Raw genomic sequence first — 57,149 nt, 5'->3', positions numbered from 1 at the left:
GTCAGTGTGTTTCGCGATGTCGGCGAGCAGTTCGGTATTGGGGCCGGTCATGGTTCCATCACGGGTCACATCAGTGACGACGTAGCGGGCGCAGCCGGCATCATCGAGGCGAGCGAGCACATCCCACAGGTCCCCGCCGTCTTTGGTCCAGCCGTGGCCAGAGAGCGTGGTGCCACGCACGTCGAGGCCTACCGCGATCGCCTCACCTACCCGTTCGATGGCTTTGGCGGTCCATTCCGGATTCTCTAGTGCCGCGGTGCCGATGTTGACCCGTGCTGCACCCCATTCGAGTGCGCGATCCAGTGACGCATCGTCTCGAATACCGCCGGAAAGCTCAACCTTGAGATCCAGCTCGGTCGCGATGCGTTTGAGCACTGGACGGTTATCCCCGCGCGAGAAAGCGGCATCCAAGTCAACCACGTGGATCCAGTCCGCGCCGGCCTCTTGCCAGCGCAAAGCCGCATCGAACGGGTCGCCGTGATCTGTTTCGGTGCCGGCTTCCCCTTGGGTCAGGCGCACCGCCTGCCCGTTGACGATGTCCACCGCAGGGAACAAAACAAGTTCCCGGCGCTCGGTTAATGGGTGCTCGGTTGGCGTGTGCGCAGTTGCTTTGTGATCAGTCATGGGGTTTTCTCTGGTCTCTCTCAACAGCTCAAGAAGTGAAAACTAGGAAGAAGCGAAGCGATGATCTCGGAAGAAAGGTTCAAACCGTGGTGGCAGGTGGCGGGAACTCAGCGACCACATGGATCGCTTGCCCCTCCCTCACGGCGTCCTCGTTGCCTTTATCGTCCGTGTCCGGGCCTTTCTGCGCAACGGCCCACGCCGCAATCAAAAACATGAGAGCCAGCGCGCCACACACGATGACCCACACCCGCTTAACACCCTGTTGAGCGAGCGAATACGTGCCGCCAACCAGCAACCCGCCCAGGATCATCAACACAATCGGTGAGGGCATCAGAGCGTCTCCATCCAATTCTTAATCAACTGGGCGCCGGGCTCGCCAGATTTCTCCGGGTGGAACTGAACCGAACTCAACGGTCCGTTCTCAACTGCCGCGATGAACGGGCCACCGTGATCCGACCACGTGACCATCGGCGGTTTCATGAGCGGCTGGACGACGTCGAAATCCCAGCTCTGTACAGCGTAGGAGTGGACAAAGTAGAAACGTTCGTCTTCGATGCCGCGGAACAGCTGCGTGTCTTGCGGCGGAGTCACGCTGTTCCAACCCATGTGCGGAACCACATCGGCTGTGAGCCGCTCAACCACGCCAGGCCATTCGTCCAGGCCCGCTGTCCTGCCGCCGCCCTCCGTGCTTTCAGTGAACAGCACTTGGTGGCCCACACAGATCCCCAGAACGGGTTTCCCACCCGCGATCCGGTAGCCGAGATGACGCAGCATCGAGCCCTTCTTGAGTGCCGCCATGACGCTGGCGAACGCACCGACACCGGGCAGCACCACGCCATCGGCGGTACGTAACTGATCGCTGTCCGCGGTCAACGAGACATCAGCGCCCACGTGTTTGAAGGCGCGCAGAACCGAGTGAACGTTACCCGCGCCGTGATCGACAACCGCGATACGCGACCGGCGGCCCTGGGTCATAGCGCTCCCTTAGTGGACGGGATCGTGTTCCCCATCCGCTCGTCTGGTTCGATGGCTTCACGCAGTGCTCGCGCTAGAGCCTTGAACTGGCATTCCACGATGTGGTGAGGGTCGCGGCCACGCAGAACGTCGATGTGCAGGCAGATGCCTGCGTGGTAGGCGAAGGATTCGAAGACGTGGCGGGTCATCGAACCGGTGAAGTGCCCGCCGATGAGGGGGGACTGCTGGCCTTCGGGTTCGCCTTCGTGGACCACGTAAGGGCGGCCGGAGAGATCCACGATGCAGCGCGCAAGGGCCTCATCCAGTGGGATGGTTGCCTGCCCAAAGCGGGTGATGCCGCGCTTGTCACCAAGCGCTGTTTTGAATACCTCGCCGAGTGTGATCGCGGTGTCTTCGACAGTGTGATGGACATCGATGTCTGTGTCCCCATGCGCTGCGATGGTGATGTCCATGAGCGAGTGGCGCGCCAGCGAGGTCAACATGTGATCGTAGAACGGAACTGTTGTGGAGATGTCCGCTTGACCGGTCCCATCGAGTTTGATGGTGACCTTGACGGTGGATTCGGAGGTGATCCGTTCCATGGTGGCTTCACGGGTACCGATCAGCTGGGCGCTCATGGTGCTCGCTTTCTTCATGTGATGCGCAGATGCGCGTCTACGCATCTGCGTGGGATTGTTCTGCCCTCATTCTATGAGGGTTCTCTAAGGAGGGCCCTCTTTAGATGGTTCTATAGGGAGGGTGCTGTTGCGGCGTCCTGATGAGCCGGCCGCTTGCCGCGTGTTAGGCGCGTTCCATGTATTGGCGCATCAGGCTCAGGAACGTTGTGGTTTCCTCTTCGGTTCCTGCGGTGACACGTAGCTTGCCTGGTAGCCCGTTGTTGCGGATGATGACTCCGCCTTCCAGCAGGTATTCGAAGACTGCGTTGGGGTCTTCGAAGTCGCCGAAGGTGACGAAGTTTGAGTCAGAAACTGTTGGTGTGAGCCCCATACTTCTGAGCTCGGTCACGATCCGGTCGCGTTGCTCTTTGATCGCCTCGACGTTGGCTAGCAACGCGTCGGTGTGTTTGAGGGCTGCGAGCGCGGTGGCTTGGGTTACGGCGGAGAGGTGATACGGAAGGCGCACGAGACGTAGGGCGTCTGATATTTCCGGTGCGGCCGCTAGGTAACCGAGCCGTGCGCCGGCGAGCCCGAACGCTTTGGACATGGTTCGGGAGACGATCAACCGTTGCCTGCCGTCAAGCAGAGTGAGGGCGGTCGAGTCTGGGTCGTGCGCGAATTCGGCGTAGGCCTCGTCAACGACGACGATGGTCTGGAACTCTTCGCCGGCCTCATAGACGGCGCGCACGACGTCGAGTTCGAGCCCGGTCCCGGTCGGGTTATTGGGCGAGCACAGGAACACGATGTTCGGTTTGTGTGTGCGGACTTGTTCTGCCGCGGATTCCGCGCTGAGACTGTAGTCCTCTGCGCGGTGGCCGGGAATGTATGTGGTGTCTGTTCCAGACGCCAACAGCGGGTACATCGAATAGGTGGGCGGGAAGCTCAACAGGGTTCGGCCTGGACCGCCGAAGGCTTGCAGGATCTGTTGCAGTACTTCGTTGGAGCCGTTAGCAGCCCACACGTTTTCTGGGGTGAGCCCGCGGCCGAGGTACTCGGCGAGTGCGGTGCGTAGCGCCGTGAATTCCCGATCTGGGTAGCGGTTGAGGCTGTGTGCGGCCTCGCGTACGGATGCGGCGATCTCATCGATCACCTCTTGCGGCAGCGGGTGAGTGTTTTCGTTGACGTTCAGCTGTACCGGAACGTCGATCTGTGGGGCGCCGTACGGGGAGAGCCCACGAAGGTTATCCCTAAGTGGAAGTTGGTTGAGCCGTTGCATAGCATCCTGAGACATGGTTCAAGTCTAGGGATCGGCTAAGTGGCGTCTCGAATTAGGGTCGCCCTATTGCGCACCCACTCACGCTGTGGACGGGTTAGTAGCTGACCGGGACAACGAGCTTCTGCCCCGGAACGAGCGCTCCATCAAAAGAGTTGTGCTTTTGGATCAGAGCCACCGTGTCGCGGACATCGCGTTCAGGTGCATAGTGCTCAGCTAGCTCCCACAAGGTATCTCCATGCGCAACGGTGACCTCAACCAAGCGATCCCCCTGCGCGGTCACCGGCTCACCCGTGGTTGCCTGAGCAGGCTGAAGCAAGGCCGAGAGCATCAAAAACACGCCAACGACCAAAGCCATAGTCGGCAGGCCGAAGAACACAAACCGCCCCCGTGAAGTCAAACGGATACGTTGACGTGATGCGTGCTCGCCATGAGCAGTGTTGAGAGTGCGCTCATCTGAATTGACGGTGCGTTCAGCAGTATTCGACATGACAACGGTGTCCACCATGACCATTCCTTCCGACATCGAACAGAACATACATTCGAACATCTCTTCGATACATTTCTAGCACACATCTTCGAATCGACTCAACGGTCTTCGTACATATCTTTGAATATGCGGCGAATCCATATAGGCTGTAACTACCGATGTGGACTGTCATTACAGTCAAGAACAACCCCCTGACACTTTGATGGGCATGGGTAGCGAACCAGGGATGGGAAACGAAGGATGGGAAACGAATGAGCACCGATACACCGTCGATGGACACCCAGCCCGCACGCCCTTCGAAACCGCTGACTTCGCGGCAACGCTCTGTGCTGAAGTGCATCGAGTCTTTCTTAGAGAATCAGGGGTATCCGCCCACGATGCGTGAGATCGGTGACGCAGTCGGGTTGAAATCGCTGTCTTCGGTGACACACCAACTGCAGCAGCTCAACAAGCTCGGTTGGATTCGCCGCGACCCCAAACTCCCCCGCGCGCTCGAGGTTCTCTATCCGTCCACCCTGGACGTGACCCAGAAGGACTCCACCACAGCTAGTGCGGCCGCACTCGGAGCAGCGACAGGCGCCGGCCTAGCGGAGGTCACACCAATGCCCGGTGCAGCCAAACTCCCAAACACCACAGACTCCGCCAGCACCGCACAATCCTCCAACATCACAGACTCGGCTAACATCACGCAGTTCAAGGCTCGCGGCGGTGAGGACTCGGCTGAGATCCCACTCGTCGGCCGTATCGCGGCAGGTGGACCGATCCTTGCTGAACAACACGTTGAAGACGTCGTGACCCTGCCACGTCAGCTTGTAGGGCACGGCGAACTGTTCATGCTCAAAGTCTCTGGAGACTCGATGATCGACGCCGCGATCTGCGATGGTGACTGGGTTGTGGTCCGTCGCCAAAACACCGCACAGAACGGCGAGATCGTCGCAGCACTGCTGGATGACGAAGCCACCGTGAAGACCTTCCGGCAACGCGACGGACACACGTGGTTACTGCCTCAGAACTCCCAATACGAACCCATCCTGGGCGACCACGCACAGATCATGGGACGCGTCGTATCCGTGTTGCGCTCCCTCTAAGCGCAGAGCCGCTCAGGCAACCCCTCTAAGCGCAGGGCCCGTATCGCCGCGCCATCTTCGTTACTGCCGCGTTACTTATTGGCTTCGCGCAGGCGTCCCAAAGCGCCGAGAACTGTATTCCGGTCAGTTGTGGTCCACAACGGTGGTAGCGCGCTGCGAAGATATGCACCATAGCGGCGGGTAGCCATCCGAGAATCCAGAATCGCGGCCACTCCCCTGTCCTCTGTGGAACGGATCAGACGGCCCACACCCTGCGCCAAACGGATCGCCGCGTGATGCGCCGAAACAGACATGAACCCATTCCCGCCGTGCTCATTCACGTCACGGGTCCTAGCGGTCATCAAAGGATCGTCAGGGCGCGGGAACGGGATCCGATCAATCACCACCAAACGGCAATGCCGCCCCGGAACATCCACGCCCTGCCACAGCGTCATCGTCCCGAACAGACAAGTCTGCTCATCAGCTGAGAACTCCCGCACCAGCTCCGTCATTGACGCCTCGCCCTGCACCAAAATCGGCACATCCAGACGTTCACGGCACGCAGCGGCGGCGTCCTCAGCGGCTCGGCGTGAAGAAAACAGCGCCAACGCCGCACCGCCAGAGGCCTTGATCAAGTCCCCAAGCTCATCGATAGCTGCTTCAGAGACTCCGCGGCCTGGCGGCGGGAGATGCTGAGCCACATACAGCACGCCCTGCTTCTCGTATTCGAACGGCGAACCAACATCAACCGAATCCCACTTAGGAGCCTCCGGCCCCATCAACCCTAAACCGCCAGCAACCGGCTCGAAGGCTTCACCCACAGCAAGCGTGGCCGAGGTCAAAACCACGGTCCGGTCCGCGAACAAGCCATCCCGCATCTGCATCGCAACAGACAACGGGGCAACCATCAAAGACGCCGGTTCAGAATCATCCGGAACCACATAGCCGCGCCCCGGCTCGAAGCTGCCGGGCCGGGCCGCCCACACAACCTCGTCGCCCTGACCAGCGTTCAACAAACGTTCAGCCAGCTCAACAACCTGAGCCACCGCGGAACGCGCGGACTGCCAGGCGCCATCCGGAGCCGCATCGCCAGCCTCGCGTTTGGAATCCGCCATCACGACCTTCGCTGATTCGAAAACCTGCATCACAGCGGCACGTTGAGCCTCGGTCAATCCGCGCGGCTGAAGACCTGTCGGGATGTTCGTGACAGACTTCTCAAAAGCCTTAGCGGCATCAGATAACGCCTTCGACGCAACCTTGAGGTGCTTCTTAGCTCCCTGAGCCGCGTGTGTGATCGCGGTGTGGGTGAGCGGGCGCGTGTACGTGTTCGTGACCCGGTCCTGCAGCTCGTGGGCCTCATCCACAATCACAACATCGAAATCCGGTAAAACCGGTAGCTGCTCAAACGCAGAAAAAGCGAGCATCGCGTGGTTAGTGACCACCACATCGGACTCAGCGGCCAACGCACGGGCACGCTCCGTGAAACATTCCTCCGCCATAGGGCAATGCTGGGTGCCCAGACATTCAAGCGAGGACACCGAAGCCTGCCGCCACGCCCTATCCGAAACCGAAGGGATCAGCTCATCCCGGTCCCCTGTCTCGCTCTCTTCAGCCCACTTCCGGATGCGCATGATCTCCTGGCCCAAAGGCGAAGTCGGGCCGTCCTCGGCCGCATTCGGGTCTGCCAGGGACGCATCGAAAAGCGAGCCCGCGTCCTCATCCTCCGGATACCCGCCAGAGAGCTTATATTTGCAGGCATAGTTGTTCCGCCCCTTGAGCAGGGTGACGTCCACCGGCCGCGGAAGTTCATCTTCCAGAGCCTTCAGAAGCCGCGGAACATCGCGCCCCACAACCTGGGACTGCAACGCCAACGTTGCGGTGGCAACCACTACAGGTTTATCCGCCTCGATCGCGTGCCGGATCGCAGGAATCAAGTACGCCATCGACTTACCCGTGCCGGTCCCGGCCTGCACCAGCAGGTGCGTACCCGTGGACAGAGCGTGCGCAACCGCATGCGCCATCTCATGCTGACCATCGCGGCGCTGCCCACCCATCTTGTCCACCGCCGTGGTCAGCAGACGCTCAACCTCTTCAACGGCGGGCTCACCCGACTCAGTTGAAGCCTCCGATGCGACATCCGTTTCAGATGCAGCGGTGCTTTCTCGCTCGGACCCAGCCGAAACGTCCTGGCTCATTCGTTCGCCTCTTCGGACGCCTCGGCCTGGGCTTCATCGGCCGTGTGGGCTTGCGCATCGTTAGTCCGCGCGTACGGTGCAAGCGCATCAACGAGATCGGGGCGGACTAGCGCGTGGATCCGTGTCCCGTCTTCGACGTGTTCAAGCTCGAGCAGCTCGGCGTCCTGACCGTGCAGGCGCGCCACCAGGTCGCCTTCGGTGTATGGGATCAAGGCGCGCACTTCGGTGTGCGGGCGCGGGATAGTGCGCGAGATCTTTTCTTTGAGCTCGTCGATGCCCTGGCCCGTGCGGGCAGAGACCACAACGTGGTCAGGATGGTTGCGGCGCAACTGAGCCAGCGTATGCGCGTCAGCGAGGTCCGCCTTGTTCAGCACGATGAGCTCAGGGCAGTCCGCCTCAATGTCCGCGAGCACCTCGTGCACCGCTTGGATCTGCGATATCGGGTCCGGGTGGGAGGCATCGACCACGTGAAGCAGCACGTCGGCATCCGCGGCTTCTTCCAAGGTTGAACGGAACGCCTCCACAAGGTGGGTTGGCAGGTTGCGCACGAAACCGACCGTGTCTGTGAGGGTGTAGCCGATGCCGTCAGGGGTCTGCGCTGAACGCACAGTCGGGTCCAGGGTAGCGAACAGAGCGTTCTCCACCAGGACCCCGGCGTCGGTGAGCCGGTTGAGTAGCGAGGACTTGCCGGCGTTGGTGTACCCGACGATGGCCACAGACGGCACCGAGTGACGCTTACGGTTGGCGCGCTTGGCTTCGCGTGCCGGCTTCATCGCTTTGATCTCGCGGCGCAGCTTGGCCATGCGGTTGCGAATGCGGCGGCGATCCAGCTCGATCTTCGTTTCACCCGGGCCACGCGAACCAATCCCGGCACCACCGGCGACCTGGCCGCCGGCCTGCCGCGACATCGATTCACCCCAGCCGCGAAGCCGCGGCAAGAGGTATTCGAGCTGAGCCAACTCGACTTGGGCTTTACCTTCGCGGGACTTAGCGTGCTGGGCGAAAATATCCAGGATCAGAGCGGTACGGTCGATGACCTTGACCTTGATGACGTCTTCGAGGCCACGGCGTTGAGAGGGCGCGAGCTCGCTGTCCACGATCACGGTGTCCGCGCCGACCGCCGTCACAATGTCACGCAACTCGGTTGCCTTACCCGAACCGAAATACGTTCCCGGGTCTGGCTTCACGCGGCGCTGGATCACGCCGTCTAGGACCTCCGAGCCAGCGGTTTCGGCGAGCGCCGCGAGCTCACGGAGCGAGTTTTCAGCTTGTTCCGCGGTGCCGTCTGACCACAGACCGGCCAACACGACGCGCTCGAGGCGAAGCTGACGGTATTCGACCTCGGAAATGTCTTCAAGTTCTGTCGAGAGGCCCTGGACGCGGCGAGTAGCGCGGCGTTCCTCAAGGTCTTGCTGCAGACCATCGAAACGCGAATGTTCAGCCTGGCCTGTATCGAGTGCTTGAGCCTGACCGAACTGCAAGAAAGAGCCACGTTGCCGAGGTCCACCCGGCTCCCCTGCTTCATCCTCCGCGTGTTCATCCGCCGCGTGGTTCCCTGCGCCTTCCTCAGTGTGGAGCGCTTCAGTCCCTGCTGGTGCAGCGTTGCTTTTCTCGGCATCGCGACGCCCCGCAAGAATCTCACGTTCACGGTCAGCGGCGAGGATCCGCTGGATCGTCGCTTGGATCTCGCGTTCGTGCTCCAGTGTGCTCTTGTGCGGAGTTCCCTCGCGTGAAGGTTGATACTGTGAAGGCCGCTGCTGTGAAGGCGGGTGGGGGTCGGTGTTGCGGTGCTCGGTCATGGTCTCCTGACATTGCGTGGTCCCGCGGCCTGCGGGCTCCCCACCATTCTAAGCTGTAGCGGGCTCAGCTAGACCGTAGCGCCGGTATCGTCGCGACCCTGCCGTAGCGCCAGTACCATAGCGACCGTGCCGCAGCGACCCAGCTGCGGCCCTGTGCCTCGGTTAGGCTTGTGTTCCATGGCCGAGCATTACTTCACAGCGGAACCGGTGACTCCCGAGGCACGCAAGCGCATCACGGTTTCTCTGGCTGACCGCGAGCTTGACGTTCATACCGCTTCGGGCATTTTCAGCCCCGCCGGTGTGGATAAGGGAACCCAGATTTTATTGGATGAAGCTCCTAGTCCGCGGGCCCACGGAACGATGCTCGACATCGGCTGTGGTTGGGGACCCATCTTGCTCACGCTCGCGCTGACTTCTCCACAGGCGGAGGTGTGGGGTGTCGATGTCAACGAACGCGCGATGGATCTGGCTCGCCTCAACGCGGCCGATGCCGGCGCTCGTAACGTCACGGTGTCCACACCAGAGGCTGTGCCGGCTGATGTAAGTTTCGACCTCATCTGGTCCAACCCACCGATCCGCGTGGGTAAGCAGGTGCTGCACGAGATCCTCATGACGTGGCTTCCGCGCCTCAACCCGGGCGGCGAGGCGTATCTTGTGGTCCAGAAAAACCTCGGCTCAGATTCCCTACAGAAGTGGCTTGCCGAAAACCTGCCTGAAGAGTGGAGCGTTGAACGCTACGCGAGAAAGAAAGAGTTCCGGATTCTGCGCGTGGCCCGCCCGGCTTGAACCGCGAGCTCGGCTTTATGAGGCTAACGCAGCTGAATGGGGCTAGCGCAGCTGGATCTTCGCGATGACGCGCGCAGGCCCCGTTGCCTGCGCTGTTCCGGAGGCGTTCGATGCGGACCCCGGCTCGAGCCGAACCCCCACGAGCGCTGATGGCTGGTTCACCGCCCAGCCTTCCGCGATGTCCCTACCGGAGCCTGCCCAGTACTGGAACGCAACCGATCCCGCGACCGCAGCGGCCACACTCGAACCGTATTCGCGCGAAAGCCGCCGCCCTGCCGTACTGATGTTGTCAGTGTCGCCGCTGTTGCCTGCTAACGCATCGTGCGCATGATAGAAACGCATCGACACCGCAGCGATACCGCGATCGACCAGCGGATCATGCGGAACCACAAAGTTCGTCGACGAACGCTCAAGCACCTCGGAATCCAACTGCGGGCCGCGCCCATCCAAACGTAGCCGGTCAAGCTCGGACACATCCGCGAGCGCAACCACCGAAACCGGAGCGCCAATGGTCATCGTGAGGCACGGACGGGCCACCGGTACACCCTCAGCTTGGACCGTGCCGTCACTGGCTTCTGCTTGGGCCTGCTGCGGGAACGCGAATGACCACCGCACCCCAGCGACCTTATAGTTACCCCGCGAACGCGAGACCACGTATTCCTCACCCGAGCCGAATTCGAGCCGCGTGCCCGCGCCCAGCTGGCCAGCCTCGTCGAGGTAGGCGGCCACCGCTAGTGCCGCATCGGGCTCAAGCTCAAGAACCGGGGCCCCTGATGCCCCCGTCAGAACGCAGTGCCATGCGCCAGTATTAGCTCCTCCGCTGTCCCCTTGTTGAGATACCGTAATCACGCCTGCCGCACCGAGCCCGGCGGAGCCGTCGCACAGCCATTGCGCTTCGGCTTCGCTCACGGTCGCTGCCGTGCTGATCAGAAACGGGACAGCGCCCGCGGTGACGCGGGCAAAACTCGCACCGGCAAGGCTCACCGGGACGTCATTCGAGAGCGGATCGACCATGACCCCAGCCTACCGAGCGTCGTCCCGCGTCCGCGGGAACCTAGAGAGCCTCCGGGATGGCTTCGGCAACGAATGCCCGGGCGATCTCGCGCGCGCCGGCGCCGGCATCGTAATGCTTGACGCGCGGATCAGCACGGAACCATGTTCTCTGCCGCTTGGCGAACTGCCGCGTGGCGATGTGGGTGCTCTCGATCGCTTCGTCCTGGCTCATCTGGCCATCGAGCACGGCGAGCGCTTGTTTATACCCAATAGCGGCCGATGCGGTCCGGCCTTCCCGCAGGCCGTGCGTGATGAGCTCGCGGACCTCATCCAGCAAGCCGGCTTGATACATCCGGTGGACCCGCTGCAAGAGGGCCTCGTTGAGGACAGTCGGGTCAAGGTCAAGCCCCACCTGGACGGTGGGCTGGTGATAGATGCGTTGCGGCATGAACGAGGTGAATGCGCGGCCGCTGATGCGGTGGACTTCAAGCGCGCGGATCATGCGGCGCACGTCAGTGATTTTCTCAGCGCTCGCCGGATCGACTGCACGCAGAGCCTCGCGGACCTCCTCGGCGCTACGCGCATCAGCCCACTCCTCGATTTCGGCGCGGACCTCCGGATCGGTGGGCGGGAACTCGATCTCATCTAAAACCGCGCGCACATACAGCCCAGAACCACCTACCAGCACAGCGGTCCTCCCGCGCGCCTGGATCTCAGCGATCGCATCGCGGGCTTGCTGTTGGAACACCGCAACCGAGGCTTCCTCAGTCACGTCCATGATGTCGAGCAGATGGTGTTCGATCCCCTGCCGCTGCGCAACAGGAAGCTTGGCTGTACCGATGTCCATGCCGCGATAGAACTGCAGCGCATCCGTGTTGACCACTTCTCCATCGAGCATGTGGCACAGCTCGAGGGCGAGCTCGGATTTACCGGTGCCGGTCGGTCCGACCACCGCGATCACAGGGTTCGGGTTCACTGTAGTGCGGTTGTCTACGCTTGCGGGCGCAGGCTCGGCATGCCGAGCGAAACACCCTTGCCGTTCGCGCTACCGCCTGGCGAGCACGAATCTGCTTGTGCGCGCTCCCACGCGTCCCCGGAGCGGGTGCGGCGGACACTGTACTGCTCCAGGGTTGGGTCAGCGAGCAAGTGGAAGGATCCAGCGTGAGTGATCGGCACGGTCACGGCATCGCCTGGGCGAGGGGTTTGACCGCCTTCCGGAACAGAGAAGTGCACGAGCCGCTGGTCTTGGGCGCGGCCCGCGAGCCTGCCCGTCTCTTCGGCTTTGCGGCCCTTTTCGTCAGCGACAATCAGCTCAACCGTGGTGCCGAGCAGCTTCTGATTTTCTTCGGCAGAAATACGGTCCTGGAGTGCAACGAGGCGCTCGAAGCGTTCCTGCACCACGTCTTTAGGGACCTGGTTTTCGTATTCGGCCGCCGGGGTTCCCGGCCGCGGCGAATACTGGAACGTGAACGCCTGATGGAAACGGGACTGCTCGACAACCCGCATGGTCTCTTCGAAGTCATCGTCGGTTTCACCCGGGAAGCCTACGATGATGTCGGTGGTGATCGCCGCGTGCGGCATACGCTCACGCACCTTCTCCAGGATCCCGAGGAACTTCTTGGAACGGTACGAGCGCCGCATATCCTTCAGGACCTTGTCCGAACCGGACTGCAACGGCATGTGAAGCTGCGGCATGACGTTCGGGGTTTCAGCCATCGCCTCAATCACATCGTCAGTGAACATCGCAGGGTGTGGCGAGGTGAAACGGACCCTTTCGAGGCCTTCGATCTCACCGCATGCCCGCAACAGTTTGGAGAACGCCTGCCGGTCACCGAATTCAACGCCGTAAGAGTTCACGTTCTGACCCAGCAGGGTCACCTCGATCGCGCCGTCATCAACCAGCGCCTGGACTTCGGCGAGGATCTCCCCCGGGCGGCGGTCCTTCTCTTTACCGCGCAAGGACGGCACGATGCAGAACGTGCACGTGTTGTTACATCCCACCGAGATCGAAACCCAGCCCGCGGAATGAGACTCCCGATTAGCCGGCAGAGTGGATGGGAAAACCTCGAGCGCTTCAAGGATCTCAACCTGGGCTTCTTTGTTATGGCGTGCCCGCTCGAGCAGCACCGGCAAGGAGCCGACGTTGTGGGTTCCGAACACCACATCGACCCACGGGGCACGCTTGACGATGGTGTCACGGTCCTTCTGTGCAAGACACCCGCCCACCGCGATCTGCAGATCAGGGTTCTCATCTTTCGCGGCCTTGAGCATACCGAGGTGGCCATAGAGCTTATTGTCCGCGTTTTCACGTACCGCGCACGTGTTAAACACAACGACGTCGGCATCACCCTCATCTGTGCCGGGCTCAACCGGAACCATGCCTGCGGTTTCAAGCAGGCCCGCGATCCGTTCGGAATCGTGGACGTTCATCTGGCACCCGAACGTGTTGACCTGGTAGGTGCGCGCCGTGTGTTGCGCACCGTCAGTGTGGTGTTCGGTTGCTGAGTTTGAAGCAGTCATTGGGGTTGAAGTCACCCGTCTAGTCTAACGAGCGGGGCACGTAACATGGTGAGTCGGTAACCGTGGGCTGTTTCGGTACCTGTGGCTGTTGAAAAGGAGGAACGTCTGTGCAGGCTGTGAGTGCGGAAGCGTTGGCTGGTTGTTTTGTGAATGCGACGCGCCGTGAGGCTGCCGGTGCCGTACCTCCGTTCCCGTTGGCTGAGTATCACTGGGAGGCCATGGAGTTTCTAGGGTGGCGGGACCAGCGGGACCGCACGCGCGCCTACCTCGTTGTTGAGGTGGATGGGGTCTTGCGCGGTGCTGTGTTGAGGCCGACCCACACCCCTGGGGTTCATGGCGTGTGCGCGCTATGTCGTGATGTGACCGAGCTGGCTGGTGTGCGAATGTTCTCGGCCCGGCGCGCCGGGGATGCTGGCCGTTCCGGTAACTCGGTTGCGACCCTGATCCACGAGGACTTCCATTGTAACGAGTACGCGCGGCGGCTACCGACCCCGATGGAGGGCGCGCTCGACCCTGAACTGTTCAGGTCCCAGCGAGTTGAGGCCCTACAGCAACGGTGCATTGGTTTCATGCGCCGAATCATCGGCTAACACCCTGGTGCAGATTGGCGCGCTGCGGCTGGTTCGGTGGTTGCTGCGAATGGGCCCTTCTAGCCGCGTTCGCCGCTGTCGTGGCGTTGCATCGCGGCACGGGTTGCAGCCATGCACATGCCGGGCGCGTAGCCTTTCCGCTGGAGGTGGCTCACGATGCGGCGCATGACTTTCTCGCGTTCCTTACGGTCTGGCCCGTAGCGGTCTGGCGGGAGGTCGCTGTGTCCCAGGCGTTTGAGTGCAAGCTGTTCTGCTTGAGCTCGAAGATCGTCACTGTTGAGCTGTTCAAGGGCCGCGGCGATGTGTTCTTCGCCGATCCCCTTGCGCCGCAACTCTTGGGATAGGCGTGCTGATGCGTAACCTTTCGACCTGTTGCGGGATTCCACCCACGCGTGCGCGAACGCTTCATCATCGATCAGGCCGACTTCCTCGAAACGGTCCATGACGTGTGCGATGGCGTCCTCTGGAAGCTCCTTGCGCCGTAGGTTCTCTTCGATTTCATACCGTGAACGAGCCCGTGTTGAAAGCAGGCGCAACGCCGTCTCCCGGCACAGGCGTTCAGCCTGCTCGCTGGTCAATTCTTCGGCTGGTTCGGAGGCTTCCTCGTTGCTAGGGGGCTCGCCACCGGGTGCGTTGAGAGTCTCCCCTGCTTCGATGAGGTTGAGCACGTCATCCGGCAGGTCACCGAGCATCCACTCTGGAACCTCGGCGTCCGTGTTGAGCCATTCCGGCACCGGAGCCTCGGCCGTTCCCGCGTTGATGTTCGCAGCTGCCCCGTTGGCGTATTTGGTGCCTGTCCCGTCTTCGTCGGTCTGTGTTCGGCCGAATGCGGGTGCCGAGCCGCCGGTCAGTGGCTGGTGTTCGCGTTCGCGGCGCTGTTCACGCAACGCTTTGAGTTGCCGTTGCAGCTGCTGGATCGACGCCGACTTAGCTTTGCACTTCTTTGAGCGGGCGGATTTCCCCAACGTCGAGCGGTTGTCCGAGCGAGTGGGCTTGGCCTCCGCTCCATTCTCTGCGGGTTGGCTGAGTGAGCTTGCCGGCACCAGGCCCAAAAGGTTTTGGAGGCGCTGGCGCTCGGCAAGCTTTTCGTCACTCAGTCCGGCAGGATTCTCTCCTGAGTTCCCGGACGTATCCGGGGTGCGGCTCATGCCTTAGGAACAGCCTTCAGGTTGGCTTCGTTCTCAGCTTCCGGATCCTCATCAATGCCCAGCTTGATGCGGATCTGACGTTCCAGCTCATCGGCTAGATCCGGGTTGTCCTTCAAGAAGCGGCGTGCGTTCTCTTTACCCTGGCCCAGCTGATCGCCGTCATAGGTGTACCAGGCACCGGACTTCTTGACCAGGCTGTTCTCGACACCCATGTCCAGCAGTCCACCCTCACGGGAAATACCTTCACCATAGAGGATGTCAAACTCTGCCTGCTTGAACGGCGGAGCCATCTTGTTCTTCACGATCTTGGCACGTGTGCGGTTACCCACCGGGTTAGCGCCGTCCTTGAGGGTTTCGATGCGGCGAACATCAACACGGACCGAAGCATAGAACTTCAGCGCTTTACCACCCGTGGTGGTTTCTGGGGAACCGAAGAAGACACCGATCTTTTCACGCAGCTGGTTAATGAAGATCGCGGTCGTCTTGGTCTGAGCGAGGCGGCCGGTGATCTTACGCAGCGCCTGGGACATCAAGCGTGCCTGCAAACCAACGTGGGAGTCACCCATCTCACCTTCGATTTCCGCACGCGGAACAAGTGCCGCAACCGAGTCGATCACCACGATGTCGATCGTGCCCGAGGAGACGAGCATGTCCATGATCTCCAGGGCCTGCTCACCCGTGTCCGGTTGTGCAACCAGGAGAGCGTCCGTGTCCACACCGATCTTGGCGGCGTACACCGGGTCAAGTGCGTGCTCCGCGTCAATGAACGCGGCGATCCCGCCGTTGCGCTGCGCGTTAGCAACCGCGTGAAGCGCGACAGTGGTTTTACCGGAGGATTCCGGGCCGTAGATCTCCACGACGCGGCCGCGCGGCAAACCACCAATGCCAAGTGCGGCGTCGAGGGCGATCGAGCTGGTCGAGATCGTCTCAATCGGTGCCTTGGTCTCATCACCCAGGCGCATCACCGCGCCCTTACCGAACTGCCGGTCAATTTGGGCGAGAGCCTGATTCAGTGCTTTCTCGCGGTCCTGTGCTGCCATCTGAAGTCCTCTCGGATCTGTGTGTCACTGCCCGGGGCGGCCCGGGTAGCAACTGTGTGCTTGGGAAGCTCAATACTTGTGGTTAGGAAGCTAGTTATTCGTTGTGTAACTGTTTTTAGCCTAGGACGGGGGTCTGACAGTTTGTTCCTGACAGGCCCGCAATGTGCACAACTTCCGCCCATGTTCCGGCTGTGGATACCGTGAATAAGGATAACGGATTTCGAACACACATTCGAATACATCGAAGCGTGTCACTGACTCATGGCTTTCGCGTGAGAGGATCCTGGTATGCGTTTGAGCGATTTCCACCGGATGGTTACAGAAGAGTTCGGCGAGGCCGCCGGTGAGCACCTCATGCTCACGATGGCCCTGACCGAATGCGACGGTCTCACCGCCGCTGACGCCCTCGAGGCCGGCTTCGAACCGAAGACCGTATGGCTTGCTCTGTGCCGCGCCAAGGATGTTCCCGAGTCCCGCTGGCTGGGGCGCGACCTCCCCTTACGCGACACGCCCTGGGACGGCTAAAAGTCGGAACGGCTAACAAGCCAGAAAAGCTAACACTGGAGTGGTCAGTTCCGAACAACCAACAAACAGGTGAGGGCGGATCCGCAATGGATCCGCCCTCACCCGTGAATGTAAGTAGTGCTTAGGCCGAGGCACCTAGGCAGAATTAACCCTTTAGGCAGAAGTAACGGTGCCGAAGTCTTCTGGCAGGGCGTCTGGAACGGACACGCCGCCGTGTTCGTAGAACTCTGCAGGGATAGTGTCTGGCACGGAGCTGCCGTCGATCAGGCCCTCCATGAGCGCGATGCGCTGCGTGACTTCACGCAATACAACGGCGAGCGGAACTTCAAGTGCGGCCGCGATCGATGCTAGAAGCTCACTCGAGGCTTCCTTCTGGCCACGCTCTACCTCGGAGAGGTAGCCGAGCGATACACGAGCCAAGTGAGATACTTCGCGAAGTGTGCGGCCCTGCTGCTGGCGGATCTGGCGAAGGACCTCGCCAATCTCTTGTCGCAGGACAACGGGGCGGCGAACTGCCTCAGCCTTTTTGGAAGGGTTGTCTTCCACGCCCGCCCAGCGGGTAATTCCGTTTACATGGGTGGGCTGTCGGTTCATTGAAATCTCGCTTCTCCTTGCGGTTTGCATATCTTCAGCCATCTGAACTGTTCTTGAACCGCTTGCGTGGTGTGCTTGCGTGAACTACTCGTGTGAACTGCTCGAAAGAAGATCGGACATTAAGCGTAACCAGGTTCAGACCCTGTTTGTTCCCAAACGGCCTAATCATCAGGAAGTTGTCAGGAAGCAGCGAGGATACGTTCACCTTGCGCCAGCACGGCATCCACGGTCGCGTTCCGCACCGCTGCGCGGTCCCCCTCCAGCTGCAACAGCTCATGCCCCTGAGCTTGAATCTCGGACCCGGCCTCGTTGAGAACCGCCCAACCGATATACACCGTCCCGGCCGCATGTCCTCCGTGGGGTTCAGGCCCTGCCACACCCGTGGTGGATACCCCGATGCGCGCCCCGCAGGCTCGTGCGGCACCGACCGCCATCTGCTCAGCGACCTCCGGGTGCACCGGGCCATGACGCTCCAAAAGGCCCGCATCCACACCCAAAACGTCGCGTTTGACACTCACCTGATAAGCGACCACCCCGCCCTGCAACACGGCGGAGGCACCAGGGACATCGGCGATGCGGCTGGCAACCAAACCAGCCGTCAGCGACTCCCCCGTAGCGATGCTCAGCCCGGCGCGCTCAAGTCCGCGCACCAGCATTGTTGCGTCCCGCATCGTAGTCACCTTCCTTGCTGATCCACTCGCACGCTGTGACCACTACCGTTCACGGTTCTTATACAACGCAGCGGCCTGGCGCACGTAGTCGATCGCGGACCACAGCGTCAATGCGGCGGCAATCAGCATGACCAGGAAACCGGCCCACCACACACCGTGCACAAAATGGGCGGTCGGCAACAGCAGGATGAACGTGCCCAACATTTGCGCGACCGTCTTGATCTTCCCGCCCGGGCTCGCCGCGATCACACCGTATTTGATGACCCAGAACCGCATCACGGTCACACCGATCTCACGCACCAGGATGATCGCGGTGATCCACCATGTCAGATCCCCCAACACACTCAAGCTGATGAGCGAAACCGCCATGAGCAGCTTGTCCGCAATCGGATCGGCGATCTTACCGAAATCCGTCACGAGGTTCATGCTGCGCGCAAGCGCACCGTCAAGCCAGTCGGTGAGGGTCGCGACCACGAACACCGCGACCGCCCACCAACGCCACGCGCCATAGTTCGCGGCATCCAGGACGATGAACACCACGAATACAGGGATCAGCAGAATCCGCATCCCGGTCAGGATGTTCGCGATGTTCCAGCTCGAAGCCTGCCCCGCGTGTGGGCCTGCCCCGGTTACCGGCCTGTCAGCGACCATGCGTCTTCGGACTCCTCGTCGTCATCGTCGTGCCACGTGTCCCCAGCGTATCCGCCGCCAGCACCGCCTGCACCTGCGCCCGCCCCTGCGCTCGATGCGGTGTTCTCCCCCGCCTCGCTCGCTTGAGTTGGTGCATGGTTATAGGCGGCTTCATCGGCTAGCGCCTGTTGCTGGGCATCCGGGGTCTCCGGCGCCGGTGTTCCGTTGATCGCGGCAACAACCTGCGGAAGGTCCTCAGGTTTGACCAGCACATCGCGGGCCTTGGAGCCTTCGGATGGGCCGACCACGCCGCGGGACTCCATGAGGTCCATGAGCCTACCGGCCTTCGCGAACCCGATGCGCAACTTACGCTGCAGCATCGAGGTCGAACCGAACTGCGAGGTCACCACGAGCTCGACAGCGCGCAGCAAGTCTTCGAGGTCATCACCGATGTCCGCGTCGATCTCACGCTTCTGGGTCTCCGGGACCACATCCTCGCGGTAGTGCGCGCTCAGCTGGCCCTTGACATGCTCAACGACCCTGTGGATCTCGGACTCTGTAACCCACGCGCCCTGGACACGAATCGGCTTGGACTTACCCATCGGCAAGAACAGAGCGTCACCCTGGCCCAGCAGCTTCTCTGCACCCGGCTGATCCAACACCACACGGGAGTCGGTGACCGAGGAGGTAGCGAACGCCATACGCGAAGGCACGTTCGCCTTGATGAGGCCCGTGACAACATCCACCGACGGACGCTGGGTCGCCAACACGAGGTGGATACCCGCGGCACGAGCGAGCTGGGTGATACGCACAATCGAATCTTCAACATCGCGCGGGGCCACCATCATGAGGTCAGCGAGCTCATCGACAATCACCAACAGATACGGATACGGCTTAATGACCCGCTTAGAACCGGCAGGCGGAGTCACCTTGCCTGCACGCACCGCCTTATTGAAGTCATCGACGTGTTTGAAACCGAAGTTCGCTAGATCGTCGTAACGGGTGTCCATCTCCTTCACAACCCACTGCAACGCCTCAGCAGCCTTCTTAGGGTTCGTGATAATCGGGGTGATCAGGTGCGGAACACCCTCATACGCGGTGAGCTCAACACGTTTAGGGTCAACCAGCACAAGCCGGACATCATCCGGGGTTGCCCGCATGAGCAAGGACACGATGAGCGAGTTGATGAACGAGGACTTACCAGCACCGGTGGCACCTGCCACGAGCATGTGAGGCATCTTCGCCATGTTCGCTACAACGAACCCGCCCTCAACATCCTTACCCACGCCCATGACCATCGGGTGATCAGTGCGGCGGGCCGCGTTGGAACGCAAAACATCGCCGAGGGATACGACTTCCTTATCCGTGTTCGGGATCTCAATACCGATCGCGGACTTACCCGGGATCGGCGAGAGGATGCGCACATCCGAGGAAGCCACGGCATAGGAGATGTTCTTCGACAGGTTCGTGACGCGCTCAACCTTGGTGCCCGGGGCGAGTTCGATCTCGTAGCGGGTCACAGTCGGGCCACGCGAGAAGCCCGTGACTTCAGCGTCAACCTTGAATTCGCGCAAGGTTTCCTGCAGCGCATGCACAACCTTGTCGTTGGCCTCAGACCGTTCCTTGGCCGGCGGGCCAGCCGGCAGGTATTCGCTCGGTGGCAGCGTGTACGCGACGTCCCCGGAGAGCTCGAGCTGTTCGGTGCGCTGCGGCAACGGCTCAGGCATGGGCCTCTCAGGCTGCGCAGTCGGTGCAACACCCGCACCTGCCGCTGGGGCACCGGTCATGTCGATGGCTTGCGTGCGCACGTCTGCATCGCCGCGGTTGATCACCGTGGTTGCGTCAGGATCAGCGTTCGCCGCATCGTGGTTCGCGGTGTTGTTCTCCTCGGAAGGGGTTCCTGCCCCACCGTGCTCCTCAACGTTATAGACACCGGCATCACGCATGAGCTTGGCGCGGCGCTTTTCATCCCGGGTAGGGCGACGCACGCCGGGAGGCGGGGTGATCGCCTCGGTCGCATCCGCCGAGCCGCCATTTGCCGCATCGGCTCCAGCGCCATCGGTTTCAGCGCCGTCGTGGATCACGGGGCTTTCGTAGGCCTCGCTCGAGTTTCCAGGCTCAAGTGCCTCCGCATCGGCTTCGGCGTCTTTCTTACGCCCAAACAAAGACCTGCGGGACTTCTTACTCTTTCCAGCCTGCTTATTCTTCTCTTTTTCGCGGCGTTCAGCATCGTAGAGATAGGACTGATCGTGGCCGTCGCGGTCCCCACTCACATCATGTTCAGGGTCTTCATGACCGATCATGAGCAGCCGGTAGAGGCCCACAATCCGTTCAGGGACCTTCTTCACCGGGGTTCCCGTGATGATCAGCAGCGATAAGATGCCCACGAGGCACAAAACGACGACCGCGCCGCCCTCGGTGAGTAGCGCCGCGAGCGGTTCACCAACGAACCAGCCGACCCATCCCCCGCCAGCCCACAACATCTCGAACGGGCCATCAAGCTCCGGGCGGCCCGTCGTAACGTGAGCGATACCAGCGCCAGTGATCAGCGCAAGCAAGAAGCCGATGCTGATGCGGCCGTTAACCGAGTGGTCAGTTGGGCGGCGGAACAACCGGATCGCGGAGATGAACAAAACCACCGGCAGGGCGACAGCCATGACGCCGAACAGCCCACCAACAGCGGCGTGGGTGTAGGTACCGAAAACAGGTACGGAACGCAGCCCCCACCATTCAACGAGCGCAACAATCAGCGCGAGAACCAGCCACGTGAGGGCTTTGCCGTCGCGCCGCGTCCCCGGCTCCAGTTGCACGGGTTCACCGAGCTGACGGACACCAGCGCCGATGATCCCGCCGAGGCTGGACCAGGCACGTTGGATGGCACGGAGCGGCGCGGGGATCTCACTGGATTCCGCGTTCAATTCCGTGGTTTCTTTGCTACCGGAGCGCTTGCTTCTGCTCTTTGAAGACGAGGAAGAACGCTGCGATCCGGGGGAAGTACGGGTCGCCATAGATTCCAGGATACGCCGCAGGCGCTACAAGAGAGGCAACCGACACCGTTACCGGCCTAAGCAGCGCCTATACTTCGACGACCACGGGCACGATCATCGGACGGCGGCGTAGCTTACGCCCAACCCAGGAACCGATCACACGCCGCACGACCTGCTGCAGCTGATGCTGGGTGTGATCCGGCTTATCCCGCATCGCTTCTTCCAGCGCGGATGCAATCTTCGGTTTGATGACCTCGAACGTTTTTGCGGTCTCAGCAACACCGCGGACCACGATGTCTGGGCCCTGGATGATCTTCTGGGTCTTACGGTCCACAACGCTGATGACGGAGACGAAGCCTTCCTTGGACAAGACCATGCGGTCCTTGAGGTCGTCTTCGGTGACCATGCCCACGTGCGTCCCGTCCACATATACGTAGCTGACATCAAGCTGACCCGTGATGCTTGGAACGCCATCGGTAATGTCAACGACCGTTCCGTTGTTCGCCAGCAACAGGTTCTCTACCGGGACACCCGTGGCGTGAGCGAGTTTCGCGTTAGCGAGCTGATGCTTCGGCTCGCCGTGGACTGGCATCACGTGGCACGGCTGAACCACGTTGTAGACCGTCAGGAGTTCACCGGCGTAGGCGTGGCCGGATACGTGCACATTCGCGTTGCCTTTGTGGATCACGTTGATCCCGCGATACTGCAAGGCGTTCATGAGGCGGAAGACCGAAGTCTCGTTACCTGGGATCAAAGAGGACGCGAGGATCACGGTGTCCCCGGAGTCCAGTGAGATCTTGTGATCCCCGCTGGCCATGCGGGACAGCGCCGCCATCGGTTCGCCCTGGGAACCGGTGCACATCAGCACGATCTGGTGGTCCGGGATCTTATCCACGTTCTTGAAATCGACTAGCATCCCTTCGGGGATATCGAGGTATCCCAGCTTGGATGCGATCGTCATGTTCCGCACCATCGAACGCCCCACCAGGCACAGCTTGCGGCCGGCCTTCGCGGCGGCGTTGACAACCTGCTGGACGCGGTGCACGTGCGATGCGAAAGAGGCGACGATCACGCGCTGATCGGCTTTGGCGATCGCGTTATCCAGCACCGGCTGAATGTTGCGTTCAGTTGGGGTATAGCCCGGGACTTCCGCGTTGGTTGAGTCAGGGACCATGAGGTCCACACCCTCTTCACCCCAACGTCCGAAGGCCCGCAGGTCAGTGACCCGCCCATCGAGCGGCAACGGGTCCATCTTGAAGTCACCGGTCTGGAACACGTTACCGGCCTTGGTGCGCACCAGCACCGCCATCGAATCCGGGATCGAGTGGTTCACGGCCGCGAACTCGACCTCGAAAGGCCCGAACTGTTCGACATCGCCCTCACGGATCTGCAACGTGAACGGTTTGATGCGGTGTTCCTGCAGCTTCGCTTCAACGAGTGCGAGTGTGAGCTGCGAAGCCACCAACGGGATGTCTTGCTTGAGGCGCAACAGGTACGGGACAGCACCGATGTGGTCTTCGTGGCCGTGAGTGATGACCACGGCGACCACGTCGTCGAGACGGTCCTCAATATGGGACATGTCAGGCAGGATCAGATCCACACCCGGCTGTTCTTCTTCCGGGAAGAGCACCCCACAGTCAACAATGAGTAGCTTGCCGTCCATTTCATAGACGGTCATGTTACGACCCACTTCGCCAACCCCACCGAGTGGGTAGACGCGAAGTGTTCCCTTAGGTAGTTGAGGCGGTGCTGAGACCTTCCGGTCGACGTCGAACGCGATGGTCGGTGTGTCAGTCATCCTGTTGATAAGCCTTTCTATAGATGTAGACCGCCCTCCGCGAGGTCTGCGAGTACGGGGGCGAGCTCAGCATCCGTAGGCTCCACGAGTGGGAGGCGGACGTGAGCGCTCGGCAGGACACCCTGCCGCTGAAGAACTGTTTTCGATGCCACGGCTCCTTGGAGATGGCTCATGATGCCACGCTGGAGCGGGTCGATGTCCGCGTGGGCTTTGCGTGCGGTCGCAAGATCACCGTTGGCGACCGCGTCGATCATGGTGCGGTATTGCGCAGCCGCGATGTGCGCGGTCACGGACACAAGCCCGATCGCACCGATCGCCAGCAACGGCAACGTCAGCCCGTCTTCACCCGAGTAGATGTCAAGGTCGGTGCGGGCGATGACCTTGGTGGTCTCCATGAGGTCGCCCTTGGCGTCTTTGAGGGCCACGATGTTGGGGTGCTTGGCCAGCGCTACGATCGTTTCGGTCTCGATGGGTTTCACGGAGCGGCCTGGGATGTCATAGAGCATCACGGGTAGGTCTACCGCATCGGCGATGGCTTCGAAGTGGGCTTGGATGCCTGCCTGGGATGGCTTGTTGTAGTACGGGGTCACCAGCAGCAGCCCGTCAACGCCGACCTCTTTCGCCATGCGGGAGAGGTTGATCGAGTGGCGGGTGTCGTTGGTTCCGGTGCCCGCCACGACAGCGGCGCGGTCCCCGACTTCCTCGACGACTGCCTTGAACATTTCGACGTTCTCTTCGTCAGTCAATGTCGAGGTTTCGCCCGTGGTGCCGGTCACGACCAGCCCGTCACAGCCGTCGTCAACAAGCTTTCGGGCCAGGGCGCGCGCGGCGTCAAGGTCGAGCTCACCGGTGGCCTTGAAGGGCGTCACCATTGCGGTCAGCAGTGTTCCGAAGCGTGGACGATCAGTGTGAAGTGCCATGGTTCCCAGGTTACCTGTCTGTGCTGTTTCGGGCTTGTTTGCGAAGCGATATGGCGGTGCGCATGGATTCGCGGGCACGCCGGCGATCCCCCGCCGCATCGTATGCGAGCGCGAGCCGATGCCAGGACTGCCACCTCTCAGGATGTTCTTTGGCTTCTGCCGCGTATTTCTTGAAGTCTTCGTCTGCGGCTTCTTTAACGATGCGCCCCGACGGCATGCGCGGCAAGTCATCGCGTGGCAGTAGGCCTTGCTCTTCTAGTTCTTTGGCCATGGCCTCAGTCGTGGCGCCGAACGTGACCTCGCGTACAAGGATCCACACGCCGATGAGCGGGACCACGAGGATCGCGGCACCCAGCGCGATCCCGATCGGCTCGCCGGTCTGCCACAACCTCACCACGGACCCGAAGAACGCGATGAGATAGATGATGTAGACGGCCAGGATGATGCCGGTGAAGATTTTCGCTTTCATAGTGTTGCGCTATACCTGCCTCTATGCGCCGAGGTCGAGGTAGCCTTCCAGCCCGTGGGTCAGCCCGGGCCGTTGCGCGACGGTGCGCAAGCCGAGCAGGACCCCAGACATGAAGGAGACACGGTCGAAAGAGTCGTGGCGGATCGTGAGCATCTCGCCTTCACCGCCCAGTAGCACCTCTTGATGAGCCACGAGGCCGCGTAGGCGCACCGCGTGGACGTGAACGTCGTCGACCACGGCCCCGCGCGCTCCGTGCGGGTCGGTTTCTGTTGCATCGGGGCTTGGTGCCCGTCCGGCTTCGGCACGCGCTTGGGCGATCATGCGGGCCGTGCGGTCCGCGGTGCCGGAGGGCGCATCGACCTTGTCGGGGTGATGCATCTCGATCACTTCAACCGATTCGAAATACGGTGCCGCTTGAGCGGCGAACTGTGCGGCAAGCACGGCACCGAGCGCGAAGTTAGGGGCGATCAAAACCCCAACCTCCGGCTGACCTTCAAGCTGGGTGCGGACTGCGGCGAGGCGGTCGGCATCCCAGCCGGTAGCGCCAACAACCGCGTGGATCCCGTGTTCGATAGCGAACGCGACTTTATCGGCAGTCGCTGATGGAACGGACAGATCCACCATGTGGGTCGCGTTCGCATCGAGCATCGCATCCAGCGAGTCCCCTCGCCCGATCTGTGCGACCACCTCCATATCCGGTGCGTTCCCGACGGCCTCAACGGCTTGGGATCCCATGCGCCCGCGGGCGCCGATAACGGCTACGCGGAGAGGCGAGGTGGTCTGCGTGTCAGTCACGATGTGCTGCTCCAAAGTGAGGTTTTAGTGTTCTGATGCGATGCGGTATTCGAACGGTGAAGTATCTAAACTGTGCCGTATCTAAACTGTGCCGTTTCTAAACCGTGGCGCTGCGGTCGAATGGGTCGAGCGAGAAGTCATCGCGCAGGATGCGTTCTGCCCAGGCCTTCGCTGAGTGCAGCGAGTGGTCTTTGAAGTTACCGCACGAGACTTCGGTGGTGCCTGGGACGTCTTCCCATTCGACGGTGTCGCGGATCGCTTCAAGTGAGGACTTGAGCGCGCGGGCCACTTCTTCGATGCTGGGGGTGCCCCACGTGATGAGGTGGAAGCCGGTGCGGCATCCGAATGGAGAGCAGTCGATGATGCCATCCAAGCGAGTCCGCAGAAGACCCGCCAAGAGGTGTTCGATGGTGTGTAGGCCAGCGGTGTCGATCGCCTCGTGGTTGGGTTGCAGCAAACGCAGGTCGAAGTTGGAGATGGTTCCGTTGCCTTCAGGACCGTGTTCTACCGCGATGAGACGTACATAGGGAGCCTTGACCGCGGTGTGGTCAAGCTCGAAGCTCTCGACGTTCGCCATGTTCTTTTCAGCCACGATTCCTCCTGACACGGTTGCCCGTGAAACCTAATTCTGCAGTTGTAAAGCGCAGTTGCCGTTAAGGTTACCGGGTGGCGGCGCCGCTGGCCCTCGTTACGTAATCAGGCTCAGTTACGTAATCAGGCTCAGTGACGTAACCGGGCGCAGTGGCGTCACCGGGCTCAGTTAGATCACCGGCCTGGCCGATGAAAGCCTCGGGCGCGAGGATCACGGCGGTTCGCGGTTGCGCGGCTAGACGGGCGGCGAGCGCCTTGACCTCATCGATGGTTACGGCCCGCAGTTTCTCGAGTGTTTCTTCGAGGGTTACGTAGTGGCCGGTCATGAGTTCAGCTCCTGCTAGGCGTGACATGCGTGGCCCGTGGTCCTCGCCGGTCAACACGGATTGGCCGGCGAGTGAGCCGACTGCCCAGTCGAGTTCGTCCTCGGTGATGCCGGCAGCGGCGATGAGGTCGAACTGCTCCCCTAAGACCGTGAGCGTGGTTTCGGCGTCTTCGGGAGCGCATCCGGCATACAGTGAGAAGAACCCGGTGTCTGAATAGCCGGCGGTCATCGCGAACGTTGAGTACGCGAGTCCGCGGCGTTCACGCACTTCCTGGAAGAGGCGTGAGGACATTCCCCCGCCTAGCACCGTGGAGAGGATCGAGAGCGCAAAGCGGTTCTCTGAATCCGAGGGCAGGCCCGGAACGCCCAGGAACACTTGGGCTTGTTCGATGTCTTTATAGATGCGGAAAACACCGGACTGGGAGCCGGGCATTGCCCGTAGCTCCTCAACAGGCTCAGGGATACCGTCGTGGGTTGCCAGGGCCTGCGCGTCCACTTCTACCCCGTACACGCCGGTGCGGCGCGGCATCGGCGTGCGTTCGGTCTCTAGATCCCAGCCGCCGTCTTTGAGGGCCTGGGTAACCAACCGAACCACCTCATCGTGCTCTACCGCGCCCGCCGCCGTGATCACGAGCGTTTCCGGGGAGTAATACTTGTTGTAGTGGTCACGGAACTCTGCAACCTTGAGTTCGCGGATCTCGGAACGCGTACCGCCTACGGGGCGGGCCAATGGATGCTCGCCAAAGATGAGCCGAGAGAACTGCTCGTGGGCCATTGAGAGCGGGTCATCGGCATCCATCGCAAGCTCATCCAAGATGACCCCGCGCTCCCGTTCGGCTTCTTCGTGGTCCAGGAGGGGCTGGGTCACCATGTCAGAGATGACTTCGATCGCCATCGGCAGGTCCTCACCCAAAACGCGGGCGTGATAGCACGTGGTCTCCTTGGTGGTTGCGGCATTCGCTTCCCCACCCACGCGGTCAAAAGCCAAGGAAATATCGAAGGCCGAACGGGTCGGGGTGCCCTTGAACAACAGGTGTTCCAAGAAGTGTGTGGAACCGTATTGGCCTTCAGCCTCATCACGGGAACCCACGCCCACCCAGAAACCCACCGAAGCCGAAAGTGCCGCCGGCATGTGCTCCGTCAGAATCCGAACCCCTGAAGGCAAAACCGTGCGGCGAACCACCGAGCCGTCCTCATCCTGCCGAAGCGTCTGCTCAAGACGCTCAGGGGACGGGACCAACGGCAAATCTATCGGCACAACGAAATCCTTTCGCGCTAGGTTATATAGCTCAGCAAGCTATGCAACTCAGTGGGTTATGTGACTCAGTGGTTATACAGCACCGCGGCTGAGGTAGCTCAGTGGCCTTTGAAGGCTTCCGCGAGCCACCACGCCCCGGAGTCCGATGCGATCTTCGCGTCAATCACGAGCGGCGCTTGAGGATCGCTAGCGAGCCATTCGCGTACCGCCGCGAGGTCCTGGACCCTACGCACCGTAACCCCTTCGGCTCCGAAACCGCGGGCGATCGCCGCGATGTCGGTATCCGGGAACGTGACCGTGGACATGTCAGGTTCTGAACCGTCCGCGTTGAAGTGGTGGATCTCGGCTCCGTATGCGGCATCGTTATAGACGATGCACACGAGCGGAAGCCGCAACCGGACCGCTGTCTCAAGCTCCGCGATCGCCATATGGAATCCACCATCCCCGGTTCCCAGAACCGGCATCCGGTCCGGCCGGGCCAGCGCCGCGCCGATCGCGGTGCCCAGCCCCAGCCCGATCGCCTGGAAAGCCTGCGTGAAGCAGAACCCGTCAGCGTCCGGAACATCCAGAAACTGGCTCGGATACCCCATGAAGTTACCCGAATCGATGCTCACGATGCGTTCGGCAGGCAGGATCTTGTTGAGTTCGATGGTCAACGTACGTGGGTCGATGCGCGCTTGCGTTCCGGCGTCAGTGGACAAGTCGCTGTAGGGTTCGCTCGCCCACGAGCTGCGGGAAGCGATGAGTTCGCGGTTGGCTTGCGTCCGGTAGCCGGTGCGAGGTGCCGGGTGCTGTTCACGGATGTGCTCAAGCACATCGGCGGCGGTTTCGGCGGTGTCGCCGAGCACCCCGAGCGTAATGGGCCGGTTACGCCCCAGCGCGGCGTCTTCACAATCGACCTGCACCACCGCCGCATCCGGGCTGATCAGGGTTCCGTGCCGCATGGTCCACATGTTCATCGCGCACCCGAACCCCACAATGAGATCCGCGTTGCTGATGAGCTCGGCCGTCACAGGCGATGAGAATCCCCCGGAGATCCCGAGGTTGTAATCCTTGCCGTTGAAAAGCCCCTTCACAACCGCCGAGGTAGCCAACAGCGCACCCGTATGCTCCGCCAGTTGCGAGATCACACCACCTGCGTGCTTCGCGCCGCGCCCAGCAACGAACACAGGGCGCTGCGCCCGAATGATCAGCTCCGCGAGCGCGGCAACGCTCACCCGCGAAGGCCGCACAGGTTCCGCCCGATGTAGACGCTCAGCGGCTGGAACAGCGCGGGCCGGACCGGCTTGATCAGCGTACGCGGGCTGAACCTGAACATCCAACGGGAGGTTCAAAACCACCGTCCTGCGGTCGTTGACCGCCGTGCGATAGGCGCGCACCACATCGTCCACCACCGTCTCAGCAGAATGAAGCCGCTCCGAGACCGCATACACCGACTCCGCTAGCCCATCCTGATCCATCGCGAAGTTAGAGCTCACAGCGCTCGCCGCGGACTCACCGGTCAGAACGATCATCGGGGTGCGGGACTTCGCGGCCTCACCGATCCCGGTGGTCGCGTTCGTCAGCCCACAGCCCTGATGCACGCTCAGCACCGAAACCTTGCCCGAAACACGGGCATACGCGTCCGCCATGTTCGCCGCCCCGCCCTCGTGACGGGCCGCGGTGAACGGGACCCCGTGGGCTTTCAACGCGTTCGTGACCACGAAATTACCGCTACCCACCACACCGAAAGCGTGCCCCACACCCAACTGGGCCAGCAGGGCTGCGACCTGTTCAGCGACGTTCATAACCACTTCTTCAATCTTCCAATGCCTTAGCGCCGGCACCCAACCTCAGTGACGGCAGGGCCGAGTTCGCACCGGAGGCGTTACTTCGCCGTGCTCGTTTTACTTCTCAACGAACGTGTAGACACGGCATGGGGAGCCGGTGCCGCCCACGATCGGTAGCGGGGCCACACAGATCATCGAGCCAGTTGTTGGTAGCTTCGCGAGGTTCTTCAACGACGTGATCCCGTATTTATCCGCACCCAGCAGATAGTAGTGCACCGGGAACGGTGGGTCCTGTTCCCCGCCGCGGCCGGCATCGATCCCGACAGTCTCAACGCCCATACCCGAAATCGGTAGCTCATCCGCCATGTAGCGGGCGCATTCGACCGTGAAGCCTGGGGTGTGGGAACCGGCCTCGTCCGCGTTGAGGAACGCTTCCTCGCTGTGATCGTGCTGATCCCAGCCGGTGCGGAACAACAACCACGCACCCTCGGGGAACGCGCCGTGACGTTCTTGCCACGCCTTCAAGTGCTCAACGTCGACCAAGAAATCAGGGTCAGCCTCAACCTCAGCGGTGAAATCCAAGACCAGCGCCGGGCCAGTCAGCCGCGGCAGATCGATCTGGGATACGTCCTTACCCTCGCGGCCGCTGATCCAGTGGATCGGGGCATCCAAATGGGTTCCGATGTGCTCACCGGTACGGATGTTGTGGTGCTTCCAGAACGGGCCCGGCTCGTCATAGGCCGAGACTTGTTCGAGGCTGAAGTCATTCAGGTTCGGGAACGGGTCAGGCAACGTCAACGTCGGCGTCTCAGACGACAACGGCGCTGTAAGATCCACCATCTCTATCGAACCGGATGCCACCCCGGCCAAGAACGCCTCTACTGCAGACATCGCCCCTCCAGAATCCAATACAACTGCGCCGATGGTTAGTAATGCTTAGTTAAGAACGTTTGGTTAACAATGCTAACCATCGTGATCCACGCCTCACTCGCAACCCAAACCAATGACGATGCATGACGTGGGCACCAGACGCACAGACCCTTACAGCACAAGACCCCCTTACAGCAAAGGCCCCGGAACCGTTGATTGGTTCCGGGGCCCGCGTATCAGCGAATCAGCTCAAGCGATCACAGCCACGCGTGCGCTGAGGCCTTACTCGGCGTCTTTCTCAGCTGCTTCCTCGTCAACGACTGGGGCGAGCGAGAGCTTGCCGCGGTCGTCAACCTTGGTGATCTCAACCTGGAGCTTCTGGCCCACGCCCACAACGTCTTCGACGTCGTTGACGCGCTGGCCGCCGTTGAGCTTACGCAACTCGGAGATGTGCAGCAGGCCATCCTTGCCTGGCGTGAGCGAAATGAACGCGCCGAAGGAGGTCAGCTTCACCACGGTACCGAGGTAACGCTCGCCAACCTCAGGGATCTGCGGGTTAGCCATCGCGTTGATCGTTGCGCGTGCAGCTTCAGCCGCAGCGCCGTCAGTGGCGCCGATCAGGACCGTGCCGTCATCTTCGATCGAGATTTCAGCGCCGGTGTCTTCCTGAATCTGGTTGATCATCTTGCCCTTAGGACCAATGACCTCACCGATCTTGTCCACTGGGATCTTCACCGAGATGATGCGTGGAGCGTATGGGGACATCTCGTCTGGGGCGTCGATCGCAGAATCCATGACGTCCAGGATGTGAACGCGGGCCTCGTGAGCCTGCTTGAGTGCGGCAGCGAGCACGGAAGCCGGGATGCCGTCGAGCTTGGTGTCCAGCTGGATCGCGGTAATGAAATCGCGGGTACCGGCCACCTTGAAGTCCATGTCACCCATCGCGTCTTCAGCACCGAGGATGTCAGTCAGGGCCGCGTAGCGGGTCTCGCCGTCCACCGTGTCGGTGACCAGGCCCATCGCGATACCTGCAACAGGTGCCTTGAGTGGAACACCAGCGTTGTACATCGACAGAGTCGATGCGCAGACCGAACCCATCGAGGTCGAGCCGTTGGAGCCCAACGCTTCGGAAACCTGGCGGATCGCGTATGGGAATTCATCACGCGATGGCAGAACCGGAACCAGAGCGCGCTCCGCGAGGGCGCCGTGGCCGATCTCGCGGCGCTTTGGCGAGCCGACACGGCCCGTCTCGCCCGTGGAGAACGGCGGGAAGTTGTAGTGGTGCATGTAGCGCTTCGCCTTCTCTGGGGCGAGCGAATCGATCTGCTGCTCCATCTTGAGCATGTTCAGGGTCGTAACACCCATGATCTGGGTTTCGCCGCGCTCGAAGATCGCGGAACCGTGAACGCGCGGCAGAACCTCGACCTCGGCCAGCAGCTGGCGGATGTCAGTCAAACCACGACCGTCGATGCGGACCTGGTCCTTCAAGATGCGCTGACGCACGATGTGCTTGGTGAGTGCACCGTATGCCTTGGAGACCTCGGATTCGCGTTCCTCGAACTCCTTGCCCTCACCGGCCAGAGCCTCAAGGACCTCTTCCTTCAGCGCGTCGTCAGCGTCCTGGCGCTCCTGCTTATCAGCGATCTGGTAGACCTCTGCAAGCTTCTGCGCAGCGATCTTCTCGACTGCCTCGTAGGCGTCGTCCTCGAAGTCGAGGAAGATCGGGAACTCACGGGCAGGCTTAGCCGCGCGCGATGCGAGGTCGGCCTGCGCCTCAACGAGTGCACGGATGAATGGCTTGGCGGCTTCGAGGCCTTCAGCGACAACGGTCTCGGTCGGTGCCGTGACGCCGCGATCGTGGATGAGTTCCCACGCGTGATCGGTAGCGCCAGCCTCGACCATCATGATCGCAACATCATCGCCAGCAACGCGGCCTGCAACAACCATGTTGAACACGGCCTCATCAAGCTGGGTCTTGGTTGGGAACGCAACCCACTGTGGGCCTTCGCTGTCTTCGATGAGCGCGATGCGCACGCCACCGATCGGGCCGGAGAACGGCAGACCGGAGAGCTGGGTGGACATCGAGGAAGCGTTGATAGCGACCACATCGTAGTAGTCATCCGGGTTGATCGAGGTCACCATGACCACGATCTGAACCTCGTTGCGCAGGCCCTTGACGAAGGACGGGCGCAGCGGGCGGTCCATCAGACGGCACGCGAGGATCGCCTCAGTCGATGGACGGCCTTCACGGCGGAAGAACGAGCCCGGGATCTTACCCGCGGCGTACATGCGCTCTTCAACATCGACGGTGAGCGGGAAGAAATCGAAGCCCTCACGCGGATGCTTACCGGCGGTGGTTGCCGAGAGCATCGAGGTGTCGTCATCGAGGAACACCATCGCCGAACCAGCAGCCTGCTTGGCTACGTGGCCGGTCTCGAAACGGATGGTGCGCTTACCAAAACGGCCGTTATCAATCACGGCCTCTGAATACTGAATGTCAGTAGCTTCCACTACAGTTTTCTCCTCAAAATGCACGTCAACAACGAAACGCGTTTTCGCGGTTGGTGCTCGATCGAGGCCATCGGTACTGCAATCTGGCCGCCCTGTTGAGGACGAATCTGAATGGGCTGCACCGCGGGCCACTACCGAGGACCACACGCGAACGTCTTGAGCGTCAACGTTCTTGACTATGTATTGGATTAGATATTGATGTTTGAACTTCTGATGCGTTAACGCCCCGGAAAGCTTTTCCGGGGCGTTAAACGTGAGACATTAGCGGCGCAGACCGAGGCGCTCGATCAGCGAACGGTAACGCTCAATGTCTACAGACTTGAGGTAGCCAAGCATGCGGCGGCGGCGACCGACCAGGGCCATGAGGCCACGACGGGTGTGGTGGTCGTGCTTGTGATGCTTCAGGTGCTCAGTCAGGTCAGAGATACGACGGGACATGACAGCGATCTGAACCTCAGGGGAACCAGTGTCGCCCTCGTGGATCGCGTATTCCTTGATGATCTCTTGCTTTACGGCCTGGTCAAGAGCCATGTATTTACTCCTTGAGAGTGTGCCGCGTACAGTGAACCCGCACGGGATCGCCCTCAACTGATATCGCTGGGCCATCGTCGCCGGGGGTGGTAGCCACCGCGGACTGCAGCTAACACCAGCTATAAGTCTATCAAGCCGATCCAAAGCCCGCGATGAGCCTCAGAACACAGCGGCGGCGGGCCGCTTCACGCGAGTCTCACGTGCGTGTGTTGCGTACCGCGAGTGTCCGGTATGGAAGCTCGATGCGCTCCCCCGGCTCAAACCCCAGATGCTCGTGCAAGTACCAGCGCAGGTTATCTTCAACCCGCTGCCGGGTCTTCTGATTCGCCCGCAACCAATAGGCTCGCGTGCGGGTCAGCTCGAACACCTGCTCAACACTGAGCCGCTGCACCCAACGGTCTTCGCGGACCGCCTCGATACGCCACAGCGGCCCCGCCCGCGCGGCAGCTTGAGCATCCCGATGCACATCGCCGGCATGCATGATCCGCGCTAAACGGTGCACCCACGGCACCTGCACATCCAGCTGATTCCACACAAGCCCCAGCACCGGGTCACTCGCTGCCTGGGTGATGCGCGCGGCCTCGGCGCCAGCCTCGATCGGATCAACCCAATGCCACGCTTGCGCGGCAACCACCGCATCGACCGTTTCCTCCAGACCGGTGGACTCCCCCGTGCCGATCAACGTGTGTTCAACCCCAGGAACCTGTTTCCGCAGCACCTCAAGCATCGATACGGAAGGTTCAACCGCTATCACCCGATGCCCCGATGTAACCAGGTCGCGCGTGAACAAGCCCGTCCCCGCGCCGACCTCGACCACGCGACGGGTAGCGCTACCATCTAGCAGCCACGGCACGCACCACTGCGGATAGGTAGGCCGAACCGCATCGTAGTCGGTACCCGAACCAGCCCACGCAGAACCGATCAACGCACGCTTCGCGCCAGCCAGATTCGGCCCGCGCTGCGGAAGATTCGGGACTTGCCCCGTCAAACCTGAACCGTTCTCAGCCAGCGGCTACTTTGACCACGTCAGGTCGGGCTTTGGCATCAGCGCGCAGAATCTCACGAGCACGGTCAACGTCCATGTGCATCTGCTCGATGAGCGCCTCAGGGCCGCGGTAGGTGATGGTTGGCCGTAAGTGGTCCACAAACTCGAGCACCACATCCTGCTCATACAAGTTAAAGTCCTCGACCTGCTCGCCCTCGGGACGGCCCATCACAAACGCCTCAGCGACACGCACCACGCCATCGAACGTCGGGTTCGTACCAATCGAGATCGCAGACGGCCACCACACCCCGGCCTGATCGATCAACCAGCCCGCATACACGCCGTCAGCCGGCATCAGACCGGTCGCGTCATCGGCCAGATTCGCGGTAGGGAAACCGAGCTCGCGGCCGCGCGCGAAACCGTGCGCCACCGTCCCGAACATGCGGTGATTACGGCCCAAAACCTCCGCCGCGGATTTCACATCCCCCACCTGCAGCGCTTCACGCACCCACGTCGAGGACCAGCGCCGCTGCAGGCCCACATCAGCCAGCGTGACAACCTCGAAACCAAACTTCTCACCCAGCGTGCGCAAACACTCGATGTCACCCGCGTTGTCCAGGCCGAACCGCACGTCCTCACCCACCACCACGGCACGGGCATGCAACACATCCACCACGTAGTTCTTCACGAACTCTTCAGGGGTCTGTTGCGCGAACTCCCACGTGTAGTTCAGGCGCAGAACCGCGTCAACCCCGGCCTCAGCACAGTGGATGTCCTTGATCTCATCAGCCATGATCGGAACCGGCGCAAACGCCGGCCGGTGCACCGTGGCAGGATGCGGGCTAAACGTCATCACAACACCGGCACACGGCGGCTCGCTCGCGGCAGCGAGCTCAACAACCCGTTCCAGCAAGGCCATGTGCCCGCGGTGAACGCCATCGAAATTACCGATCGTCACCACCGAACACGTCAGCGACTCCGGAACCTCAGAAGGATCCGTCCAAATATGCACAAAGACTCCTCGTGTGCTGAAGATCGATTCTCACGTCACCGCGGTGTGCGCTTGTCACCTCACGATGCGGTGGCCGGGCCGGATAAGCACCCGTCCGTGACACCCCGCGCTATTCTCTCACGAACGCCACGACCGCTGCGCTCTACGCTCACGCCGCGACCTTGTGGGGCCGGTGAACCCACAGCCACCAGAAACCGATGATGGGCAGAACGAACGGAACATAACCGTAGCCTTGACCAAAATGGCTCCACACGCTCGCCTTCGGGAACAATTCAGGCGAGATATACGACAAGATCGAGACCGCAACCACGCCAACGAACTCAACAATCACCGCCGCGAACGCCGCACGCCAGGCTGTGACACCCGGTAGAGCGAGTGCGACCGTAGCCACGATGTAGATCACAGCCGCGAGCGCCGAGAGCGAGAACGCGACCGGCGCGAGCGAGAAATCAGTCGCAATCTGATACACAGAACGCGCAAGAGCCGACAACGCAAACACGCCATACACCGCAACCAGGATCCGGCCAAGGCCCTTATTTTTCGTCTGCACTGGGCTATCTGGCTGCACTGCGTTATCTGACTGCGGTGCGTTATCTGGCTGCGGTGCGTTATCTGGCTGTGCCGTATCCTTCACGTGATTATCCATTCCACTCATCAATCCCTAGCCGGCAAAGAATCCTTGACCGTGCCACACCTGCTGCATACGAACCAGCATGACCAGCACAGTAAAGCCTGCCGCGGCCATCACGGTGTTGGACCAGCGGGACTTATCCCCGATCGCCCACCATGCCGCCAAAGGAACCAGCAACAAAGCGGTCGCGAGGTATCCCCAGAACTCCCATCCAGCGCCTAGAAGCGGGGCAGAGCCGGCATGCCGCACCGCGGCCTGAATCCCGTACACCACCAGATACAGCTCAACCAACGCGAGGCTCAGAATCGAAGAGTCCGCCGGGAAGGTGCGGATCACCGTCATCGCGATACCAACGATCATCGAGATCACGCACACCACAACGCCCGCGATCGCGAAGCCATCCATCAACACGACTACAGAATCTCCTCGAACAACAACCTAGAAAGCCAACAACTGAGAAACCAGCAAGCTAGAAAACCACCGAAGGCGGGTCTGTGCCTAGCGCGGCGCGAAAACCAAGGCGGGTTTGGCCATCGAATGCGTGCCTTGAGCCTTGTTCTCGATCAAAGCGATCAAGTCACCGGCCGGGTCGATCGCCGCGGTCACCCCCGCCGACTCCGACGGCGTGATGCGCCGGCCGTGCCCGAGCTCAATCGCTTCCTGATCGCTCACGTGCCGGACCGGGAACAGCGCGCGGGCAGCATCCGCGAGCGACAACACAATGAACTGCTCCGCAAGCTGCTCCAGCGTGCGAGCCTGGCCCAAATTGAAGCCACCCACACGCGTACGCCGCAACGCGGTCAAATGGCCGCCCACGCCTAAAGCCTCGCCCAAGTCGCGCGCTAAAGCACGCACGTATGTGCCAGAAGAGCAATCGACCACAACGTCAACGTCCATCGTCGTGCCGTCATTGGCGCGGCGAACATCCAAAACATCGAAACGGTTCACCGTGACGGCCCGGGCCTGCAACTGCACGTTCTCCCCGTCACGGACCCGCTGATAAGCGCGTTTACCGTCCACCTTGATCGCCGAAACAGCCGAGGGCACCTGCTGAATCTCCCCCGTCAACCCGGCCACCGCATCGTCAAGCTGGGGGCGAGTCACCGCCGCAACATAACGACGCTCAAGGATCTCCCCTTCGGCGTCCTCAGTCGTGGTGGTTTCCCCCAAACGAATCGTAGCCACATAGGTCTTCGATTCGCCCACGATATAGGTCAGAAGCCGGGTAGCTCGACCCACACCGGCAACCAGCACACCGGTCGCCATCGGATCCAACGTGCCCGCATGCCCCACTTTCCGGGTACCGGCGAGCCGCCGCAAGCGACCCACCACATCGTGGCTGGTCATCCCAGCGGGCTTATCAACAACAACCAGGCCCGGGGTCGGTTCAGTCTGCGCTTGAGACATACAGCGCTTAAGCCTCGTCTTCCGGTGCCTTATACGGCTCAGCATCCCCAGCGTATTCTGCGCCCTCGGCAAGCTCAGCTACCGCAGCGTCCTTTTCACGGGCGGCACGCAACAGCTCCTCAACGTGGGAGGCGTTCATCGGGACCTCATCCGGAACGAACTCCAAGGTTGGGGTCAAGCGAGTTGTTAGCTGCGAGCCCAGCTCCTTACGCAAACGGCCACGGTTGGCTTCGAACAGCTCAGCAATCTGAGCCTTCTGCTCATCGTCACCCAAAACCGTGTAGTAGACGGTCGCATTCTGAAGATCATTCGTCACGCGCGCATCCGTGACCGTCACAGACTCCATCGCATCATCACGAACCACCTTCGTGAGAGCCTGCGCCATAACCACCTTGATGCGCTGGGCCAACTTAGCTGCACGCGGCGAACCAGTCATGATGTGCTCCTTCCCTGCGCACCACCAACAGTTGCGTGCGCTACCAACAATATTCTCTGCCTCCATCCTATCGGTGCGTAGCCCCTGCCTTGACACCAGCCGGTCTCGCCAACGCGAAAGCCCGCGGCGGGCAAGAGCACATGTGCTCTCAACCCGCCGCGGGCTTTGTGTTTATAACGCTAGCTACTGGTAAGCAGACTAGGCTCGTGGTCAGCAGACTAGGCGCGTGGCTTCTCTTGAAGCTCCCACGTCTCGATGATGTCGCCTTCCTTGATGTCGTTGAAGCCACCCAGGCCGATACCACATTCGTAGCCCTCACGGACCTCGGTGGCATCATCCTTGAAGCGACGCAACGACTCGATCGTGAGCTTGTCATTGACGACCTTGCCGTCACGGACCAAACGAGCGTTCGCGTTACGGCGGATCAGGCCGCTACGGACAATCGAACCGGCGATGTTACCGAACTTCGAGGAACGGAACACTTCGCGGATCTCCGCCGAGCCAAGCTCAACTTCCTCGTATTCAGGCTTGAGCATGCCCTTGAGCGCGTTCTCGATGTCCTCGATCGCCTGGTAGATGACCGAGTAGAAACGCATGTCAACGCCTTCTTCATCCGCGTACTCAGAGACACGCTCTGCGGGGCGGACGTTGAAGCCGATGATAATCGCGTTATCGACCGTTGCCAGGTTGACGTCGTTCTGCGTGATAGCACCCACGCCACGGTGGATCACACGCAACTGAACCTCATCGCCCACATCGATCTTGAGCAGCGAATCCTCAAGCGCTTCAACAGCACCGGATACGTCACCCTTGAGGATGAGGTTGAGGGTATCGATCTTGCCCTCAGCGACAGCGTCATCGAAGTTCTCAAGCGTAATGCGCTTACGGCGCTTAGCGAGCATCGCGTTACGGTCCGCTGCCTCGCGGCGCTCTGCGATCTGGCGGGCCGTACGCTCATCCGGAGTCACTATGAACGTGTCACCAGCGCGCGGAACGTTCGAAAGACCCAAGACCTGCACCGCACGCGAAGGCAACGCGACATCGAGCGCTTCACCGTTCTCATCGAACATCGCACGGACGCGACCGTGCGCCTTACCGGCCACGATCGTGTCGCCGACCGCGAGCGTACCCGACTGAACCAAAACGGTCGTGACCGCACCGCGGCCCTTATCCAGGTTCGCTTCGATAGCGATACCGCGAGCGTCCTTATCCGGGTTAGCACGTAGCTCGAGCGCTGCGTCCGCGGTCAGAAGGATCGCATCCAACAGGTCATGGATACCGATGTCCTGCTTAGCGGAGATCGGCACGAACATCGTGTCGCCGCCGTAATCCTCAGGGACCAGGCCGTACTCAGCGAGCTGGCCCTTGACCTTCTCAGGGTTGGCTTCCGGCTTATCGATCTTGTTCACCGCAACCACGATCGGCACGTCTGCCGCCTGAGCGTGGTTGAGCGCTTCAACCGTCTGCGGCATGACACCGTCGTCAGCTGCAACAACCAGCACAGCGATGTCAGTGACCTTGGCACCGCGGGCACGCATCGCCGTGAAGGCTTCGTGACCAGGGGTGTCAATGAAGGTCAAGAGGCGTTCCTCTTCACCGTTGTCACCTTCGTGCATCGTAGAGATCTGGTATGCACCGATGTGCTGGGTGATGCCGCCGGCTTCACCCTCGATTACGTTGGAGCGGCGGATCGCATCCAGGGTGCGGGTCTTACCGTGGTCAACGTGACCCATGATGGTCACCACAGGTGGACGAGGCTCGAGCATGTCCTCGGTCTCGGCCTCGGCTTCTGCCTCGAGGTCGATGTGGAAGGACTCGAACAATTCGCGCTCTTCGTCCTCTGGGGACACGACCTGGACCTTATAGCCCAGCTCTTCACCGAGGATCTCAAACGTCGATTCATCCAGCGACTGGTTAGCCGTAGCCATTTCACCGAGGTGGAACAGCACCGTCACAAGTGCGGCTGGATCTGCCTTGATGCGTTCAGCGAAGTCAGCCAAGGTCGCACCGCGACGCAACCGAACTACCGTGTTGCCATCGCCGCGTGGAACAACCACGCCGCCGATGACTGGTGCGCCCTGTTGCTCCATCTCCTGGCGCTTGGCGCGCTTGGACTTGCGGTTGCGACCACGGCGTGGACCGCCGCGACCGAATGCTCCTGCCGCGTTACCGCGACCGCCGCCGCGGCCACCACGGAAACCGCCTCCGCCACCGGAACGTCCGCCACCGCCTGGCCGACCGCCACCACCTGAACGGCCACCACCTGGACGCGGCTGATTGACGTTGAGGTCGAGCTTCTTAGGCATCATGTTCGGGTTAGGGCGGGGACCGCCTGAACCCGAGGCCGCACCGCGTGGTGGGCGTGGCGCGCCTGGACGTGGGCCGCCCGAACCTGCAGAACCCTGACGTTGCCCGCCGCGGCCGCCGCCTTCGCCGCGCATGCCCTGCTGGTTTGAGAACGGGTTGTTGCCTGGACGTGGGGCACCACCACGGCCTCCACCCGGCCGTGGGCCTGGGCGTGCGCCACCGCGAGGTGGGCGTGGGCCAGCATCGTTGCCGCGACCCTGTGAGGATGGGGTGCTGAACGGGTTGTTACCTGGGCGTGGGCCTGGCTTTGGACCAGGTTTCGGCGCAGCAGCGCGCGGGGTCGCCTGAGGCGTTGCCGGAGCCTTCTTAGCCGGGCCTGGCTTAGCCGCTGGCGCCGGCTTAGCGTCAGGCTTCTCAGCGGCTTTAGGCTCCTGCTTCGGGCCGGGCTTAGGACCCGGTTTAGGTCCAGGCTTAGGGCCCGGTTTCGGCGCTGGCTTCTCCGCCGATGCCGCCTTCTTTGCGGTAGCTGGCTTAGCTTCCGGCTGAGGGGCGTCATCAGCTGGCTTAGCGGCAGCTGCTGGAGCTGGATCGGAGGTTCGGGTTCCCGCACCCTGAACCTGCGCAGTCTTCACCTTCGGTTGATCCGCCTGAGCGGAATCGCCGCCTGCTGCGTTCGGGAATGCTTCCCGCAAACGCTTGACGACCGGCGGCTCGATCGTGGAGGAAGCTGAGCGGACGAACTCGCCCATCTCCTCAAGTTTTGCCATGGCTTCCTTTGACGGAATGCCGAGCTCTTTAGCGAGCTCATGTACGCGGACCTTCTTGGCCACAGTTCTCCTTCTCTGGTCCGCGTATCCTTTTGAACGCTCACGCGCATCAAGTAAAAGCGTTGCACGTGACGCGTAAGACCACGGACCCTAGATTTCGTGGTGTGCGCCCCGCTAAGCGGAACGCACGCTGATTTCCGAGCCTGAGGTTGTTCATCTCTGGCCCATCACCGTTGCGTGTTCATCGGGTTGCCACTCTTCTTAACCCGCTTTCTGATCGGTCATGGTTGAACCCTGGACACCGGTTATGCCCAGGTTGATGACGGCAAGCAACTCATCTTCATCAACGACACTGCGAGCCCTGAAGGCCCTGTTCGCTGCGTTCCGATTCACTGCCCGCCGTACACACTCGGGGTTACGGTGCACCCAAGCACCGCGCCCCGTTTTACGGCGTTGCGGATCCGGAACCACTCGCGCGCTTCCGGGGTTTCGCACTAGCCGCAAAAGAACGGCTTGGTCATCGGTGAGCCTGCACCCTATACAGGTCCGGATGGGGCGACGTGAAGAACCTTTGTTCACCACGGACTCCCATCCTCCGCCCCGTATTTGGGCGCAACAGACTGAACTTCTGACCTGTCTAGTCTACCGCGCTCTGACGCGCTGGCGAGACAACGTCGATTCTCCAGCCCGTGAGCTTGGCCGCAAGACGAGCGTTTTGCCCCTCCTTGCCGATCGCAAGTGAGAGCTGATCGTCCGGGACAACAGCGCGGACGTGGTGGAGGTCTTCGCTCAAAACTTCAACCGAGAGCACCTTGGCTGGCGAAAGCGCGTGAGCTACAAACTGTGCAGGGTCTGGATCCCACGTGATGATGTCGATCTTCTCGTCGTTGAGCTCGGTCATCACCGCGCGCACACGAGAACCCATCTCGCCGATGCAGGCTCCCTTAGCGTTGAGGCCCTCAACGCGGGCACGCACCGCGAGCTTGGTGCGGTGGCCCGCTTCACGTGCGATCGAAACGATCTCGACCGTCTTGTCCTGGATCTCCGGGACCTCAAGTTCAAACAGTTTATGCACCAGCTGCGGGTGGGTGCGTGAAACCGTGATCGAGGGGCCTTTAGGGCCGCGGTGCACATCGGTGACATACACGCGCAGACGACGCCCGTGGCTATAGTCCTCGCCCGGTACCTGCTCCGGTGGTGGCAGGACCGCTTCAAGGGTTCCAAGATCAACCTGGACCATGCGCGGATCACGGCCCTGCTGGATCACGCCGGAGAGGATCTCGCCTTGCTTATCACGGAAGGTGCCTAGGACGGCTTCATCTTCAGCATCGCGCAGGCGCTGGAAGATCACTTGCCGCGCCGTCGCTGCCGCGACCCGGCCGAAGTCCGCAGGCGTGTCATCGAACTCACCGATCCGCTGGTTATTCTCATCAACCTCAGGCGCCCAAATGGTGGCGACACCGGTTTTACGGTCCAATTCCGCACGCGCTCCGCGGATAGCGCCCGGCTCCTTGTCATAAGCGAGGACAAGCGCATGCTCGATCGCGTTGATCAGCCGATCCAGCGGAATATCGCGGTCCTTTTCAAGCTGACGCAACGCCGTCATATCAATATGCATTCTTAGGCCTCCTCGCCCGTTAGACCTGACTGTGCTGGATCTTCCATTGACTCTTCTGCCGCATCCCCGGCGTCCTTTACGGCAGCCAACCGTGCCGCCGCCGTCGCCTCGATGTCAACCTTCGCGCGACGAATGTCAGCATACTCGCGCCGCACCGGATCAAGCACCTTATCTTTCATGCCCTTCTTAGGTGCAGGCTTGATCGGCTCGATCACAATGCCCTCGTCGTCGGCCTCAAGCACGGTGCCTGTGAAGTCTTCATCCTCGCTCACCACACGAATCACACGGCCCACGTTGCGCTGGAAGTGGCGAGGCTGTGTGAGCGGACGCGAAGCCCCCGGCGAGGAAACCTCAAGCTCATAAGCACCCGAGGAGGCAAGCAAACCGTTATCCAAAACCTCGCCCACCTGCTGCGAAACTTCAGCGAGAACATCCAGATCCACCGCATCCGTACCGCTCGGCAGATCAACCAGAATCTGCAGGGTTGGTGTGTTCCCACCTTTGACCGTGACGTCCTCGACGATCAAACCAGCATCGCTGATCACAGGCTCGATAGCTCGCGTGATTGCTTCAGGAGCCCATGGCGAACCCTCGTGCCTCGACGCGTTATCGGCTGGCATGCTGTGGGATGACACGCTATTCCTCCCTTTACGCTGTGTCTGTACAGATCTACCCTACCCGCATGGCACCATAGCGTTATGCGTTCAGTACAGGATTCCACGGAGTCAGCGACACAGGAGACGTCGCCGGCAACTCAGGAAGCTCCGCAGGCCCAGGGTAACGACCAACAGACCCCAGGCGACGGCCAACAAACCTCGGGAGACGACCAACCAACCTCGGGCAATAACCAACAGTCCCCAGGCGACGGTCGGCGGGCACGGCGGGATACCCAACAGTCCCGCGGTTCCGGTTCACGGATGGGCCGCGCCGCCGTGTCTGTGCTGATGGTGAGCGCATGCTGGTTAGGCGTCACAACCACCACGAGCAGCTATTCCGCTAACGCAAGGCCTGGAGACGCTGTATTCGATAAGGCGGTGTCCCGGACCGAACACAGCCCTGTGTACCGTGCCCGGGTTTTGCTCGCGCAGGTAGATCAGGCCCATAGCGGCGAGGATGTCACGGCCGCGGCACGCACAGCCTATGAGCTGTTGAGTGGCTCGGACGCCTGGGGCGGGCCGGCTACAAACCGTGAGATGCGGTGGATCGAAGAACATGTAGCCGCTCAGAAAGCCAGCGGGCAGGATAACGCTAAAGACGCCGCCGTCCTCTCCGGTGAGCTTATGCAGTTGGCCTTGCGTCCTAGCGATAATGAGCAGCTGAGCCGTGAGGATGCATCCCGGCTGATCGCAGCCTCCGTCACGCTGTACTCGGCTTCCCAGAAAGCCGGCGCCCCACCCCTAGATAACGATGCGGCCGCAGTGATCAAGGAAGCGTTAGCTTCCGCAGACATCACCGACCCCGTGGCGGCTTTAGGGGACGTGGTTGCCCTAGCGGACCCCAGCGAGCCTGAACAGGCCGCCGCCTTGTGGGATCGGACGGGCCGAACATCAGCCAAAATCACTGAAGCGGCACGCATCATCGCGCACCGAAACCCAGCAGACAGCAATCAGGAATGGTTCGAAGCCTCGCGCGATCTCACGCTCGGTCTCGGTAAGGCCTCCGGGCACCCTTATGCTGCTGCGACCATCGGGCCGCGGGAAGACTACCTCGCATCCGGGACCGAAAAGCTCGCTTCAGCGCAAGCATCACTTGCTGAACCGCTGCAACACCTCGCGGCGCACTATCACGGCGAGGCGCGCATCGTGCTCATGGCTTTGTCTTTCCAGCTCGCCGGATACACGCGTTAGCTAGCCGGGCTCACTAACTCAGCGGGCTAGCTCAGTTGCCGAAGGGTGTCCGCTCCAACGCTGATGATGAGCGCGGTCACGACCACGAGGAACACGATCCGCACAAAACGTGAGCCGGCTGAAACTGCCATACGCGAACCGATATAGCCCCCGAACATGTTCGCGATCCCCAGTCCGATACCGAGCGGCCACACGACGTGGCCTGCGGGGATGAAGAAGCACAACGCACCGAAGTTGGTGGCCCAGTTAGCGATCTTCGCGCACGCTGATCCATCCAGGAACGAATACCCCAAAACCCCAACCAAGGCGATCACCAGAAACGATCCTGTGCCCGGCCCCAGCACACCATCATAAAACCCGATCGCGATACCGATCCCCCACGCCCGAACATGGTGCTTCATGCTCGCATGCTTGAGCGCGGTTGAGGCCCCCATGTTCTTCTTAGCGAGCGTGAAAACGAAAACCACAACAAGCGCTACGAGGATGATGGGCTTGAAAACCTCGGTCGGCAGTATCGAAGCTACGGCCGCCCCACCCACCGAGGCGAGCCCCGCGGTGAGTGCAAGCCCGAGGCTCGTGGCTAAGTCCGGCCTTACACGCCGGCCATACGTGATAGCCGATGTCGTGGTACCGAAAATCGAGCCGACCTTATTCGTGGCCAAAGCCTGAACCGGGGTCAGCCCCGGAATCAGCAACACGACCGGAAGCTGGATCAACCCGCCGCCGCCAACCACCGAATCGACCCATCCCGCAAGGAAACCGGCGCCCAAAACTAACAGGATCAACCCGATGTTGAGCGCGCCGGTGTCCGTGAGGATGTAGTCCATAGGCGAGCTTAGTGAGCTGCGAGCTGGGCAACGTGCTCAACTACCACATCGAGCGCGATATTCTCGGCCTCGCCCGTGGCGCGGTCCTTGACCTCAACCACGCCATCGGCCACGCCGCGGCCCACAACAACAGTGGTAGGGATACCGATCAGCTCAGCGTCACGGAACTTCACGCCCGCAGAAACCTTGGCGCGGTCATCGAGCATGACCTCCAAGCCGGCTTCATCGAGCTTGCCCGCGATGTCCTCGGCGGTTTCCGTGAGCTCTTCCCCCTTGCCAGCGATGATCACCACAACATCGGCGGGTGCCACAGCGCGAGGCCACACCAGACCCTTGTCGTCATGATGGGCCTCAGCGATAGCCGCAACCGCGCGGGTCACGCCCACGCCGTAGGAGCCCATCGTGACAACCTGCGCTTTACCGTTGGGATCCAAAACCTTCAGGTCCAACGCTTCAGCGTAGCGGCGGCCCAACTGGAAAATGTGGCCCATCTCGATGCCGCGGGTCGTCTTTAACGGACCGGAACCATCGGGTGCGGGGTCGCCGTCTTCCACCGCAACAGCCTCAAGCACACCATCCCAAGCGAAGTCACGGCCTGCAACCAAACCGAATACGTGATGGTCGCGGAGGTTCGCGCCCGTGATCCAGGTTGACCCCTCAACAACACGAGGGTCAACGAAGAACGGGACGCCCGAACGTGCTTCACGACCCAAAACGGCCTCATCCTTGGACAAGCCAGGGCCGATGTAGCCCTTGACCAGTTCAGGGTGACGGCCAAGGTCTTCATCGGTGGCAACCTCAACCTGGGATTCACCGACGATACCCATGAGCTCACCGATGGTCGCCTCGATGCGTTTGAGGTCAGCCTGGCGGTTGCCGGGGACACCCACGACGGCGAGTTCGCGCTCACCGTTCGGTGTCACAACAACCAACGCAACGCACTTGAGTGTGTCCGCGGCAGTCCACGTGGTGTCCTTCGGGTGGTTCTCGTTCGCTGCGTCAACGAGCGTTTCGATGGTCTCGCTGTTCGGGGTCAGCTCAACGTGGGCGGCCGGCGCGTCGGTGTAGTCGATCGGGTCCAGCGGCGGCGTCGTCACGGCCTCAACGTTGGCGGCGTAACCGCCTGGGGAGACCACGAAGGTGTCCTCGCCTGTTTCGGTTGGGTGCAGGAACTCTTCCGACTTCGAGCCACCCATCGCTCCCGCCATCGCGAACACCGGGCGGATTTCGAGGCTCAAACGCTCAAAAATCTTCAGGTACGCCGCGCGGTGAGCCGCATATGCCTCATCGAGGCCTTCCTCATCCAGGGTGAAGGAATAGGAGTCCTTCATAATGAACTCACGGCCACGCAGCAAGCCCGCACGCGGGCGGGCCTCGTCGCGGTATTTCGTCTGGATCTGGTACAGGTACACCGGCAGATCCTTATACGAGGAGTACATGTCTTTGACCAAGAGGGTGAACATTTCCTCGTGCGTTGGCGCGAGTAGATAGTCGGCCTTACGGCGGTCCTTCAGACGGAAAATGTTGTCTCCGTATTCTTCCCAGCGGCCCGTCGCCTCATAGGGCTCTTTCGGAAGCAACGCCGGGAAATGCACTTCCTGAGCGCCGATCGCGTTCATTTCTTCACGCACAATGTTCTCGACCTTGTTCAGGACCTTGAGCCCCAGCGGCAGCCACGAATAGATCCCGGGTGCCGCACGGCGGATGTAGCCAGCCCGGACTAACAACTTGTGGCTTGCGAGCTCAGCTTCGGCAGGGTCGTCGCGCAGCGTGCGGAGAAAGAACGTTGAAAGGCGTGTTACCACAGGGCCTCCCCTTTCAGGGTGGATCGGGGTGTGCAGAGTGAATCAGCAAATCGGTTGCGTTCACCGTTAGTATCCGGTGACGGCTCGTGTCCAGTGTAGTCTGCCCACGCATAGCGGCCGGCTATGTGGCGCGCTGCCGCGTGCCCGTCCCGGGATTCGATGCTCACAGCAGGACGGTCGCGAACATCCCGGTGGTTTGGAAGCCCACCTTCTCATAGACTGCTCGAGCCGCGTGATTGTAGTCGTTGACGTACAGGCTCGTCACGGGCGCCCACGTGTGCGCATGGGCCACGACATCTGCCACGCGGCTCGCTGAAAGCCCGATGCCGCGGTGGTCCGGATGCATCCACACGCCCTGGATCTGTGTAGCTTGGCCGGTCACGACCCCGAGCTCGGCTTTGAACCGCACCGTTGTGCCCACCGCACCCGGCTCTAGCAAAGCCTGCCCGCACGCCAGCAACTGTTTGACCCGCGTCCTATAGGAGGCCTCCCCTACATCGAGGGGTGAATAGCCAAGCTCCTCGGTGAACATCGCAACGGAAGCCGGCCAGAACGCATCGAAATCACTCACATACCCTTGCCGGACTCGGCCAGATCCTTCGATCACAGCCGGGCCTTCCAACGTCATGAACGGCTGGGTGAGCCGCACACTACGCGGGTAGAAGGCCGGGCTGGTCTTCACCACATCCCAGATCCCTTCAACTCCTGCTTTCGGACCGAAAATCGAGGCGAAGCGCTTACGGCTGGTCAGGACCCGCCGCCCGAACGCTTCACCGTGCTCCCGGGCTTGCTCGCCTTCATCCGCGGTCACAGGCACCACGTTCGCTCCCAGCCAGCACGCCGCAACCATCACGCCTGCATCATCGAAGCGGCCCAGGATGCGTGCGCCCGGCAAAACATCGATCTTGCCGCCAACAACATCGAGCTGCTGCTGAACGAAAGCATGCTGGACAGGGTTGCGCGCGATCAACGCGAGCAACGCTGGCGCGTCCTCATTCGTGAGGGTGCGGATGCTGGGGTCCGGCGAGCGCAGATCCGCCATCCGGGCGCCGGCCCGGTTCACGATCTGCCGGATCACCATTGACGTTGAGACCGTTACCTAGTGGACGGACACGGAAGGCGATGCGCCTTCGGTCTCGCTTGCGCCCATCTCCTCGGCGATGCGGTGGGCTTCTTCGAGCAGGGTTTCCACGATCTGGTCTTCACGGACCGTGCGGATGACCTCGCCCTTGACGAAGATTTGGCCCTTGCCGTTGCCGGATGCGACACCGAGGTCGGCTTCGCGTGCCTCGCCTGGCCCGTTGACGACGCAACCCATGACGGCCACACGCAGCGGAACCTTGAAGTCTTTGAGGCCTTCGGTCACGTTGTTGGCGAGCTCATACACATCGACCTGGGCGCGTCCACAGGACGGGCACGAGACGATTTCGAGCTGGCGTGGACGCAGGTTCAGCGATTGGAGGATCTGCTCGCCGACCTTGATCTCTTCGACAGGTGGGGCCGAAAGTGAGACACGGATCGTATCGCCAATGCCTTGAGAGAGCAGCGCGCCGAAAGCGGTTGCGGACTTGATGGTGCCTTGGAAGGCAGGACCTGCCTCGGTGACACCCAGGTGCAACGGCCAGTCGCCCTTCTGAGCGAGCAGCTCATACGCGCGAATCATCACGACCGGGTCAGAGTGTTTGACGGAGATACCGAAATCGTAGAAATCGTTTTCTTCAAACAGCGCGGCTTCCTGCAACGCGGACTCAACGAGAGCCTCCGGGGTTGCGCGGCCGTATTTCTCCAGCAGGCGCTTATCGAGGGAGCCGCCGTTGATGCCGATGCGGATCGGGGTCCCGTGCTGCTTCGCGGCAGCGGAAATCTCTGCAACCTGGTCATCGAACTTGCGGATGTTGCCCGGGTTGACACGCACCGCACCGCAACCGGCCTCAATGGCTGCGTAGACGTACTTGGGTTGGAAGTGGATATCCGCGATCACCGGGATCGTGGACTGTTGCGCGATGACCTTCAGCGCATCGGCGTCCTTGTCTGTTGGGCACGCGACACGGACAATGTCACAGCCAGCGGCGGTGAGCTCGGCGATCTGCTGCAACGTAGCGCCGATGTCGTGAGTCTTCGTGGTCGTCATCGACTGCACGGTGATCGGGTGATCCGAGCCCATACCGACGTTGCCGACCATCATCTGGCGGGTCTTGCGCCGCGGAGCCAACGTCATAGGTGGTGGTGTAGGCATTCCCAAATTAACCGATGACACGAGGTGTCCTCCAAGAACTCATACGTGATAAACGAATCCACTGCTGTGCTCTATCTTCCCATGCCGCTGCCGGCACCTTCACATGCCTGAGGCAGCATCTGAGGCAAGCTACAGCAGGGACACCGGTTTCACGAGGTCGGCATAGATCAAGATCACACCCATGACAAGCAATAAACCTGCAACAACATAGGTGACCGGAAGCATCTTCGAAAGATCCACCGGTCCCGGGTCAGGGCGCTTGAAAATCTTGTTGAACGTTTTGCGGATCTTCTCCCACAAAGCCCCTGCGATATGCCCGCCATCAAGCGGCAAGAGCGGGATCAGGTTGAACACGAACAGCGCGACGTTCAGCGAACCCATCAGGCTCAGATAGCTTGCGAGCTTATCTTTGACGCTGATCTGCTCGAAAGAGGTGATCTCGCCGGCGATGCGGCCCACCCCTACCACGGACATCGGCCCGTTCGGATCGCGTTCAGCTGGGCTGAACGCGGCCTGGGCAACGCCAGCAACTTTCTGCGGAAGCTGAGTCACAACACCAGAAACAGCTTTGACGTTCTCCCATACAAAACCCGGGACCTCACCTACCGGCCGCGGCCGGATCTCAGCTGTCGAACCGATGCCAGCGAAACCCACCGACTCCACCTTGGCAGTACCGTCACGGTTCTTCTCAACCATCCCCAAGGGCGAAACAACAGGCCGAGCCGTCTCAACCGGAACCAAGGTTGTGGTCGATGCGACACCATCGCGCTCATAACCGATGCTGAGCTCTTGATCAGGGCTTGCCTTGATCCGGTCCGTGAGTGCAGACCAATCAGTGTCGTCAAGCGAAACACCGTCAACCGAGGTAATGACATCCCCAGGCTTCAAGCCCGCCGCATACGCCGGCCCAGCTGGGGCACCCTCAGGGCAGCTCTGTCCCTCCCCCGCCGGGCGCGTGTTCTCGTCATCCACTGCTTGAAGACACTGATACACCTCAGACACCGTGGTCGTAGGAGTCGCGACCCCGAAACCAGTAAGAACAATCCCAAAGAACACGAACGCTAAAAGCAGGTTCATAAACGGGCCACCCAGCATGATGATGATCCGCTTATACACCGGCAAGTTCAAAAACAATCGCTTCTCATCGCCAGGCTGCAGAGTCTCAGCTTCAGCCTTCTTCGCCTCATCGGACAACTGCTGAAAAATACCGGTGCGTGTAGGCCGCTGCTTGCCGTCCTGATGCGGCGGATACATACCGATCATCGTGATGTACCCACCCAGCGGCAGCAATTTGATCCCGTACTCTGTCTCCCCTTTACGGAAAGAGAACAGCGTAGGTCCAAAACCCACCATGTAGCGAGGCACGCGCAAACCGAAAGCCTTAGCCGGCAGTAAATGCCCCACCTCATGCAACGCAATCGAGATGCCGATACCCACCAGCATCACCAGCGCGCCAATCACATACGCCAGAACCTGATCCATCTCAATCCCAACCGGTAAAACTCAAGCCCACAGCTTGCGGGCTTTATCGCGCGCCCACTCTTCGGCGGCCAAAACCCCTTCAACACTACGGCCATACTCTGCCGTGTTCGCATCCGAGTCATAAGCCTCAACCACCTCGGCCACGACCTCGACGATCCTCCGGAAACCGATCGCGCCGTCGTGGAAAGCATCCACCGCTTCCTCATTGGCTGCGTTATACACGGCCATGTGCGTCGGTGAAGCCTCTTGCGCTTTCTTCGCAAGCTCGATAGCAGGAAACGCCTCATGATCCATCGGGAAAAACTCCCACGTATGAGCCTGCGTCCAATCCACCGGTGTGCACGCCCCCGGCAAGCGATCCGGCCAATTCAAACCCAACGCGATCGGCAACCCCATGTCCGGTGGAGACGCCTGCGCAATCGTGGAACCATCCACAAACTCGACCATCGAATGCACCACCGACTGCGGATGCACCACCGGAACAATCCGCTCCAGCGGGACGTCGAACAGCAGATGCGCCTCAATCACTTCAAGCGCCTTATTCACCAAGGTCGCCGAATTGGTTGTGACCACACGCCCCATATCCCAGGTAGGGTGAGCCAACGCCTGCTGCGGGGTGACATCCTCAAGCTGCTCGGCACTCCAGCCGCGGAACGGACCGCCTGATGCGGTGATGATCAAACGCTCAACCTCGCTACGGGTTCCCGAACGCAAGGCCTGCGCGATCGCTGAATGCTCCGAATCCACAGGAACGATCTGCCCCGGCGATGCCGCATCCATCACCAGCCGGCCGCCAGCAACCAGCGACTCCTTATTAGCCAACGCCACCACAGAACCGGCCTCAATAGCCGCCAGCGTAGGCCGCAAACCGCGCGAACCCGTGACCCCGTTGAGCACCACATCCACATCAGGCAACGCCGCACACGCGCGCGCCGCGTTGTCACCAACCACAACCTCAGGTACATAAGCGTCCAGGCCCGCGCCATCGACCTCAACCTCACCGACACCGGCAAGCTCAAGCCGCCCCTCACGTGAAGCAACCTCCTTAGCACCTGCCAGATGCAGCAAGAAGCCGCCGCGCACATCGTCGGCACTCATCTCCTCAGCGCCAGCCAAACCCACCACATCCGGCCGGAACGCCACCGCCTGCAACGCTAATTCGCGAGCCTGCTGCCCCGCAGAAATAGCCCGGACCGCAAACCGGTCCCCCGCACGGGCGATCTGCGCCAAAGCCTGAGTACCGATCGACCCCGTCGAACCCACAATCACAACAGACCTAGCCACAACAAGCTCCCTCACAAACCGAACAACCCAGCATCAACAATAAAAACCAGCAACCCCACCACACTGCTGCGGAAGCGCCCCAGCATCTACAGGCAAACGCGCCCCTGCTAGTGTGCCATGACTAGCCAACGCAGCTGGCACCCGAAACCGGTGATAGCCCAACATTGAGGCAAAACCCAGGTGGGCACCATCTGGCCTAAGATAGATAAGCAATACATATTCATTCATTAGCACCCGGAGGAAACATGCGCCTGCGCCCCGTTGAACCTGCGGACCTCGAGCACTTCTTCGCTCACCAACAGGACCCGGACGCCAACCATATGGCGGCCTTCAGCGCCCGCAACCCCAGCGACCGCAGCGTCTTCGACTATCACTGGGGCCTCATGTTGCGCGACCCTAAAATCCAGGTGCGCACCATTGAGCACGATGGTGAAGTAGCCGGCTCGATCGTCATGGCTTTCCACGAGGACTACGCGGAGCTTTCCTTCTGGACCGATAAATCCTTCTGGAACCAGGGAGTCACCACCGCCGCCGTGGAAGCGATGCTCGAGGAATTCCCGCAGCGGCCCGTTCGCGCATCCGTGGTGGCTGACAACGTGGGAACACACAAAATCCTTGAAGGCCGCGGTTTCAAACAAGTCGACCAGACCAGGGACTTCTCCAACGCACGCGGAGAAATCGTCGCCGAAGACCACTTCGAACTCAGCTAACGCGCTGGCCTGTAGCTGAGCTCTGTAGCTAAAACACGTAGCTGATATGCGTCGCTGATATGCGTAGCTGTGCTCCGTGGCTGCACTCCGTGGTTGCAACCTTGAGCAATATTATTTGAGTAATACAGTTATCTAACGTTTGGGCCCGGCACCTTGTGGTGCCGGGCCCAAACGTTGACCACGCGCTAATGGGTCATCGTTCTAGTGGGTCGTCTTGGCCGCGTTAGTCGATCGCGGCCATGAGTTCGATGGTGCGGTCCAAGAACGCATCCACCTGGTTCTCTTCATAGCCTTCATCGCCCTCAGCTCGCCTAAACACCACACGGCGTACATCGTCAACGCTCAGGGGGACATCGTGTTCGAAGTACTGGATGAGACGGTCACACAACGCGTCGACGTCTGCGATGTTATAGGACGGTACGTTCCGTTTGGATGGACGGCGGAAACGCTCCCCCGGCGCTCGATGCAGACGAGCCCGCAACACCATCGCGACCTGAGAGATGTTCTCAAGCCAACGGTCGTGGCCTTCAGACTCGATCAGGGCGTTGCGTTCACGGGCCGCGAAGACGTCCTCGAGCCGGTCCAAAGCCGCATCGACTTCGCGAGGATCATAGCCGCCCCTGACCGGGTCGAACGTTGCCCGCCGCACTACAGAGCTCGTGACAACGTCCCTGTTCAGGTTCTCCGCCTCATACGTCTTACGGGCACGCGCCAAGAAATCCTCGACCTGACCGGTGTCGTATCCAAAGGCGTCGTCAGCCACCCGTGCAAACAAAGTGCCAGCCAGACCGGCGTTATCCGTTCGAGCCACCGTGGCGCTCCTTCGATAGAGGTATGTGCAAGTGAGAGTTTATCTGAGGGTTAGGCCAGCGCTTCAGCCAACATAACCACTGCGTAGCCGAAAGGCATCGCAAACAAGAGGGAATCCAGGCGGTCCATCATGCCGCCGTGCCCCGGCAACAAGTTAGACATGTCCTTGACCCCGAGCGCACGCTTGACCATCGACTCAGCGAAATCGCCCAACGTGGCGCACACGACCGTCGCAATAGCCAAGACAACGCCAAGCCACCACGGTATCTGCAGAACCCACAGGCACAACGCGATACCCACGATGGTCGCGCCCAGCAGCGAACCTGCGAAGCCCTCCCAGGACTTCTTAGGGCTGATGCGTGCCGCCATCGGATGCTTACCCAGGGTCACCCCGACGATGTAGCCGAACGTGTCGTTAGAGACCACCAGCAGAACAACCGTGAGCAACGCGGCAGCACCACGCTCGGTTTGAAAAATCAAGAACGCGAAAGAGGCCAGCAGCGGGACCCACCCCACCACTAGAACGCTCAGCCCGATCGACTGTGAGCCGTGCGAACGCCCCTCAAGCAGGTTCCAGATCACCACGAGCACAAGGCAGGCGGTCAACCCCAAGGAGAGCGCGACAGGCCCGTAGATGCCCGCAAGCAACGGCAAAGCGACGCTCGTGATGAGAAGTGGTGCCAACGGAATAGGGATACCCGTGCGCGCCTTGAGCGCACGCGAGACTTCCCACGAACCGATACCTGCAACCAAGCAACCGAGCGCGATCAGCAGATAGGGAAAAACAAAAAGCCCGAGACCAAGCACGGCGAGAAGACCCGCGCCCACGCCGATCGCCGCCGGAAGGTTACGGCCCGCTTTAGACGGTTTCGGCTCAGGCAAATCATTCGGATCAGGAACACTCAGCGGTTCCAGCGCCCCGTACGGTGCAGGTAGCGCACCTTCTTCAGGCACGGCATCCTGCCCAGCCAACGCATCCCTGTCATACGTTGCAGTTGCATCCTGTTCAAACAGGGCAGTTGCATCGTGTCCGAACCGCGCCGGTGCTTCCTCTTGATGCGCTGCCGTTGCATCCTGCTCATACAGCGCGGTTGCATCCTGTTCAGCCTCCACAGCAGCAACAGGCTCGGGCGTTTCATCGTAGGCAGGCTCCCACGCCGCATTTTGATCGGCCCTCCACCCCCGCAGCTCAGCCGGCTCCGGCGCCTCAACGATAGGCTGCGGCGCCGTGTGAGTCTCCTGCGCTGTGTGAACCTCCTGCGCTGTGTTGGCTTCAGCCACGGGTTCGGTGGTGTCGGCTTGCGCGTTGCCGGTTTCGAGAACTGGTGCCTCAAGATCCTTCGCTTCGGGGGTCTCAGCTTCCGCTGCCGCGGCTGCCGCAGCTGCTGCTCGCTCGGCTTGACGGCGTGCCCGCCTGCTCCCGGGTGCTGCAGGACGCCTTGAAGCGCGCGATGGCGCATCGACATGCGTCGATGCGGCACGGCGCGCTCGCGTCTCATCAACAGACACCGATGAGCCCAGCCCCTCGACAGGGCTGGACTCATTCCGGAAACCAGACGTGTACGTCATTAGATCTCGAGGAGCTCGGCTTCCTTGTTCTTGGTCATCTCGTCGACCTGCTCGCCGAACTCACGAACCATCTGGTTCAGTTCGTTCTCGCCGCGCTTGACGTCGTCTTCGCCAACGCCGCCGTCCTCTTCAAGTTCCTTGAGCATGTCATTGCCCTTACGGCGATGGTTACGCAGGGCTACCTTGTGCTCTTCAGCCTTGGTGCGCACAAGCTTGACGTACTCGTTGCGGCGTTCCTCGGTCAGCTCCGGCATCGTGATGCGGATCTGGCGGCCATCGTTGGATGGGTTAGCGCCGATCTCCGAATCGGAAAGCGCCTTCTCGATCGCGCGGATCGAGGAGGCATCGTAAGGGTTGATGAGGATAGTGCGCGCATCCGGCACCTGGAAGGAGGCCAGCTGCTGAAGCGGGGTGAAGGAGCCGTAGTACTCAACCATCACTTTGGCGTATAGGCCCGGGTTTGCCCGGCCGGTACGGACAGTTGCGAAGTCTTCTTGAGCTGCTTCGATCGTACGTTCCATAGCGGAGCGGGTTTCGCCCAGCACTTCCTGGATCATCGGAACTCCTTCGAGGGTTCTATTTACACCGTCAACGTGCACCACGGGTTATACGTACCAAAGGTGCATCTTGTCATACATCTTAGGCTACCCACTCGCTTTGCTAAGCCCCAGGGCTACCCTGTTTGGCTTCTAGCGTTACCACCTACCCCATGGGCTAGGCCGCCACTTTAGGCGACTGTGACGTGAGTTCCCTGGGCGGTGCCGCGGATCGCTGCCGCAACGTTGCCTTCGCCTTCCATACCGAAAACGAACATTTCCAGGCCGTTGTCCTTACACATCGTCATCGCGGTCTGATCCATAACCCGGATGTTGCCGGCAAGGGCTTCGCTGTAAGTGAGTTTCTCGAACTTCTTAGCGTCAGGGTTGGTTTTCGGGTCCGCGGTATAGACACCGTCGACACCGGATTTGGCCATCAAAACCTGGTCAGCGTGGACTTCAAGCGCCCGCTGGGCCGCGACCGTATCGGTTGAAAAGTATGGGAGGCCAGCACCTGCACCAAAGATCACAACGCGGTCCTTCTGCAGATGACGGATCGCGCGGCGTGGAATGTACTCTTCAGCGACCTGGGACATCGAAATGGCGGACTGGACGCGGGTCTCAACACCGGTCTGCTCAAGGAAGTCCTGAAGCGCCAGGCAGTTCATGACGGTTCCGAGCATCCCCATGTAGTCAGCACGGGAACGGTCCATACCGGATTCCGCGAGCTCAGCTCCGCGGAAGAAGTTGCCGCCGCCAACAACGATCGCTGTTTCTACCTCGCCCACAGTCGAGGCAATCTGTTCGGCGATGCGCCGCACGGTCGCCGGGTCCACGCCCAGCTTGCCGCCACCAAACACCTCTCCCGAGAGCTTCAATAGGACTCGCCGACGCTGCTTGCTAGGGGTGTTCGACATCAAGGCTCCTTTAGGCGTTCAAGGTGGGTAGGCAATCGACCTTTATTTTCGCATACGCCGCCCGCCGCTATTCGAGGCGTGTCAGTTGCGTCACTCACGAGCACTGCCTCCTCAGCGTAGGTGGGCGCGACGCGCCGCCGGTCTTGGACGCGGAATCAATCACTGTGGCTGGCTTTAAACGGTTGTGCCCGCACTCGTGACGAGTGCGGGCACACCTGGTGTCTATCGGAGCATGAGGCCCCTACCAGCCTTGTTAGGCGCCAACGCGGAAACGTGCGAAGGCGACAGCCTTGGCACCAGCTGCATCCAGGACCTGCTGGATGGACTGCTTGGTGTCCTTAGCGAATGGCTGATCAACCAGGACCTTCTCCTTGAAGAAGCCGGTCATGCGACCGTCGATGATCTTCGGCAGTGCCTGCTCTGGCTTACCCTCGGCGCGTGCGGTCTCTTCAGCGATGCGGCGCTCTTCAGCGACCAGGTCCTCCGGGACGTCCTCGCGGGTGAGGTAGACAGGAGCCATAGCTGCTGCGTGGACAGCCACGTCGTGAGCTGCGGTTTCAGCGGCTTCACCAGTGCCGTCGACTGCGAAGAGAACGCCAACCTGTGCAGGCAGGTCCTGCGAG

54 protein-coding genes (2 of these 54 cut by a window edge) are annotated in these 57,149 nt (G+C 61.1%); 6 read left to right on the top strand and 48 right to left on the bottom strand.

What is annotated here, in order from left to right:
• From priA to HMPREF3160_RS07590, 6 genes are all read right to left on the bottom strand, one after another.
• Positions 1 to 624: the 5' portion of a bifunctional 1-(5-phosphoribosyl)-5-((5-phosphoribosylamino)methylideneamino)imidazole-4-carboxamide isomerase/phosphoribosylanthranilate isomerase PriA gene (gene priA / locus HMPREF3160_RS07615; protein ID WP_070507839.1), read on the bottom strand. It extends 162 nt beyond the left edge of the window; 624 of the gene's 786 nt are visible here — the first part of the coding sequence; it begins with the start codon at positions 622 to 624; the stop codon falls past the left edge of the window.
• Between the two features lie 79 nt (positions 625 to 703).
• The gene (locus HMPREF3160_RS07610) at positions 704 to 955 is read right to left on the bottom strand and encodes a hypothetical protein (RefSeq protein WP_035756994.1); all 252 of its coding nucleotides are present in this window, start codon (positions 953 to 955) and stop codon (positions 704 to 706) included.
• Complete coding sequence (hisH, locus tag HMPREF3160_RS07605; protein ID WP_070507837.1) at positions 955 to 1,599, bottom strand: imidazole glycerol phosphate synthase subunit HisH; 645 nt, start codon at positions 1,597 to 1,599, stop codon at positions 955 to 957. The genes HMPREF3160_RS07610 and hisH overlap by 1 nt, the downstream gene beginning before the upstream one ends.
• On the bottom strand, positions 1,596 to 2,216 hold the full coding sequence (hisB, locus tag HMPREF3160_RS07600) for an imidazoleglycerol-phosphate dehydratase HisB (protein ID WP_070507835.1): 621 nt from the start codon (positions 2,214 to 2,216) through the stop codon (positions 1,596 to 1,598). The genes hisH and hisB overlap by 4 nt, the downstream gene beginning before the upstream one ends.
• Before the next feature lie 163 nt (positions 2,217 to 2,379).
• A complete protein-coding gene (locus HMPREF3160_RS07595) occupies positions 2,380 to 3,486 on the bottom strand; it encodes a histidinol-phosphate transaminase (protein ID WP_070507833.1) in 1,107 nt (368 codons plus the stop codon).
• 79 nt (positions 3,487 to 3,565) lie between these two features.
• A complete protein-coding gene (locus HMPREF3160_RS07590; protein WP_083285544.1) occupies positions 3,566 to 3,976 on the bottom strand; it encodes a LysM peptidoglycan-binding domain-containing protein in 411 nt (136 codons plus the stop codon).
• 233 nt (positions 3,977 to 4,209) lie between these two features.
• Between HMPREF3160_RS07590 and lexA the strand changes: the two genes are divergently transcribed.
• On the top strand, positions 4,210 to 5,046 hold the full coding sequence (gene lexA, locus HMPREF3160_RS07585) for a transcriptional repressor LexA (RefSeq protein ID WP_070490731.1): 837 nt from the start codon (positions 4,210 to 4,212) through the stop codon (positions 5,044 to 5,046).
• 71 nt (positions 5,047 to 5,117) lie between these two features.
• On the opposite strand, the gene HMPREF3160_RS07580 is transcribed toward lexA, so the two are convergent.
• Together HMPREF3160_RS07580 and hflX are read right to left on the bottom strand one after the other, a co-directional pair.
• A complete protein-coding gene (locus HMPREF3160_RS07580) occupies positions 5,118 to 7,220 on the bottom strand; it encodes an ATP-dependent DNA helicase (protein ID WP_070507831.1) in 2,103 nt (700 codons plus the stop codon).
• The gene (hflX, locus tag HMPREF3160_RS07575) at positions 7,217 to 9,019 is read right to left on the bottom strand and encodes a GTPase HflX (protein ID WP_083285543.1); all 1,803 of its coding nucleotides are present in this window, start codon (positions 9,017 to 9,019) and stop codon (positions 7,217 to 7,219) included. The genes HMPREF3160_RS07580 and hflX overlap by 4 nt, the downstream gene beginning before the upstream one ends.
• 177 nt (positions 9,020 to 9,196) lie before the next feature.
• On the opposite strand from hflX, the gene HMPREF3160_RS07570 reads away from it, so the two are divergent.
• Positions 9,197 to 9,805, top strand: coding sequence for a class I SAM-dependent methyltransferase (locus tag HMPREF3160_RS07570; protein WP_070507829.1), 609 nt, complete (start codon positions 9,197 to 9,199; stop codon positions 9,803 to 9,805).
• 42 nt (positions 9,806 to 9,847) lie between these two features.
• On the opposite strand, the gene HMPREF3160_RS07565 is transcribed toward HMPREF3160_RS07570, so the two are convergent.
• Genes HMPREF3160_RS07565 through miaB form a run of 3 tightly spaced genes read right to left on the bottom strand, consistent with a single transcriptional unit; the run spans position 9,848 to position 13,318 of the window.
• Entirely contained in the window at positions 9,848 to 10,819 is a 972-nt protein-coding gene (locus HMPREF3160_RS07565) for a hypothetical protein (protein WP_070507828.1), read from the bottom strand.
• A 40-nt stretch (positions 10,820 to 10,859) separates the two neighbouring features.
• Positions 10,860 to 11,774, bottom strand: coding sequence for a tRNA (adenosine(37)-N6)-dimethylallyltransferase MiaA (gene miaA / locus HMPREF3160_RS07560; protein WP_070507826.1), 915 nt, complete (start codon positions 11,772 to 11,774; stop codon positions 10,860 to 10,862).
• Positions 11,775 to 11,788: 14 nt separating this feature from the next.
• Positions 11,789 to 13,318 (bottom strand): tRNA (N6-isopentenyl adenosine(37)-C2)-methylthiotransferase MiaB, encoded by a 1,530-nt coding sequence (gene miaB, locus HMPREF3160_RS07555; protein WP_070507824.1) that lies wholly within the window; start codon positions 13,316 to 13,318, stop codon positions 11,789 to 11,791.
• 107 nt (positions 13,319 to 13,425) lie between these two features.
• Between miaB and HMPREF3160_RS07550 the strand changes: the two genes are divergently transcribed.
• The gene (locus HMPREF3160_RS07550) at positions 13,426 to 13,908 is read left to right on the top strand and encodes an FBP domain-containing protein (RefSeq protein WP_070507822.1); all 483 of its coding nucleotides are present in this window, start codon (positions 13,426 to 13,428) and stop codon (positions 13,906 to 13,908) included.
• A gap of 59 nt (positions 13,909 to 13,967) precedes the next feature.
• On the opposite strand, the gene HMPREF3160_RS09725 is transcribed toward HMPREF3160_RS07550, so the two are convergent.
• Positions 13,968 to 15,056, bottom strand: a complete 1,089-nt coding sequence (locus HMPREF3160_RS09725; protein WP_083285542.1) for a regulatory protein RecX — start codon at positions 15,054 to 15,056, stop codon at positions 13,968 to 13,970.
• On the bottom strand, positions 15,053 to 16,096 hold the full coding sequence (gene recA / locus HMPREF3160_RS07540) for a recombinase RecA (RefSeq protein WP_035756975.1): 1,044 nt from the start codon (positions 16,094 to 16,096) through the stop codon (positions 15,053 to 15,055). The genes HMPREF3160_RS09725 and recA overlap by 4 nt, the downstream gene beginning before the upstream one ends.
• Before the next feature lie 288 nt (positions 16,097 to 16,384).
• Between recA and HMPREF3160_RS07535 the strand changes: the two genes are divergently transcribed.
• Positions 16,385 to 16,621, top strand: a complete 237-nt coding sequence (locus HMPREF3160_RS07535; RefSeq protein WP_035756972.1) for a DUF3046 domain-containing protein — start codon at positions 16,385 to 16,387, stop codon at positions 16,619 to 16,621.
• Positions 16,622 to 16,774: 153 nt separating this feature from the next.
• Here the strand turns inward: HMPREF3160_RS07535 and HMPREF3160_RS07530 are convergent, their stop codons facing one another.
• The 24 genes from HMPREF3160_RS07530 to rimP form a co-directional block, all read right to left on the bottom strand.
• Positions 16,775 to 17,215, bottom strand: coding sequence for a helix-turn-helix domain-containing protein (locus HMPREF3160_RS07530; RefSeq protein WP_070507820.1), 441 nt, complete (start codon positions 17,213 to 17,215; stop codon positions 16,775 to 16,777).
• A 179-nt stretch (positions 17,216 to 17,394) separates the two neighbouring features.
• Complete coding sequence (locus HMPREF3160_RS07525) at positions 17,395 to 17,886, bottom strand: CinA family protein (RefSeq protein ID WP_070507818.1); 492 nt, start codon at positions 17,884 to 17,886, stop codon at positions 17,395 to 17,397.
• Between the two features lie 42 nt (positions 17,887 to 17,928).
• On the bottom strand, positions 17,929 to 18,537 hold the full coding sequence (pgsA, locus tag HMPREF3160_RS07520) for a CDP-diacylglycerol--glycerol-3-phosphate 3-phosphatidyltransferase (RefSeq protein ID WP_070507870.1): 609 nt from the start codon (positions 18,535 to 18,537) through the stop codon (positions 17,929 to 17,931).
• Positions 18,516 to 21,524, bottom strand: coding sequence for an FtsK/SpoIIIE family DNA translocase (locus tag HMPREF3160_RS07515; protein ID WP_070507816.1), 3,009 nt, complete (start codon positions 21,522 to 21,524; stop codon positions 18,516 to 18,518). Before HMPREF3160_RS07515 ends, pgsA begins: the two co-directional genes overlap by 22 nt.
• A gap of 67 nt (positions 21,525 to 21,591) precedes the next feature.
• Positions 21,592 to 23,301, bottom strand: a complete 1,710-nt coding sequence (locus HMPREF3160_RS07510; protein WP_070507814.1) for a ribonuclease J — start codon at positions 23,299 to 23,301, stop codon at positions 21,592 to 21,594.
• 17 nt (positions 23,302 to 23,318) lie between these two features.
• Positions 23,319 to 24,221: a 4-hydroxy-tetrahydrodipicolinate synthase gene (gene dapA, locus HMPREF3160_RS07505; RefSeq protein ID WP_070490721.1), complete on the bottom strand. Its 903-nt coding sequence runs from the start codon at positions 24,219 to 24,221 to the stop codon at positions 23,319 to 23,321.
• Between the two features lie 10 nt (positions 24,222 to 24,231).
• Positions 24,232 to 24,690 carry a hypothetical protein gene (locus tag HMPREF3160_RS07500; protein ID WP_070490720.1) on the bottom strand — a complete coding sequence of 153 codons (459 nt, stop codon included), beginning with the start codon at positions 24,688 to 24,690 and terminating at the stop codon, positions 24,232 to 24,234.
• A gap of 21 nt (positions 24,691 to 24,711) precedes the next feature.
• The gene (dapB, locus tag HMPREF3160_RS07495; protein WP_256174167.1) at positions 24,712 to 25,485 is read right to left on the bottom strand and encodes a 4-hydroxy-tetrahydrodipicolinate reductase; all 774 of its coding nucleotides are present in this window, start codon (positions 25,483 to 25,485) and stop codon (positions 24,712 to 24,714) included.
• Positions 25,486 to 25,582: 97 nt separating this feature from the next.
• A complete protein-coding gene (locus HMPREF3160_RS07490; protein ID WP_370977538.1) occupies positions 25,583 to 26,077 on the bottom strand; it encodes an S-ribosylhomocysteine lyase in 495 nt (164 codons plus the stop codon).
• Between the two features lie 67 nt (positions 26,078 to 26,144).
• Positions 26,145 to 27,647, bottom strand: coding sequence for a M16 family metallopeptidase (locus tag HMPREF3160_RS07485; protein ID WP_083285555.1), 1,503 nt, complete (start codon positions 27,645 to 27,647; stop codon positions 26,145 to 26,147).
• Between the two features lie 110 nt (positions 27,648 to 27,757).
• On the bottom strand, positions 27,758 to 29,446 hold the full coding sequence (locus HMPREF3160_RS07480) for a thiamine pyrophosphate-binding protein (protein WP_070507810.1): 1,689 nt from the start codon (positions 29,444 to 29,446) through the stop codon (positions 27,758 to 27,760).
• Positions 29,447 to 29,545: 99 nt separating this feature from the next.
• Positions 29,546 to 30,319, bottom strand: coding sequence for a cyclase family protein (locus HMPREF3160_RS07475; RefSeq protein ID WP_070507808.1), 774 nt, complete (start codon positions 30,317 to 30,319; stop codon positions 29,546 to 29,548).
• 261 nt (positions 30,320 to 30,580) lie between these two features.
• On the bottom strand, positions 30,581 to 32,809 hold the full coding sequence (locus HMPREF3160_RS07470; protein WP_035756946.1) for a polyribonucleotide nucleotidyltransferase: 2,229 nt from the start codon (positions 32,807 to 32,809) through the stop codon (positions 30,581 to 30,583).
• Positions 32,810 to 33,070: 261 nt separating this feature from the next.
• The gene (gene rpsO, locus HMPREF3160_RS07465; protein ID WP_035756943.1) at positions 33,071 to 33,340 is read right to left on the bottom strand and encodes a 30S ribosomal protein S15; all 270 of its coding nucleotides are present in this window, start codon (positions 33,338 to 33,340) and stop codon (positions 33,071 to 33,073) included.
• A 196-nt stretch (positions 33,341 to 33,536) separates the two neighbouring features.
• Positions 33,537 to 34,328 carry a class I SAM-dependent methyltransferase gene (locus HMPREF3160_RS07460; RefSeq protein ID WP_256174164.1) on the bottom strand — a complete coding sequence of 264 codons (792 nt, stop codon included), beginning with the start codon at positions 34,326 to 34,328 and terminating at the stop codon, positions 33,537 to 33,539.
• A gap of 13 nt (positions 34,329 to 34,341) precedes the next feature.
• Positions 34,342 to 35,337 carry a bifunctional riboflavin kinase/FAD synthetase gene (locus HMPREF3160_RS07455; protein WP_070490714.1) on the bottom strand — a complete coding sequence of 332 codons (996 nt, stop codon included), beginning with the start codon at positions 35,335 to 35,337 and terminating at the stop codon, positions 34,342 to 34,344.
• A gap of 148 nt (positions 35,338 to 35,485) precedes the next feature.
• Positions 35,486 to 35,983, bottom strand: coding sequence for a hypothetical protein (locus tag HMPREF3160_RS07450; RefSeq protein WP_256174163.1), 498 nt, complete (start codon positions 35,981 to 35,983; stop codon positions 35,486 to 35,488).
• 15 nt (positions 35,984 to 35,998) lie between these two features.
• Positions 35,999 to 36,373 carry a hypothetical protein gene (locus HMPREF3160_RS07445; RefSeq protein WP_035757076.1) on the bottom strand — a complete coding sequence of 125 codons (375 nt, stop codon included), beginning with the start codon at positions 36,371 to 36,373 and terminating at the stop codon, positions 35,999 to 36,001.
• 93 nt (positions 36,374 to 36,466) lie between these two features.
• The gene (truB, locus tag HMPREF3160_RS07440) at positions 36,467 to 37,375 is read right to left on the bottom strand and encodes a tRNA pseudouridine(55) synthase TruB (RefSeq protein WP_070490713.1); all 909 of its coding nucleotides are present in this window, start codon (positions 37,373 to 37,375) and stop codon (positions 36,467 to 36,469) included.
• 7 nt (positions 37,376 to 37,382) lie between these two features.
• A complete protein-coding gene (gene rbfA / locus HMPREF3160_RS07435; protein ID WP_035756935.1) occupies positions 37,383 to 37,811 on the bottom strand; it encodes a 30S ribosome-binding factor RbfA in 429 nt (142 codons plus the stop codon).
• A 218-nt stretch (positions 37,812 to 38,029) separates the two neighbouring features.
• On the bottom strand, positions 38,030 to 40,885 hold the full coding sequence (gene infB, locus HMPREF3160_RS07430) for a translation initiation factor IF-2 (RefSeq protein WP_070490756.1): 2,856 nt from the start codon (positions 40,883 to 40,885) through the stop codon (positions 38,030 to 38,032).
• A gap of 261 nt (positions 40,886 to 41,146) precedes the next feature.
• Positions 41,147 to 41,464, bottom strand: a complete 318-nt coding sequence (locus HMPREF3160_RS10345) for a YlxR family protein (RefSeq protein ID WP_070490755.1) — start codon at positions 41,462 to 41,464, stop codon at positions 41,147 to 41,149.
• 58 nt (positions 41,465 to 41,522) lie between these two features.
• Complete coding sequence (nusA, locus tag HMPREF3160_RS07420; protein ID WP_035756929.1) at positions 41,523 to 42,503, bottom strand: transcription termination factor NusA; 981 nt, start codon at positions 42,501 to 42,503, stop codon at positions 41,523 to 41,525.
• A gap of 2 nt (positions 42,504 to 42,505) precedes the next feature.
• Complete coding sequence (gene rimP, locus HMPREF3160_RS07415; protein WP_256174161.1) at positions 42,506 to 43,138, bottom strand: ribosome maturation factor RimP; 633 nt, start codon at positions 43,136 to 43,138, stop codon at positions 42,506 to 42,508.
• A gap of 63 nt (positions 43,139 to 43,201) precedes the next feature.
• On the opposite strand from rimP, the gene HMPREF3160_RS07410 reads away from it, so the two are divergent.
• A complete protein-coding gene (locus HMPREF3160_RS07410) occupies positions 43,202 to 44,350 on the top strand; it encodes a hypothetical protein (RefSeq protein WP_070490710.1) in 1,149 nt (382 codons plus the stop codon).
• A 26-nt stretch (positions 44,351 to 44,376) separates the two neighbouring features.
• Here HMPREF3160_RS07410 and HMPREF3160_RS07405 read toward each other — a convergent pair whose 3' ends face one another.
• The 6 genes from HMPREF3160_RS07405 to dxr all read right to left on the bottom strand — a co-directional run bounded on the left by HMPREF3160_RS07405 (position 44,377) and on the right by dxr (position 51,984).
• Complete coding sequence (locus tag HMPREF3160_RS07405) at positions 44,377 to 45,177, bottom strand: sulfite exporter TauE/SafE family protein (RefSeq protein ID WP_070490709.1); 801 nt, start codon at positions 45,175 to 45,177, stop codon at positions 44,377 to 44,379.
• Positions 45,178 to 45,185: 8 nt separating this feature from the next.
• Complete coding sequence (locus tag HMPREF3160_RS07400) at positions 45,186 to 46,982, bottom strand: proline--tRNA ligase (RefSeq protein WP_070507804.1); 1,797 nt, start codon at positions 46,980 to 46,982, stop codon at positions 45,186 to 45,188.
• A 163-nt stretch (positions 46,983 to 47,145) separates the two neighbouring features.
• The gene (locus tag HMPREF3160_RS07395; protein WP_083285539.1) at positions 47,146 to 48,063 is read right to left on the bottom strand and encodes a GNAT family N-acetyltransferase; all 918 of its coding nucleotides are present in this window, start codon (positions 48,061 to 48,063) and stop codon (positions 47,146 to 47,148) included.
• An 18-nt stretch (positions 48,064 to 48,081) separates the two neighbouring features.
• Positions 48,082 to 49,218: a flavodoxin-dependent (E)-4-hydroxy-3-methylbut-2-enyl-diphosphate synthase gene (ispG, locus tag HMPREF3160_RS07390; protein WP_035756919.1), complete on the bottom strand. Its 1,137-nt coding sequence runs from the start codon at positions 49,216 to 49,218 to the stop codon at positions 48,082 to 48,084.
• A gap of 129 nt (positions 49,219 to 49,347) precedes the next feature.
• Complete coding sequence (locus HMPREF3160_RS07385) at positions 49,348 to 50,700, bottom strand: M50 family metallopeptidase (protein ID WP_035756917.1); 1,353 nt, start codon at positions 50,698 to 50,700, stop codon at positions 49,348 to 49,350.
• 21 nt (positions 50,701 to 50,721) lie between these two features.
• On the bottom strand, positions 50,722 to 51,984 hold the full coding sequence (gene dxr, locus HMPREF3160_RS07380; RefSeq protein WP_256174158.1) for a 1-deoxy-D-xylulose-5-phosphate reductoisomerase: 1,263 nt from the start codon (positions 51,982 to 51,984) through the stop codon (positions 50,722 to 50,724).
• A gap of 245 nt (positions 51,985 to 52,229) precedes the next feature.
• On the opposite strand from dxr, the gene HMPREF3160_RS07375 reads away from it, so the two are divergent.
• Positions 52,230 to 52,694: a GNAT family N-acetyltransferase gene (locus tag HMPREF3160_RS07375; RefSeq protein ID WP_052048563.1), complete on the top strand. Its 465-nt coding sequence runs from the start codon at positions 52,230 to 52,232 to the stop codon at positions 52,692 to 52,694.
• A 223-nt stretch (positions 52,695 to 52,917) separates the two neighbouring features.
• Here the strand turns inward: HMPREF3160_RS07375 and HMPREF3160_RS07370 are convergent, their stop codons facing one another.
• The 5 genes from HMPREF3160_RS07370 to tsf all read right to left on the bottom strand — a co-directional run.
• Positions 52,918 to 53,505 (bottom strand): DivIVA domain-containing protein, encoded by a 588-nt coding sequence (locus tag HMPREF3160_RS07370; protein WP_370977533.1) that lies wholly within the window; start codon positions 53,503 to 53,505, stop codon positions 52,918 to 52,920.
• Positions 53,506 to 53,555: 50 nt separating this feature from the next.
• Positions 53,556 to 55,073: a phosphatidate cytidylyltransferase gene (locus tag HMPREF3160_RS09720; RefSeq protein ID WP_083285538.1), complete on the bottom strand. Its 1,518-nt coding sequence runs from the start codon at positions 55,071 to 55,073 to the stop codon at positions 53,556 to 53,558.
• On the bottom strand, positions 55,073 to 55,630 hold the full coding sequence (gene frr, locus HMPREF3160_RS07360) for a ribosome recycling factor (RefSeq protein ID WP_070490706.1): 558 nt from the start codon (positions 55,628 to 55,630) through the stop codon (positions 55,073 to 55,075). The genes HMPREF3160_RS09720 and frr overlap by 1 nt, the downstream gene beginning before the upstream one ends.
• 170 nt (positions 55,631 to 55,800) lie before the next feature.
• Positions 55,801 to 56,526 carry a UMP kinase gene (gene pyrH, locus HMPREF3160_RS07355; protein ID WP_035756906.1) on the bottom strand — a complete coding sequence of 242 codons (726 nt, stop codon included), beginning with the start codon at positions 56,524 to 56,526 and terminating at the stop codon, positions 55,801 to 55,803.
• Between the two features lie 253 nt (positions 56,527 to 56,779).
• Positions 56,780 to 57,149, bottom strand: the end of a protein-coding gene (gene tsf / locus HMPREF3160_RS07350) for a translation elongation factor Ts (protein WP_035756903.1). The gene runs 467 nt beyond the window's last position; 370 of the gene's 837 nt are visible here — the last part of the coding sequence; its start codon lies off the right edge, out of view — the gene reads right to left on this strand; the stop codon is at positions 56,780 to 56,782.

Origin of the sequence: Arthrobacter sp. HMSC06H05, from assembly GCF_001807395.1 — a bacterium.
GTDB lineage: Bacteria > Actinomycetota > Actinomycetes > Actinomycetales > Micrococcaceae > Pseudoglutamicibacter > Pseudoglutamicibacter albus.
This window is presented reverse-complemented; position numbering and strand designations above follow the sequence as displayed.

What these genes read in the sequence shown, in the direction of transcription:
- HMPREF3160_RS07610 (WP_035756994.1), bottom strand. Translation starts at nt 955, where the DNA reads ATGCCCTCACCGATTGTGTTGATGATCCTGGGCGGGTTGCTGGTTGGC.
- hisH (WP_070507837.1), bottom strand. Translation starts at nt 1,599, where the DNA reads ATGACCCAGGGCCGCCGGTCGCGTATCGCGGTTGTCGATCACGGCGCG.
- hisB (WP_070507835.1), bottom strand. Translation starts at nt 2,216, where the DNA reads ATGAGCGCCCAGCTGATCGGTACCCGTGAAGCCACCATGGAACGGATC.
- HMPREF3160_RS07595 (WP_070507833.1), bottom strand. Translation starts at nt 3,486, where the DNA reads ATGTCTCAGGATGCTATGCAACGGCTCAACCAACTTCCACTTAGGGAT.
- HMPREF3160_RS07590 (WP_083285544.1), bottom strand. Translation starts at nt 3,976, where the DNA reads ATGGTGGACACCGTTGTCATGTCGAATACTGCTGAACGCACCGTCAAT.
- lexA (WP_070490731.1), top strand. Translation starts at nt 4,210, where the DNA reads ATGAGCACCGATACACCGTCGATGGACACCCAGCCCGCACGCCCTTCG.
- HMPREF3160_RS07580 (WP_070507831.1), bottom strand. Translation starts at nt 7,220, where the DNA reads ATGAGCCAGGACGTTTCGGCTGGGTCCGAGCGAGAAAGCACCGCTGCA.
- hflX (WP_083285543.1), bottom strand. Translation starts at nt 9,019, where the DNA reads ATGACCGAGCACCGCAACACCGACCCCCACCCGCCTTCACAGCAGCGG.
- HMPREF3160_RS07570 (WP_070507829.1), top strand. Translation starts at nt 9,197, where the DNA reads ATGGCCGAGCATTACTTCACAGCGGAACCGGTGACTCCCGAGGCACGC.
- HMPREF3160_RS07565 (WP_070507828.1), bottom strand. Translation starts at nt 10,819, where the DNA reads ATGGTCGATCCGCTCTCGAATGACGTCCCGGTGAGCCTTGCCGGTGCG.
- miaB (WP_070507824.1), bottom strand. Translation starts at nt 13,318, where the DNA reads ATGACTGCTTCAAACTCAGCAACCGAACACCACACTGACGGTGCGCAA.
- HMPREF3160_RS09725 (WP_083285542.1), bottom strand. Translation starts at nt 15,056, where the DNA reads ATGAGCCGCACCCCGGATACGTCCGGGAACTCAGGAGAGAATCCTGCC.
- recA (WP_035756975.1), bottom strand. Translation starts at nt 16,096, where the DNA reads ATGGCAGCACAGGACCGCGAGAAAGCACTGAATCAGGCTCTCGCCCAA.
- HMPREF3160_RS07535 (WP_035756972.1), top strand. Translation starts at nt 16,385, where the DNA reads ATGCGTTTGAGCGATTTCCACCGGATGGTTACAGAAGAGTTCGGCGAG.
- HMPREF3160_RS07530 (WP_070507820.1), bottom strand. Translation starts at nt 17,215, where the DNA reads ATGAACCGACAGCCCACCCATGTAAACGGAATTACCCGCTGGGCGGGC.
- HMPREF3160_RS07525 (WP_070507818.1), bottom strand. Translation starts at nt 17,886, where the DNA reads ATGCGGGACGCAACAATGCTGGTGCGCGGACTTGAGCGCGCCGGGCTG.
- pgsA (WP_070507870.1), bottom strand. Translation starts at nt 18,537, where the DNA reads ATGGTCGCTGACAGGCCGGTAACCGGGGCAGGCCCACACGCGGGGCAG.
- HMPREF3160_RS07515 (WP_070507816.1), bottom strand. Translation starts at nt 21,524, where the DNA reads ATGGCGACCCGTACTTCCCCCGGATCGCAGCGTTCTTCCTCGTCTTCA.
- HMPREF3160_RS07510 (WP_070507814.1), bottom strand. Translation starts at nt 23,301, where the DNA reads ATGACTGACACACCGACCATCGCGTTCGACGTCGACCGGAAGGTCTCA.
- dapA (WP_070490721.1), bottom strand. Translation starts at nt 24,221, where the DNA reads ATGGCACTTCACACTGATCGTCCACGCTTCGGAACACTGCTGACCGCA.
- HMPREF3160_RS07500 (WP_070490720.1), bottom strand. Translation starts at nt 24,690, where the DNA reads ATGAAAGCGAAAATCTTCACCGGCATCATCCTGGCCGTCTACATCATC.
- HMPREF3160_RS07480 (WP_070507810.1), bottom strand. Translation starts at nt 29,446, where the DNA reads ATGAACGTCGCTGAACAGGTCGCAGCCCTGCTGGCCCAGTTGGGTGTG.
- HMPREF3160_RS07475 (WP_070507808.1), bottom strand. Translation starts at nt 30,319, where the DNA reads ATGTCTGCAGTAGAGGCGTTCTTGGCCGGGGTGGCATCCGGTTCGATA.
- rpsO (WP_035756943.1), bottom strand. Translation starts at nt 33,340, where the DNA reads ATGGCTCTTGACCAGGCCGTAAAGCAAGAGATCATCAAGGAATACGCG.
- HMPREF3160_RS07450 (WP_256174163.1), bottom strand. Translation starts at nt 35,983, where the DNA reads ATGGATAATCACGTGAAGGATACGGCACAGCCAGATAACGCACCGCAG.
- HMPREF3160_RS07445 (WP_035757076.1), bottom strand. Translation starts at nt 36,373, where the DNA reads ATGGATGGCTTCGCGATCGCGGGCGTTGTGGTGTGCGTGATCTCGATG.
- truB (WP_070490713.1), bottom strand. Translation starts at nt 37,375, where the DNA reads ATGTCTCAAGCGCAGACTGAACCGACCCCGGGCCTGGTTGTTGTTGAT.
- rbfA (WP_035756935.1), bottom strand. Translation starts at nt 37,811, where the DNA reads ATGACTGGTTCGCCGCGTGCAGCTAAGTTGGCCCAGCGCATCAAGGTG.
- infB (WP_070490756.1), bottom strand. Translation starts at nt 40,885, where the DNA reads ATGGCAAAACTTGAGGAGATGGGCGAGTTCGTCCGCTCAGCTTCCTCC.
- nusA (WP_035756929.1), bottom strand. Translation starts at nt 42,503, where the DNA reads ATGCATATTGATATGACGGCGTTGCGTCAGCTTGAAAAGGACCGCGAT.
- HMPREF3160_RS07410 (WP_070490710.1), top strand. Translation starts at nt 43,202, where the DNA reads ATGCGTTCAGTACAGGATTCCACGGAGTCAGCGACACAGGAGACGTCG.
- HMPREF3160_RS07405 (WP_070490709.1), bottom strand. Translation starts at nt 45,177, where the DNA reads ATGGACTACATCCTCACGGACACCGGCGCGCTCAACATCGGGTTGATC.
- HMPREF3160_RS07395 (WP_083285539.1), bottom strand. Translation starts at nt 48,063, where the DNA reads ATGGTGATCCGGCAGATCGTGAACCGGGCCGGCGCCCGGATGGCGGAT.
- ispG (WP_035756919.1), bottom strand. Translation starts at nt 49,218, where the DNA reads ATGCCTACACCACCACCTATGACGTTGGCTCCGCGGCGCAAGACCCGC.
- HMPREF3160_RS07385 (WP_035756917.1), bottom strand. Translation starts at nt 50,700, where the DNA reads ATGGATCAGGTTCTGGCGTATGTGATTGGCGCGCTGGTGATGCTGGTG.
- HMPREF3160_RS07375 (WP_052048563.1), top strand. Translation starts at nt 52,230, where the DNA reads ATGCGCCTGCGCCCCGTTGAACCTGCGGACCTCGAGCACTTCTTCGCT.
- HMPREF3160_RS09720 (WP_083285538.1), bottom strand. Translation starts at nt 55,073, where the DNA reads ATGACGTACACGTCTGGTTTCCGGAATGAGTCCAGCCCTGTCGAGGGG.
- frr (WP_070490706.1), bottom strand. Translation starts at nt 55,630, where the DNA reads ATGATCCAGGAAGTGCTGGGCGAAACCCGCTCCGCTATGGAACGTACG.
- pyrH (WP_035756906.1), bottom strand. Translation starts at nt 56,526, where the DNA reads ATGTCGAACACCCCTAGCAAGCAGCGTCGGCGAGTCCTATTGAAGCTC.